This window comes from Pseudomonas sp. TE36184, assembly GCF_054060055.1.
The window spans coordinates 797,416-855,086 of record NZ_JBSSCU010000001.1 but is presented as its reverse complement, the minus strand read 5'-3'; the positions used below and the strand labels follow the sequence as shown (position 1 = coordinate 855,086).

Here is a 57,671-nt window from a genome sequence, read left to right as displayed (position 1 = left end):
ACGGCAAAGCGATTTTGCTGACAAATCCCGCATACTCTTGCTCTCAAAACCTTCAGGAAGAGCCGTCCGATGACAACCACTGTTCTGGTCCTGGTCGAAACCATCAACGAATACCTGCCCATCATCGAAAGCAATGACTTTCATGTGATCCTGGCACCTACGCCCGCCGAACGCGCCCAGGCCATCAAGGCCCACGGCGGGCAGATCAAGGCTGTACTGACGCGTGGCCCGCTGGGCCTGTATGCCGAAGAAATCGCCGCGCTGCCGTTGCTGGAGATCATCTGCGTGATCGGTGCCGGCTATGAGCATGTCGACCTGCAGGCGGCAAGCAACCGCGGGATCGTGGTGACCAACGGCGCCGGGGTGAACGCGCCTTCGGTGGCGGACCACGCCATGGCCTTGCTGCTGTCATTGGTGCGCGGCATTCCGCAAACGGACGCGGCAGTGCGCCACGGCGAGTGGCCCAAGGTGATGCGCCCTTCCCTGGGCGGCAAGCAACTGGGGATTCTCGGCCTCGGCGCGGTGGGCCTGGAGATCGCCAAGCGCGCCGCCCTCGGGTTCGGCATGCAGGTGAGTTACCACAACCGCCAGCCGCGCGATGACGTGGACTACATCTATTGCTCGACCGCCGTAGAGCTGGCACACACCTCGGACTTCCTGATCCTGGCCACGCCCGGCGGCCCGGGCACGCGCCACCTGATCGATCGGCATGCCCTGGATGCATTGGGGCCGAACGGCTACCTGGTGAATATCGGCCGTGGCAGCGTGGTGGTGACCGCCGACCTGGTCGCCGCCCTGGAACAGCGCCGTATCGGCGGCGCGGCACTGGATGTGTTCGACGACGAGCCCAAGGTGCCCGATGCCCTCAAGCGCCTGAGCAATACCGTGCTGACCTCCCATGTGGCCGGGCTGTCGCCGGAAGCCGCGCACGATACGGTGCAGCGGGTGGCCGACAACCTGCTGGAGTACTTCGCCGGCCGGCCGGTGCTGACGCCAGTCGCCTTGCCCCCGCCCGAAAAATGACCGATCAGGCACGCTGATCATCATCCAACACGCGAACCTATTAAGCCGCCCCGACCTTGTGGCCGGGCGGCTGGGCGCATTAGATTAGCCAATAGTCCGAGGCCTTTAGAATAAGCAGAAGGGATAAGCATGGCGCTGAACGACCAATCGACCCAGATCCGCCCAGGCGAAGAACTTGATGCCAGCCTGATCGATCCCTACCTCAAGGCCCATATCCCGGGCCTGAGCGGCACGCTCAAGATCAGCCAGTTCCCCGGCGGCGCGTCCAACCTGACCTACCTGCTGGAATACCCGGGCCAGGAATTCGTGCTGCGCCGCCCGCCGTTCGGGCACAAGGCCAAATCGGCCCATGACATGGGCCGCGAGTTCCGCATTCTCAATCAGCTGAAAGACGGCTTTCCCTACTGCCCCAAGGCCTACGTGCATTGCACCGATGAATCGGTGATCGGCGCCGAGTTCTATGTGATGGAGCGCGTCAACGGCATCATCCTGCGCTCCGACCTGCCGGCCGAACTGGGCCTGGACGCGAGCAAGACCGAAGCGCTGTGCAAAAGCTTTATCGACAAGTTCGTCGAACTGCACCAAGTGGACTACAACGCCTGCGGCCTGGCCGACCTGGGCAAGCCCGAGGGGTACGTGGAACGCCAGATCCGCGGCTGGAGCGACCGCTACGAAAAAGCCCTGACCCCCGACGCACCTCGCTGGGAGGCCGTGCGCGCCTGGCTCAACGACAAGATGCCGGCCGACCATCCCACTTCCAGCATCGTGCATAACGACTACCGCTTCGACAACGTGATCCTCGACCCGCACAACCCGATGCAGATCATCGGCGTGCTGGACTGGGAGCTGACCACCCTCGGCGACCCGCTGATGGACCTGGGCAACACCCTCGCCTACTGGATCGAAGCCGCCGACCCGGCGCCCGTGCAACTGATGCGCCGCCAGCCGAGCAACGCGCCGGGCATGCTCACGCGTCGCCAGTTCGTCGACTATTACGCCGAGCGCGCCGGCCTAGAGATCGACAATTTCGACTTCTACTACACCTACGGCCTGTTCCGCCTGGCCGGCATCGTGCAGCAGATCTACTACCGTTTTTTCCATGGACAGACCCAGGACAAACGCTTTGCGCAGTTCATTCAGATGAACAAGCTGCTGGAGCAGATGAGCCTGAATGTCATCGGCAAATCCGCCCTCTGATCGACCGAGCCAAGACCCACAAGGAACCCCCATGTCCAAGACCAACCTGTTCGACCTCGACGGCAAGATCGCTTTTGTCTCCGGCGCCAGCCGTGGCATCGGTGAGGCCATCGCCAAGTTGCTGGCCCAGCAAGGCGCCCACGTGATCGTGTCCAGCCGTAAGCTGGAAGGCTGCCAGCACGTAGCGGATGCGATCATCGCCGACGGCGGCAAGGCCACTGCAGTTGCCTGCCATATCGGTGAAATGGAGCAGATCAGCCAGGTCTTCGCCGGCATCCGCGAGCAGTTCGGCCGCCTGGACATACTGGTCAACAACGCCGCAACCAACCCGCAATTCTGCAACGTGCTGGACACCGACCTGGGCGCCTTCCAGAAAACCGTGGATGTGAATATTCGCGGCTACTTCTTCATGTCGGTGGAAGCCGGCAAGCTGATGCGCGAAAACGGCGGCGGCAGCATCATCAACGTGGCCTCGATCAACGGCATCTCGCCGGGCGTGTTCCAGGGCATCTACTCGGTGACCAAGGCCGCGGTGATCAACATGACCAAGGTGTTCGCCAAGGAGTGCGCCGAATTCGGCATCCGCTGCAACGCCCTGCTGCCGGGCCTGACCGACACCAAGTTCGCCTCGGCGCTGGTGAAGAACGACGCGATCCTGAAAATGGCCCTGGCGCAGATCCCGCTCAAGCGCGTGGCAGACCCGAGTGAGATGGCCGGCGCGGTGCTCTACCTGGCCAGCGATGCATCCAGCTACACCACCGGGGTGTCGCTGAACGTGGACGGTGGTTTCCTGTCCTAACCACATAAGCAGCACAATCCGCAGGTGGGAGCAGGCCCGCTCCCACTTTTTTTATCGCGTTGTCATACAGCCCCTTTGGAGCAAACGTCGCCAGCGAGTAGTCTTGGACCGACTCAGCCCCTCAGGAAAAACATGGAACTGCACGTGATCATCAACGGCCGCAAGGACCTGGCCGAACAGCTTTACCAGCAACTGCGCGAAGCCATCGACTCCGGCCGCCTGGCCGCCGGGGCGCAATTGCCGCCCAGCCGCCTGCTGGCCGCGCAACTGGGCGTGTCACGCAAGACCGTGTCCGACACCTACGCCACCCTGACCTACGAAGGCCTGCTGGTGGGCAAGATCGGACGCGGCACGTTCGTCAACAGCCGCACTCCGCCGACCGAACGCCTGCAAACCGCCACCGACCTGGCCTGCGCCGCCAACCTGGCGAAGTGGCAGGCACTGCCCTCGCCCATGCATCACCCCACGCGCGACAGTGCCCTGCGCTACGAGTTCCTCGGCGGCGCCACCAGCCGCCACCAATTCCCCCAGGACGAATGGCGACGCTGCACCCAGGACGCCCTGCGCCGTATTGCCCAGAACAGTGGCCTCTACAGCCAGACCGAAGGCCTGCTGGCGTTGCGCAGCGCCATCGCCGGGCACATTGCGTTTTCCCGTGGGGTCAAATGCAGCGCCGACGACATCGTGGTCACCAACGGCGCGCAGCAGGCTCTCGACCTGATCGCCCGCGTCGTGCTGGAGCCGGGCAGCATCGTCGCCATGGAAGACCCCGGCTACACCCCGGCGCGCCAGTTGTTCATGGCGATGGGGGCAAACGTCATCGGGGTGCCCGTCGACGATCAGGGCATTCAGGTCGAGCGGATCCCCGACGATGCGCGGCTGATCTATGTGACACCGTCCCACCAGTTCCCCCTCGGCATGCCCATGAGCCAGGCACGCCGCGAAGCCTTGCTGGCCCGTGCGTTCGAGCTGGGGGCGATGGTTATCGAAGACGACTACGACAGCGAATTCCGTTACGAAGGCCGTCCCACCGACTCCCTGCAAAACATGGACACCCGAGGCGTGGTGACTTACGTCGGCACCTTCTCCAAAACCCTGCTGCCGGAGTTGCGCCTTGGCTATGCGGTACTGCCGCCAGCCCTTTATGGCGCGGTGCTCAAGGCCAAGCAATTGACCGATCAACACAGCTCCACCTTGCCGCAATGGGCGTTGGCCAAGTTCATCAGCGAAGGCTATCTGCTCAAGCATATTCGCCGCTGCCACAGCGTGTATGCCGGGCGTCGCGAGCGCATCCTGCAGCGCCTGGCGGGCGACCTGGCGCCGTGGTTCGAAGCGGTGCCCACCGTGGCCGGCTTTCATATGGCGGCCCTGTGCAAGGCGCCGGTGAATATTGCGTTGTTGATGCAGCTGGCACGTCAGGTCGACGTGGGCCTGTACCCGCTCGACGTGTTTTTTCACGACACGCCGGTACGCCCGGGCCTGATCATCGGCTTCGGCGCGATCGAAACCCTGGACATCGACCCGGCCCTGGACAAGGTGCGCGACATTCTCCAGCAGATTGGCTAGAGGTTTTTCGGCTGGATTGGTCATTGGTTGGCGGGAGCACGCGGCGTAGGGTGAAGACCTCTCGAACGACTCGGAAACTCGCCATGAAACGCTCACTCGCAACCGCCCTGATACTGGCCTCGTTCAGTGCCTTCGCCCATGAACCGGTGTACAACCAGGAGTCGATCAAGGTTCTGCAAGAGCACGCCCTGAGCAACGTGCCCGGCAAGAAAACCATCATGCTGAGCGTCGATTACGCCGCGGGCCAGGCCACCGTGCCCCACAGCCATACCGGCACTGCCGTGGCTTACGTGCTGGAGGGCGCGATTACGTCGCGGGTCAACGATGAACCGGCGATCACCTACACGGCCGGCCAGTCATTCTACGAGCCGGCGGGCTCGCGGCACTTCGAGTCGAGCAATGCCAGCCAGACCCGACCGGCGAAACTGCTGGTGGTGATGGTGCTGGATGACAAGGCTGAGGTGCTCACCCCTCTGGCGCACGAATAGCACCGCTGCGAGACTCAAGGGCGATTGAATCGACGGCGCAGTGCTTCGATCGGCTCGCGGCAGGCACAGCCTTCAAGATGGTCATTGACCATCCCCGTCGCCTGCATCAACGCATACATCGTGGTCGGCCCCACGTAGGTCCACCCGCGTTTCTTCAAGGCCTTCGACAAGCGCACCGAAGCCGGTGATGTCGGGTTGGCGGTCCAATACGCCAGATCCACCCGCGTCGGGCGCTCGTCTGGCGTCGGTTCGAACGACCATAGCCATTTGGCCAACGAACCGGCTTCCTCCACCAACTCGCACGCCCTGCGCGCATTGTTGAGGGTCGAGACGATCTTCGCGCGGTTGCGCACAATGCCAGGGTCAGCCATCAGGCGTTCGATATCCGCTTCGCCGTACTGCGCCACACGGCGGAAATCAAAACCGTCGAACGCCCGCCGAAAATGCTCGCGCTTGCGCAGGATGGTGATCCACGCCATCCCCGCCTGAAACCCCTCCAGGCAAATCTTCTCGTACAACTGAATATCATCCGCCACCGGCACGCCCCATTCATAGTCGTGGTAGTGCGGATATTCCGGCGCAGCGGTACGCCAACTGCAATGGGTCAGCCCTGCGTCGTTGGTGCTCAGTCCTGGTTTGTCCATCCGTCACCTCGCGTACTCAGCGGCGGATGATAAGCGAAAAAATTTGCGCCCCGTCAACCGCTCAAGCACCGCCCTCGCAGAGCAACTGGTCAGACCGCAACCGGACAAGCCGCGAAAATCACTTGTGACCTGGAAAAAACCCAGCGTAGACTGGCCACGCACTGGACTTACCGGTATGACCACAACAATTAAGCCTTGGACCCACCAGGGCACCGAATAGAGATCCCTCCCATGTTCAGATGGTGCTCGCGTTCGATTTTCCTGCAAGTCGTGATCGGTCTGATGCTCGGCATCCTCTGCGGCCTGGCCCTTCCCGAATTCTCCTCGCAACTCAAACCCCTGGGTGACGGTTTCATCAAACTGATCAAGATGTTGATTGGCCTGATCGTGTTCTGCGTGGTGGTCAGCGGTATCTCCGGCGCCGGCGACTTGAAAAAGGTCGGGCGCATCGGCCTCAAGTCGGTGATCTATTTCGAAGTGCTGACCACCGTCGCCCTGGTGATCGGCCTGCTCATGGCCTTCAGCACCGGCATCGGCAGCGGTGCGAATATCCACCTGGAGCAATTGTCCTCCGCCGGCTTGCATGAACTGGCCGACAAGGGCCAACACATCAAGGGCACCAGCCAGTTCCTGATGGACCTGATCCCCAACTCGGTGATCGGTGCGTTTGCCGACAACAACGTGCTGCAAGTGCTGCTGTTCTCGGTGCTGTTCGGCAGCGCCTTGAACCTGGTGGGTGAAGCGGCGTCGGGCATTTCGCGGCTGATCAACGAGCTGAGTCACGTGATCTTCCGCATCATGGGCATGATCGTGCGCCTGGCGCCGATCGGTGTGTTCGGCGCGATCGCCTTTACCACCAGCACCTACGGCCTGGACTCACTGCAGCACCTGGGCAGCCTGGTAGGCCTGTTCTACCTGACCTGCTTTATGTTTGTCGGGGTGATCCTCGGCCTGGTGATGCGCCTGTCCGGCCTGCGCATGCTGCCGCTGCTCAAGTACCTGCGCGAAGAGCTGCTGATCGTGATGGGCACCGCCTCGTCCGACGCGGTGCTGCCACAGATCATGCGTAAACTGGAACACTTGGGCATCGGCAGTTCCACCGTGGGCCTGGTGATTCCGACAGGCTATTCGTTCAACCTCGACGGTTTCTCGATCTATCTGACCCTGGCCATCGTGTTTATCGCCAACGCTACCGGCACACCGCTGTCGATGACCGACTTGCTGACCATCCTGCTGGTATCGTTGATCACCTCCAAGGGCGCCCATGGCATTCCGGGGTCGGCGCTGGTGATTCTGGCGGCGACACTCACGGCCATCCCGGCGATTCCGGTGGTCGGCCTGGTGCTGGTGTTGGCGGTGGATTGGTTCATGGGCATCGGCCGTGCATTGACCAACCTGATCGGCAACTGCGTCGCCACCGTGGCCATTGCGCGCTGGGAAAAAGACATCGATATCCAGCGCGCCAACAAGGTACTCGCCGGCCAGCAGGGTTATGCGTTCCAGGCTAAAAAGCCGGTAGTGCCCGCGCACCAGGAGTTCTGACCCATTGGTATGAGCGACACAGATCACCAGTGGGAGGGGGCTTGCTCCCTCCCACACTCAATCGTCGCCTTTGTGGCAATTGTATTCGCAACATCAAGGAGCAATCGACGTGGTCACCCCCTCAACCGTCGTCAATTCAGTCGTAGAAAAACTCCGCACCTCCCTGGCGCGGGGCCAGTGGCGGCGCGGTGAAATGCTGCCCGGTCAGCGTGAACTGGCCGAACAGCTGGGCATCAGCCGCCCCAGCCTGCGTGAAGCCGTGATCGTGCTGGAAACCCTCGGCCTGGTGCGCTCGATGCCCGGCAAAGGCGTGGTGGTGCTCGAAACCCACGTCAACGAGGCGCAATCGAGCGACGCCGTGGCCGACGCCAGCCTCGAAGATATCCTGCAACTGCGCTACACCCTCGAACCGTTTATTGTCGGCCTGGTGGCCCAATCCATCAGCAGCAAAGAGGTTGGCCAACTGCGCCTGACCCTGATGGACATGCGCGAAGCCCTCGACGCTGGCGACGCCGAAGCCGGGATGAATGCCTACATTGCCTTCCACGAAGAACTGTTCGCCCTCACCTCCAACCCGATCTTCCAGAACGTGGTGCAACAAACCAGCAACGCTCTCAAGCAAAGCGCACAGGTGCTGCGCAACTCCCCGGAACACCTGGCAGAACGCCTGCAGGAAAACGATGCCGTGGTGCGCGCCATCCGCAACAAGAACAGCGCCCTGGCCAGTGCCGAAATGCGTAAGCACATCCTCCAGGAAGGCCTGCGCATGGGCATTCGCTTGACCATCCCGGACGACCATCTGGGCAGTTGATTTTTGGAGACCGGCCATGACCGCCCACGCCTTGCCACGCGACCTGCCCATCACCGGCCTGCCCGCCATGTGCCTGGTGGCCGGTAAAAAGCCCTCGGTGAATGACATCTACCCACGGCTGTTCGACGCCATTCTCGAACAGCGCATCGCCCCGTCCACCCGGTTGACCGAGGAAAGCCTGGGCGGGCTCACATGCAACTGGCGCGACGGTAAATAGCGCCCTAGCCAACTAGAAGCAGAATCAACCATCAGTACTACATGCCGCGTCCAATAGAACACTGACCACTAAAATCGCATAAACAACTGGCTCGGATTTTCAACGACCGAGCCAGTTTTCAAGCACCTCACAGGCCCTCTTTCGCCTTTCTTATTTGTTCTTGAACGTTATCCCAATCCCCCATCCAAGGATCATAATTTTTTTCATAATGATCGATGAGCCACTGCGGTGTTTTCGGCCGCGCTGGTTCAGAACCAGCTATAGGAGAAATTTCGAGCCATTTAACTTGAAAAATTGCGGTGAGCGGAATCTCTTTTTGGGTACCTAGGCGCTGATGATATTCATCATAAGTCATATCACCATAGACATCGCGATCAACTATACCTCCACGCTTAATGACCTGCCCGACTGCGAGCTGATCGCCATCCATTTTTAGCACGTAAGACTGATACCATCCGAGGGCAATCTGATACAAACGGCTGTCTACCGCCCCCTGTGGTTCAAGCGAACCAAAGTATTGCCGCAATAGCGCTCCCCCGCCACGGCTTAATACATTTTGAATAGCCTGATACAGTGAATTTTCTATGTTAGGATATACCATTAAGCCTAAATCATACTTAGCATCCGCATTCACAAACTCATTAACCCTATGTATAGCACCTTGCGTAAGGTTTTTACCGTAACCATATTTACTCTCAAAATGAAGACCCAAACCACTTGGTGTCATACCGGATATTGCACACCCTACCATGTCGTCAACTTTGTGAGTTAAGATGCTACCCTCCTGAATACATTGCATGTCTGACATTCCTCTTCGGCAAGATTGCAACTCACAAGCTGCCCCCCAAACATGAACCTGTCTACTGTCAAACCTAACAGGTGGCCCACCCATGGCGACGAATGGCACTCACAGGAATAAAATAAAAACCGACTGGCTAATTAACAAATTGATTTCACAGCAGATATATAATTTACACAAACCAAACACCATTTGTCGCCACCCCACAGCGCCATTCAGTTATAACCGGAAGTTCGTTTCCAGCGCGGCGCCATTCCCGGCAAATCATCAGTAAGCGCCCACGGTAAATGCCGACGATAACCACCCATGGGTCCCTCGTTAATAATTGCCGTCACGTGAACCGGCCATTTAGTATCAGATGACCGTCGCGGAATACACCGCCGTCGAGAAGATGATACCCAACGCCATGAAGCCGCTGATCATGCAGGGCCGGGCGTTCTGATCACCGACAATTGCACTATCTGATGTCCCACCGCATAAAAAATCCCCGCATCATGCAATACGGGGATTTTTTGTTTTATACAACCAGGCAGCGGTTTAAAGCACCGACTGACCGCTCAACGCCAGGTCCAGCAACTCACGGTTGGCCACCGCGTACATGGCGTAGTCCGTGCCGACCGCGGCACGGATTTCCACCATCATTGCGCGCCAGCGATCGGCCATGTCCTGGTGCTGCTCAAGCCACAGGGCCACGCGGGCTTCCATGTCTTGTGGCGCTTCGGCCATTTGCAGTACGGAAATGGTGATCGCCCGTTGCTGCCAGTCCACGTCGTCGCGGAAGGCTTCGCGGGCCTGGGCCTGCCAGTTGTTGGCGACCGGCAGATCGCTGATCTGCTGCAGGTACCATGGCAAGTCCAGGGCGCTGCCGACGGCGAAGTAGGCCTTGGCCACTTCGGCGGCGTCATGCCCGGTCACGTCGGCGGCTTCGATGATCGGCAGCAAGGTGTACAGGTGCGTCGTGCCTGCAACCATGCGTGCCAACAACTCCGGTACACCGGCTTCGGTGTAGGCCTGGTAACGGGTCTGCCAGCCTTCACGGGTCGGGCCTTCGAGCAGTTCGTCGAGTTTGAGACCCAGTGCGGCCAGGTGCGGACCGAAGTGCGCGGTGTCACGCCCGGCATCCTGCTCGTTGCGACGGCTGCGCAGGAACCAGCGCGTGGCACGACGGCCCAGGCGCATCAGCTCGTCCATCAGCTCCAGTTGCACGTCGGCGGAGACCTGGTGGTCCAGGGCTTCGATCTGACGGAACCAGTGCGGGAGATGGAAAATGTCGCGCACGATCACATAGGCGCCCGCCACGTTGGCCGGGCTCATGCCGGTCGACTCTTTGAGCCGCTGCACGAAGGTGATGCCCATGTGGTTGACCAGGTCGTTGGCGATCTGGGTGCTGACGATCTCGCGCTTCAGACGATGGCGACGCATCGCCTCGCCGAACTTGGCCACCAGGCTCGGTGGGAACGCGGTCTCCATGTCACGGGTCAGGTACTCGTCATCCGGCACCTGCGACTTGAGCAGGGCTTCCTTGAGGTCGATCTTGCTGTACGAGATCAGCACCGACAGCTCCGGACGGGTCAGGCCCTTGCCGGTGGCGGCGCGTTCGGTGAGCTGCTCCTCGGTCGGCAGGTACTCGATGGCGCGGTCCAGCTTGCCACGGCTTTCCAGGTCGCTCATCAGGCGCTTGTACTCGGCGGCACGCTCGTAGGCACGGCGGGCGGCCAGGGACAGGGCCTGGGTCTGCTTGTAGTTGTTGCCCAACACCAGGCTGCCGACTTCGTCGGTCATGCTCGCCAGCAACTGGTTGCGTTGCTTGTCGGTCATGTCGCCAGCCTGCACCACTTCGTTGAGCAGGATCTTGATGTTCACTTCGTGGTCGGAGCAGTCCACGCCGCCGGCGTTGTCGATGAAGTCGGTGTTCGAACCGCCGCCATTGAGGCCGAATTCCACACGCCCCAGTTGGGTCATGCCGAGGTTACCGCCCTCGCCCACCACCTTGCAGCGCAGTTCGTTGCCGTTGACGCGCAACGCGTCGTTGGCCTTGTCGCCCACATCGGCATGGCTTTCGGTGCTGGCCTTGACGTAAGTGCCGATACCGCCGTTCCACAACAGGTCCACCGGCGCCTTGAGCAAGGCATTCAGCAGTTCGGTCGGGGTCAGTTTGTCGGCCTGGATGTCGAAGCGTTCTTTCATCTGCGCCGAGATGGCAATACTCTTCGCGCTGCGCGAGAAGATACCGCCGCCTTCGGACATGATGCTGGTGTCGTAGTCGCTCCACGCCGAACGCGGCAGCTCGAACATGCGCTGACGCTCGACGAAGCTGGTCGCCGGGTTCGGGTTCGGGTCGATGAAGATATGCAGGTGGTTGAAGGCCGCGACCAGTTGCAGCTTGTCGGACATCAACAGGCCGTTACCGAACACGTCGCCGGCCATGTCGCCGACGCCGACCACGGTGATGCTGTCTTCCTGCACGTTGATGCCGCGCTCACGGAAGTGACGCTGCACACCGACCCACGCGCCCTTGGCGGTGATGCCCATTTTCTTGTGGTCGTAACCGGCCGAACCGCCGGAGGCGAATGCATCGCCGAGCCAGAAGCCGTAGTCGATGGCGATACCGTTGGCGATGTCGGAGAAGGTCGCAGTGCCCTTGTCCGCCGCGACCACCAGGTACGGGTCATCGCCGTCATGCCGCACGACGTTGACCGGCGGCACCAGGGCGCCATCCTTGAGGTTGTCGGTGATGTCCAACAGGCCGGAAATGAAGATGCGGTAGCAGGCGATGCCCTCGGCCGCGATCTCGTCGCGGCTGCCGCCCAGTGGCAAGCGGCGCGGCAGGAAGCCGCCCTTGGCGCCCACCGGCACGATCACCGAGTTCTTCACTTGCTGGGCTTTTACCAGGCCGAGCACTTCGGTGCGGAAGTCTTCTTCACGGTCGGACCAGCGCAGGCCGCCGCGCGCGACATTACCGAAGCGCAGGTGGACACCCTCGACCCGTGGCGAGTAGACGAAGATTTCAAACTTCGGCACTGGCTTGGGCAGCTCGGGAATGGCCCGCGGGTCGAACTTGAAGCTGAAGTACGCCTTGTTCTGGCCGTTGGCGTCGGTCTGGTAGAAGTTGGTGCGCAGGGTGGCCTTGATCAGGTCCAGGTAGCGACGCAGGATGCGGTCTTCGTTGAGCACCTGAACCTCGTCCAGGGCGCTGAGGATCGCTTGTTCCAGGCGTTGCTGCTTGTCTTCCAGGTCGTCGGCGGTGAGCTTGCGCGCCAGGTAGAAGCGCGTCTTGAACAACCGGGTCAACTCGCGGGCGATGTCGGTGTGGTTGTTCAGGGTGCTGGCGATATAACCCAGGTCGAAGCCCAGGCGGATCTGTTTCATGTAACGCGCGTAGGCACGCAGCAGCGCCACGTCGCGCCACGGCAGGCCGGCGGTGAGTACCAGGCGGTTGAACGCATCGTTCTCGGCATCGCCGTGGACGATATGCACGAATGCGTCCTGCAGGGTGTCGTTGAGCTGCTGGATATCCAGGTTCACGCCTTCGGCGGCGATGAACGCGAAATCATGGATCCAGAACTCACGGCCATTGGCATGACGCAGGCGGTACGGGAACTCGCCCAGCACGCGCAGGCCGAGGTTTTCCAGGATCGGCAATACGTCGGACAGCGCCAGCGGGGTGTCGGCATGGTAGAGCTTGCAATGCAGCTCACGCTGGCCGGACACCTGGCCCAGCGGCTGATAGAAGCTCATCACCAACGGGTTGGCTTCGGTGAGGCTGAGCAAGTGCTGCATGTCGACCACCGCCGAATGCGCAGCAAAACGCTCGCGGTAGCCGGCCGGGAAGCCTTTCGGGAAGTCCGCCAGCACGTTGGTGCCGTGGGCCTCGCCGAAGCTTTCGACCACCAGGCTGGAATAGTCGTCCTGCCAGCTGCGGCAGGCCTGCACCACTTCTTTTTCCAGTTGCAGCGGGTCGATGTCCAGGCGGTTCTTCGGGTCGACCCGCAGAATCAGTTGCACACGGGCCAGCACGGACTCGGAGAAGAACGTCCAGAATTCGCAGTCCGAGGCTTTCAGGCGATCCATCAGCACTTGCTGGATCTTCTGGCGCACTTCGGTGGAGTAGATGTCGCGCGGCACGTAGGCCAGGCAGTAGCAGAAACGCCCGTAGGGGTCTTTGCGCAGGAACACGCGGATCTTGTTGCGTTCCTGGATCTGCACGATCGACATCACGGTGCTGAACAGCTCGTCGACCGGGGTCTGGAACAGGTCGTCACGCGGCAGTACTTCGACCACCTGCGCCAGTTCCTTGCCCAGGTGCGCCTTGGCCTGGAAGCCCGAGCGACGTTCGATTTCCGCGACCTTGCGGCGGATATAAGGAATCACCCGCACGCTTTCACCGTACACCGACGAGGTGTACAGGCCCATGAAGCGGCATTCCTTGATGACCTTGCCGTCGGCGTCGATCTCGCGGATCGACACGTAGTCCGGATAAGCCGGGCGATGCACGCGGCTCGGGTGTGCGGCCTTGGCGAACGACAACACGGTCGGCTCGCGCAGGTAGGACACGGCGTAGTCTTCGATGCGCAGGTCGTCGGCGGTAAGGCCGGCGCGCAGCAGCTTGGTCAGACCGAGGAAGGAGCTGGCGTCATATTCGATATGACCGCCGTCCGCCTCGTCACGTACCACGAACTCTTCATAGCCGAGGAAGGTGAAGTGGTTGCCCACCAGCCATTCCAGGAAGTTCTTGATCTCGGCTTGTTCTTCGCCGTCGATGCTGAACCGGCTGGCGTCGATACCGACCAGCAGTTCCTGGACCTTGGCTTTCATCGGCTCGAAATCGGCCACGGCCACGCGCACTTCGCCCAGTACCTGCTCCAGCTCTTTGCTCAGCACGTTCAGTTCGGCGGCGTTGGCGCAGCGGTCGATTTCCAGGTACATCAGCGATTCTTGCTGGATGCCTTCGCCCTGGGTGCCCTTGGCCAGAATTTCCAGCAATTCGCCCTTGCTGCCACGGCGCGTGCTGAGCACGGTGGTTTGCAGGGTGTGGATGCTGTAGCCGCGGCGGTTCAGCTCGGTACGCACCGAGTCCACCAGAAATGGCAGGTCATGGTGCAGCACTTCGACCGCGGTGTGGGTCGACTGCCAGCCATGACGTTCGTAATCGGGGTTGTAGACCCGCACCTGGGGTTCGGTGTGGTCGAAGCGCTCAAGCAGGCGCCAGGCAGACAGGGTGCAACCGGCCAGGTCGGAAAGGCGACGTTGGGTCAGTTCGTCCAGGGAAATGATGCCGAAAAATTGTTCAGCGAACAGCGCCACTTGTGGCAGTGCCTGTTCACTGATGTGCTGCGCCAGTGCCGCTTGCAGTTGATGCTGGAAGTCGGCCTTGCTGGCTGCGGTGAAGAACGCCATCTGTGGTACTCCGCTTGGGCTTGTTATTGATGGAAGCGTCGCGTGTTATCCCCTTTGGGGGAGACCGTCAGCCCTGTTCGCAGGTAACGATACAAGCACCATAAACGAATCAGGGTGACAGGTGGGTGAAGCTGGACAAGACGATCAGGTCACATACAACTTCCATTGGACGTACACCTTGCCAGGCGACGGTGTGACGGGCAGGTCAGGCTCCCAGCAGTGAGCACATCCGTTGCGCAGCTTAACGAGTGTAGGAAGACAGCTGCTTGCGGCGCTGCGACATATTCGGTCATCGGCTGGCAACGAAGGGTTGCACAAAGGGCAACCACACACACCGAACGACAAAAAAGCCGGTCACCGGCGCTGATTTCAAGCCAATGATAGCTAACACACGCGAAGCCCGTCGGCACATACCTACGGCACATCAAGCAAGGGACCTCAAACATCAGGGAACTTTTCCTGCGCCAACCGCCAATCAAAAAAAACACAGGGAGCGTGGTTAACCGACTGTCATCTATGCAGGCCCGTCATGATTACGCCAACAGCCCCCTCGCCCATCATTTCGCAACCCACCTCGTCACCGGATAACATCAATCCGCCGATTTCGTTCGCCGACAGCGGCGTATATTCTGCGCAATGGGATAAATATAACCAGGCGGCCCCCAGGCCATAGCCGACAGGCGTACCGCCGTTTAGATAGTCAACCTATAAAAAAGGCAAAATCGTTGTGCTCAAGCCATGACGCACGGATGAAATTCACACCGACATAAATATGGCGGCAGTGGCAAAATCCCCCTTTTGCGGCCAATAAACCCATAGGACTGCCATGCAATTGATCACTACCAACCTGATCGCCAACCCATGTGACGAAGAAGAAGACAACATGGCCATGCTCTGCTGCCATAGCGCTAAGGGCGAGATGTTCATACTGGCCCGTTACCCGGATGAAGACGAGGTGGAGCTGACCTGGGACGACGAACCCTCGACCCTCGAGGGCCTGAAGGTCACGTTGAGTGACAGCACGTTGCTGATTGAGCTGGCGGCAGGCGATGCCGATGCGCTGGGCGGCAAGGATCACCTGGAGATTCTGCACAGCACCGCCCCTGAGGATTTGGCTGAAGTTGAAGAAACCCTGCAGAACATTCTCAGGGGCACAGGCACTTATATCCGTGCCTGAGGCTACTGACACACAAAATTCCTACACGTTTTGCGAAAAATACCCCGCGCGCCGTTAGTCGCCGCCCCCCCCGATGCATTAAAGTAAGCCCCCCAGGCCCGGCGTTTTTTCTCGACGCTCGGGCTCATCTCTCCAGGAACCGTCATCGATGGAACATCGTGAAGCGCTGCTTGCGCTGCGAACCTTTCTTTCTACGCAGATTCTCGGCCAGGAAAAACTCATCGAGCGCCTGCTGATTGCCTTGCTTGCCGACGGCCATATGCTGGTGGAAGGCGCGCCGGGCCTGGCCAAGACCAAGGCCATCAAGGAGTTGGCCGAAGGCATCGAAGCGCAGTTCCATCGTATCCAGTTCACCCCCGACCTGTTGCCCGCCGACATCACCGGCACTGAAATCTATCGCCCCGAAACCGGCAGCTTCGTGTTCCAGCAGGGGCCGATCTTCCACAACCTGGTGCTGGCGGACGAAATCAACCGCGCCCCGGCCAAGGTGCAGTCGGCCTTGCTCGAAGCCATGGCCGAGCGCCAGGTCAGTGTGGGCCGCAGTACTTACGAGCTGTCGCCGCTGTTTCTGGTGATGGCCACGCAAAACCCCATCGAGCAGGAAGGCACCTACCCGCTGCCCGAAGCCCAGCTCGACCGTTTCCTGATGCACGTCAAGATCGGTTTCCCGGACGCGGCCGTGGAGCGGCGCATCCTGCAGCAGGCCCGTGGCGAGGCGCTCAACGGTGAAACCAAGCCCGAACGCCGCGTCAGCCAGCAGGCGATCTTTGCCGCGCGCAAGGAAATCCTCGGGTTGTACATGGCCGATGCGGTGGAGGAATACCTGGTGCAATTGGTCATGGCCACGCGCACCCCGGCCAAATTCGACCCGGAAATGGCCGAGTGGATCGCCTATGGTGCCAGCCCCCGCGGCTCCATCGCCCTCGACCGCTGCGCCCGCGCCCACGCCTGGCTGGCCGGGCGAGACTTTGTCAGCCCGGAAGACATCCAGGCGGTGCTGTTCGACGTGCTGCGCCATCGCATCATTCTGTCGTTCGAAGCCGAAGCCGCCGGGATCGACCAGGACCGCGTGGTGCAACGCATTCTCGACGTCGTAGCCGTCGCTTGAAATCGATGAACGCCAGCGATGGAGTGCGCGTCACGCTCAGCGAATTGATTGAGATGCGCCACCGCGTGCGCGAAGTGCAGCTGTTTTCCACGCCGAGCCAGCGCAGCCCGCTGATCGGCCTGCACCACTCCAAGCTGCGCGGGCGCGGGGTCGACTTCGACCAGGTGCGCGTCTACCAGGCCGGCGACGATGTCCGCACCATCGACTGGCGCGTGACCGCGCGCACCCAGGAACCGCACACCAAGCTGTTCCACGAAGAGCGCGAACGCCCGATTTTCATCATGGTGGAGCAAAGCTGCCGCTTGTTTTTCGGTTCGGGGCAGATGTTCAAGTCGGTGCTCGCGGCCCAGGCGGCCAGCCTGATCGGCTGGGCGGCGCTGGGGCATAACGACCGCGTCGGCGGGCTGGTCTTCGGCGACAACGAGCACTACGAAATCAAACCGCGGCGCAGCAAACAGAGCCTGCTGCAACTGCTCAACCGCCTGGTGCGGGTCAACCAGAGCCTGAGCACCGAAAGCGGCCCCGAAACCGACGCCCTGGGCCTGGCCCTGCGCCGTGGCCGTGAAGTGCTGCGCCCCGGCAGCCTGGTGATCGTGATCTGCGACGAACGCGCACTGACCGAAGGCGCCGAACAACAGCTGAGCCTGTTGTCACGCCATTGCGACCTGCTGCTGTTGCCGATCTCCGACCCGCTCGACCACGCCCTGCCCGCCGCCGGGCTGCTGCGCTTTGCCGAACGCGGTGCACAACTGGAACTGGACACGCTGAACTTCGATTTGCGCCAGGCCTACAAGGCCCAGGCCGAAGCGCGCAGCGCCCGCTGGGAACTGCTCGCGCAGAAACTGCGGGTATTGCTGATGCCCTTGAGCACCCAGAGCGAAATGGTCGAGCAACTGCGCGAATACCTCAACCCGCAACGCCCGGTTAAAAAGCAATGAGCAGCCTCGACCAACTCCAACCGCTGATCGCCCCACCGGCGATCGGCTTCTGGCCGCCTGCGCCAGGCTGGTGGCTGTTGCTGCTGGTGATCCCGCTGCTGGGCTGGGGCGTGTGGTGGCTGCGCCGTTTCCTGCCCACGCGGCGCCCCGTGTCCCGCGCCGAACAACCGCTCGACCCGCTGCGCATCGCCGCCCTGGCCGAACTGGCGCTGATGCCCAGACCCTACGACGGCGCGCCCGCCGGGGCCTGGCTGCAGCAACTCAACGGCCTGCTCAAGCGCCTGTGCCGCAACGACTACCCCTACAGCCAGAGCCACACCCTCAATGGCCGCAAATGGCTGGCGTTTCTCGATAACCGCTGCCCCGCCGCCGGCCTCACACGCTGGATGGTGCTGGTGGAAGGCGCCTATAAGCCCGAATGCAAACTCGACGACAAAGCCATCGCCGGCCTGACCCAGGCCGTCGACACCTGGATTCGCAAACATGTTTGAGTTCGCCTGGCCGTGGATCTTCGCCCTGCTGCCGTTGCCCTGGTTGATGCGCCTGGTGCTGCCGGCGGCCGACAGCGGCGAGCCCGCGCTGAAAGTCAGCTACCTCAGCGACCTCGAAGGCCTGGCGGGCCGCCGCGCACGCTCGAACCTGCCCGGCTGGCGGCAACAGGCGCCTTTCGTCGTGCTGTGGCTGCTGCTGTTGACCGCCGCCGCCCGCCCGGAATGGCTCGGCGAACCGCTGCCGATTGCCGCCAGCGGCCGCGATTTGCTGGTGGCGGTGGACGTGTCCGGCTCCATGGATTTTCCCGATATGCAGTGGGAGGACGATGACGTCAGCCGCCTGACCTTGGTCAAACACCTGCTCGGCGACTTCCTTGAAGGGCGCGAAGGCGATCGCGTCGGCCTGATCCTGTTCGGCAGCCAAGCCTACCTGCAAGCGCCGCTGACCTTCGACCGCCACACGGTACGCACCTGGCTGGATGAAGCGCGCATCGGCATCGCCGGCAAGAACACCGCCATCGGTGACGCCATCGGCCTGGCCTTGAAACGCCTGCGCCAGCGCCCGGCGCAAAGCCGCGTGCTGATCCTGGTGACTGACGGCGCCAACAACGGCGGCCGGATCGACCCGCTGACCGCCGCGCGTCTGGCCGCCGAAGAAGGCGTGAAGATCTACCCGATCGGTATCGGCGCCGATCCGGAACAAACCGGTTCCCTTGGCGTGCTGGGCGTCAACCCGAGCCTGGACCTCGACGAACCGGCGCTCAAGGCCATCGCCGAGGCCACCGGCGGCCGCTACTTCCGTGCCCGCGATGGCGCAGAGTTGCAAGCGGTCAAGGAAACCCTCGACCAACTTGAACCGGTCGAACAGCAACCGACCCAGGCGCGCCCGGCCCAGGCGCTGTACAGCGGCCCCCTGGCATTGGCGCTGATCCTCAGCCTGTTGCTGGTGGTGCAGGAGCGCTGGCCGAACAACGCGCTGCAACGGCTGTTCAACAAACTGTCGACCAAGGGGCATTTTCTGCAACAGCACCCAGAATGGCGCCAGCGCCTCAAACGCCTGCGTTTGCGGAGGCGTCGATGATCGACCTGTGGCCGCACTGGTTCCGTCCCTGGTGGCTGTTGCTGCTGCCGCTGCTCGGCTGGTTGCTGTGGCAGCTGTGGCACCGGCAAAAGCGCGCCGGGCGCTGGCAGATGATCCTGCCGCCGGCGTTCCATGCCGTGCTGCTCAGCGGTGGCAATGGCCGTGAAAGCAAATCGCCGTGGGTGCTCCTCGGTATTGCCTGGCTGCTGGCAGTACTGGCCTTGCTCGGCCCCAGTTGGCAACGGGTGGAACAGACCAGCCAGAAGCCTTCCGACCCCTTGGTGGTGCTGCTCGAACTGACCCCGGAAATGCTCGCCACCGACAGCCCGCCCAGCCGCCTGGAGCAGGCACGGCGCAAGCTGTATGACTTACTGCAGGCGCGCAGCGACGCACAAACCGCCATCGTCGTGTATGCCGGCAGCGCCCACACCCTGGTGCCGCTGTCGGACGACCTGGCCACCAGCCGCAACCTGCTCGAAGCGCTACGCCCCTCGTTGATGCCCGAGCCCGGGCACCGCGCCGACCTGGCCGTGGAGAAAGCCCTCGGCCTGCTCAAGCAAGGCGGCCTCGGCCAGGGGCGTCTGCTGCTGATCGGTTCATCGCTGTCCAAGCAGGAACGCCAGGGCATCCGCTTGCTGCTGCAAGGCGGCCAGACGCCAAGCCTGTCGATCCTCGGCATCGGTAGCCGCGAAGGCACGCCGGTGACCCTGGAGAGCGGCGAATTCCTCAAGGACGACCAAGGCGCCATCCTCGTGCCGCGCCTCGACAGCCCGACGCTCAAAGCCTTCGCCAGCGAAATGGGTGGCCGCTACCGTGCCGCGCGCCTGGACGACAAGGACCTGCGCCAACTGGGCATGCTCGACGCGCCGCAAGCCCTGCGCAACGACGGCCAACTGCTGCACCTCGACACCTGGGCCGACCAGGGTTACTGGCTGCTACTGCCGTTGTTGCTGCTGGCCGCGTGCGCCGGGCGGCGTGGCTGGTTGTTCTGCTTGCCGTTGCTGCTGCTTGGCGCACCGCAGCCCAGTTATGCCTTCGAACTCCAGGACCTGTGGCTGCGCCCCGACCAGCAAGGCCAGTACCTGCTGAAGAAAAAACGCCCCGCCGAAGCCGCCGAACGCTTCCAAGACCCGCAATGGCAAGGCGTGGCGCTGTACGAAGCGGGTAACTACGCCGAAGCCATCAAGCGTTTTGCCGAGGGCAGTGACGCCTACTCTCACTACAATCGCGGCAATGCACTGGCCAGGTCCGGTGAGCTGGAAGCAGCCATCGATGCCTACGAACAGGCGCTGGAAGCCCAGCCCGATCTGCTGCCGGCCCTGAAAAACAAGGCCCTGGTGGAAAGCCTGATACAACAACAGGCGCAGCCCGAGCCGGCCCCGCCCGCAAAAAACGAAGATGACGAAACCACCCAACCCGGCCAAACTGCGCAACCGGGCGCCAGCGCGCAAAGTGCCACGGGTGGCGAGCAATCGCCGCAAAACCAGGGCGAAGCCGGCACCGCCGATACCCAGGCCGGCGCCACGCCACAAGCGGGCGGCAATGACGTGCCGGGCAGCGAGCTGGAGGACGAGCAAACCACCACCCCGCCGTTGCGCCCCAGCGGCGCCAGCCTGGACGACGAACATCGCCAGGCCCTGGAACAATGGCTGCAGGAGATCCCGGACAACCCCGGCGAACTGCTGCGGCGCAAATTCTGGTACGAACAGCAACAGCATCAGGACAAGACTCGATGAGCCGCCGCACCACCCTTCTGCTTCTGCTCGCGTTGTCGGCAAGCCACGCCCAGGCGGCGAACCTGGTCGCCAGCGTCGACCGCAGCCGCCTCAATTCCGGGGAAACGGTGGAGCTGACGGTGGAATCCGGCGACGTCACGCAGTTCGGCAAACCCGACCTGTCGCCGCTGGAGGCGCAGTTCGAAGTCAGCGGCACGCGCCAGATCAACCAACTCACCACCCTCGGCGGCGATAACCACGCCACCACGCGCTGGATCATTACCCTGCTGCCCAAGCAAAACGGCACCGTGGTGATCCCGCCGCTGCAAGTGGGCGAATACACGACCCAGCCGATCAGCCTGCAAGTGCTGGAAACCACCAGCCAGGACACCAACGCCGAACTCGCGCCGGTGTTCGTTGAATCCAACCTCGACCAGAACACCGTGTACGTGCAGGCCCAGGCCCTGTTGACGGTACGCGTGTATCACTCGGTGTCGCTGTATGACGACAGCAGCCTCACGCCGCTGCAGATTCCCGATGCGCGCATCGAGCAACTGGGCGAATCACGCACCTACGAGAAGGTCATCAACAGCATTCGCCACGGCGTGATCGAAACCCGCTACGCGATCTACCCGCAGCACAGCGGCAGCCTGACGATTGCCGCCCAGACCTTCAGCGCGACCCTGGTGGAATCGCGCCCGCCGCAGGAGAACACGCTGCAGGGCACCAAGCCGGGCAAGCTGATCCACGTCAGCTCCGCGCCCCTCGAGCTGACGGTCAAACCCAAGCCCGAGCTGTACCCCGCCGAGGCGCCGTGGCTGCCGGCACGCAGCCTGACCCTGAGCGAAAACTGGAACCCCGAGCCGGACCACGTGCAGGTCGGTGATTCCCTGACCCGCAGCCTGACGGTCAAGGCCGAGGGCCTCTCCAGCGCACAACTGCCGGCACTGCCGAGCACCGAAATCAATGGCCTGCGCCGCTATCCGGACCAGCCGGTAGTCGGCAACCAGAACAACGACCGTGGCCTGATCGGCAGCCGAGAAGACCGCGAAGCCCTGGTGCCCACCCGCGCCGGCGCGCTGGACTTGCCGGCGGTGGAAGTGGTGTGGTGGAACACCCATGAGGACCACCTCGAACGCACCCGCCTGCCCGCCCGCACGCTGCAAGTGGCGAATAACCCGAGCCTGGTGGTGGACACGCCCGCGACACCGACCGTGATCACCGCCCCCGACGATAGCCGCCTGTGGCTGTGGCAACTGAGCACCCTGCTCCTTACCTGCACCACGTTGCTGGGTTTCGGCCTGTGGTGGCGCGCACGCCGCCAACCGGCGGTGCAACGCGCCGCACAAACCGGCCCGAGCCCGCGCACCCTGCTCGACGACCTCAAGCGCGCGACCCAGGCCAACGACCCCCAGGCCACGCGCCAGGCCCTCGACGCCTGGGCCCGGCAACAACCGGAAACCCTGGCCGACATGGCGGCGCGCTTCGTGCCGCTGTCCGACGCGCTGGATGGGTTGAACGGCGCGCTGTACAGCGAAAGCGGCCATTATTGGCTGGGTGAAGAACTGTGGCGTGCGGTAAAAGCCATTCCAATGGCCGAACGCGAGCAAGACCCGACGACCGACACCACCAGCTTGCCGCCGTTGTATCCCAAATAGCCCCCCCTGATACGTCACGAATCGAGAGTCGGGACGGGGGGTGGGCCAGTCAACACCGAGCAAGCGGACCCACCACCACCCGATAGCGGAGTATCAGTCAATTATGATGTCGGCTGACACGCCGCCATCGGGGGCAAGCCCCCTCCCACACTGGATCTGCGTCGTCTGGTCGACATAGCCCGAACCTGTCCGACCGCGCCCTGGATTGCCTGCCAGCCAAGACATAACGCACACCGCATACCCCCTCCCACACTGGACCTGCGTCGTCTGGTCGACATAGCCCGAACCTGTCCGACCGCGCCCTGAATTGCCTGCCCTCCAAGACATAACGCACACCGCATACCCCTGTGGGAGGGGGCTTGCCCCCGATAGCGATGGGCCAGACAACACTGCTCAAGCGGACCACCACCATCGCAGGCAAACCACCTCCCACACTGGATCTGCGTCGTCTGGAGCAGCGTGCGCGCAATACAGGTAAACTCCCCTCCTTTTCATCTTCTCCACGGAGCTCGCCTTGCGTCTGTTTCACACCTCCGACTGGCACCTTGGGCAAAACCTGCATGGCCAGGAGCGCGACTTCGAACACGCCTGTTTCCTCGAGTGGCTGCTGAGTCAGCTCGGCGCGCACGCGCCGGACGTGCTGTTGATCGCCGGCGATATCTTCGACACGGTCAACCCGCCGCTCAAGGCCCAGGAGCGGCTGTACGATTTCATCATCAGCGCCCACGAACAAAACCCCAACCTCACGATTGTGATGATCGCCGGCAACCACGACTCCGGCTCGCGCATCGAACTGCCCGCGCCGTTGATGCGCCGTTTGCGCACCCATGCCCTGGGCCGGGTGTTGTGGCTCGATGACAGGCAACTGGATACCGAGCGCTTGCTGATCCCGCTGCCCGGCGCCGACGGCAAGATCGCCGCCTGGTGCCTGGCGCTGCCGTTCCTGCGCCCGGCGGAAGTCACCGGGGCGCAACTGGGCGACGATTACCTGCGCGGTATCGGCCAGGTGCATGAGTGGCTGATTGCCGCAGCCAACGCCAAACGCGAGCCCGGCCAGGCGCTGGTTGCCATCAGCCATGCACATATGGCCGGCGGTTCGGTGTCGGAAGACTCCGAGCGCAGCCTGATCATCGGCAACGCCGAAGCGCTGCCCGCCAGCCTGTTCGACGCCAGTGTCAGCTATGTCGCCCTCGGCCACCTGCACAAGCCGCAGCGGGTCAACGGCGAAGAACGCATTCGCTACAGCGGTTCACCGATTCCGTTGTCGTTTTCCGAAATCGGCTACCAGCACCAGATTCTCGACGTGACGTTCGACGGCGCAACCCTGCTCAGCGTCGAACCGCGCCTGATCCCGCGCGCGGTCAACCTGCAACGCCTGGAAGCGGCGCCACTGGCCGATATCCTCAAGCAGCTCGGCGACTTGCCGGACATCGACCTGCTCGCCGAAACCCAACGCCAGCCGTGGCTGGAAGTGCGCGTGCGCCTCGACGAGCCGCAACCCGACCTGCGCCAGCAAATTGAAACCGCCCTGCAAGGCAAGGCCGTGCGCCTGGTGCGTATCGCTGCCGAGTACGCCGGCAAACGCGGCAGCGACGACACCGACAACGAGCGCCTGATCGAACTCGACCAGCTCACCCCCCAGGAGCTGTTCAGCCGCGCCTGGCAGGACAACTACGGCAGTGAAGTGGATGAACAGACCTTGAAGGACTTCGCGGTGCTGCTCCAGGAAGTGCAACAGGAGGGCGAACAGCCATGAAGATCCTCGCCATCCGCCTGAAAAACCTCGCCTCCCTCGCGGGCCCGTTTGAGATCGACTTTACCGCCGAGCCCCTGGCCAGCGCCGGGTTGTTCGCGATTACCGGGCCGACCGGCGCCGGCAAAAGTACTCTGCTCGACGCGCTGTGCCTGGCGCTGTTCGGTGCCGTGCCACGCCTGGGCGATACCGGCCAGGCCAAGATGCCCGACGCCGACAGCGATATTTCCATCGGCGACCCGCGCACGTTGCTGCGACGCGGCACCGGCGGCGGGTATGCCGAGGTCGACTTTGTCGGCGTCAACGGCCGCCGCTACCGTGCGCGCTGGGAAGCCAACCGCGCCCGCGACAAAGCCAGCGGCAAGTTGCAGAACAGCCGGCAAAGCCTGATCGACCTGGACAGCGACCAGTTGCTGGCGAGCCAGAAAACCGAATACAAGACCCAGCTGGAGTTGGCCCTGGGCCTGAACTTCGAACAGTTCACCCGCGCGGTGCTGCTGGCGCAGAGCGAGTTCAGCGCCTTCCTCAAGGCCAACGACAACGAGCGCAGCGAACTGCTGGAAAAGCTCACCGACACCGCGCTCTACACCCAACTCGGCCGTCGCGCCTTCGACAAGGCCAAGGACGCCAAGGACGCCCACAAACAACTACAGGACCAGGCCACCGGCGTGGAACCCCTGGCCGAGCAAGCCCGCGCCGAGCTGGACCAACAATTGGCCCACGCGCAGCAACAGTTCAAAACCGAGCAAGCCCAGCTCAAGCAGCTGGAGCTGCAGCACACCTGGCTCAAGGAACTGCGCGAATGGCAGGAGCGCAAGCTCAGTGCCGTCGAACAGTTGCAACAAGCCCAGCAACACTGGGACAGCCAAGGCCCGCAGCGCGAGGACTTGAGCCGCCTGGAACAGTTGGCGCCGCAGCGCCATCACTTCGCGCGCCAGGCTGAGCTCGACACCTTGCTCACGCCGCTGGCCGCGCACATTCAAGCGCAGATCGAGCAGCAAACCGATCTGCATGGCCGCCAGGAGCAAGCCCTACAACAGCAGGCATCGGCCCAAACAGCGCTGGCCGCGGCCCTGCAAGCTCAGGTCGACGCCGGGCCTTTGCTGCGCCAGGCCTTCGAGGAACAGAACACCCTCGCCCACCTGAACAAGGAACTGGCCAAGCGCAACGAGGACCAGCAACAGCACGAAACGGCCTGCGCCGAAGGTCAGGCCTTGCTCAAGGGCTTGCAGGAAAAGCACACCCACGTCGCCGAGCGCCTGCAACGCCTGGCCGCCGGCCTGGAACGCAGCGCCGCCCTCGCGCCGTTGAGCGAGGCCTGGAACGCCTACCGCGACCGCCTGCAACAACTGATGCTGATCGGCAATCGCCTGAACAAAGGCCAGGCCGAACTGCCGCAGCTTGAACAGCGCGCCACCGCCGCCGCCGAGAAGTTCGCCCAACAACGCGATGCCCTCGACCTGCTGTACCAGGAGGCCGGCGCCGAACCTCACGCCGTCGCCGAGCAGATCCAGTTACTCGCCAGCCTGCTGCAAGACAATCGCAAGCAGCAACGCGCCTTCGAAGACCTGACCCGGCTGTGGGACAACCAGCAACAGCTGGACCAGCAAGCCAGCGTGTTGACGCAAAAACTCGCGGACGCGCAACAACAACGCGATCAGTTGAACCAGACCGGCCTGCACACCAAAGCCGAACTCACGCGCGCCGAACAGACCCTGACGGTGACCAAGCAACTGCTGGAGCGCCAGCGCCTGGCCCGCAGTGCCAGTGTCGAGGAGTTGCGCGGGCAATTGCAGGATGACCAGCCCTGCCCGGTGTGCGGCAGCCAAGCGCATCCGTATCACCAACCCGAAGCGTTGCTGCACAGCCTCGGTCGCCACGACGAAAACGAAGAGGCGATGGCGCAGAAAGCCGTCGACAGCCTCAAGGAAAAACTCACCGAGCTGCGCGGTGAAGTCGGCGGTTTGATCGCCCAGCAAAAGGAATTCCTGCAGCAACAGGAGCAACTGGCAATCCAACAGCAAGCCCTGGCGCCGAGCCTGGACGCGCACCCGCTGGCGGCCGCGCTGTTCAATCAGGAGGCGGCCCGGCGCAGCACCTGGCTGGCCCAGCAGCTCAGTCAACTGACGCAAAACATCACCCAGGACGAGCAACGCCAAGGCGCCTTGCTCAACCTGCAACAAAACGCCGGGCGCCTGCAGCAACAGCTGCAAGCCGCCCAGGACGCCAGCCAGCAGGCGCGCCAGTTACTGATCGACCAGCAACGCGAACTGGCCAACGACCGCGAACGCCTCGACGAAGAACTCCAGGCGTTCGCCAGCCTGTTGCCGACCGAGACACTCGAGGGCCTGCGCAGCGAACCGGCGGCGACCTTCGTGCAGTTGGACCAACAGGTTGGTCAGCGCCTCGAACAGTTGGCCCATCAGCGCGATGAACTGGCCGAGCAACAAGCGCGTCAGCAGGCGATCGAGAAAGAACACACCCATCAGCAACATCGCCAGCAGCAACTCGACGCATTGCGCCAGCAGGTCAGCGAACTGGCCGCCCAGCAACACGCGGCCCAGGAAAAACTCACCCGCCTGCTCGGTGAACACCCACGCGCCGAAGACTGGCAACAGCAACTCGAACAGGCCGTGGCGCAGTCTCGGCAAAGCGAAGCCGACGCCAATCAACAACTGCAGGACATCCGCAACGCCTTGATCCAACTGGCCGCCGACCTCAAGGCCCAGCAAGACCGCCAGCACACGCTGCACGCCGAACAGCACGCGCTCGCGACGCGCTTGGGCGAGTGGCGCGCCCTGCACCCCGACCTGGACGACGCCGGGCTCAAGCGCCTGCTGGCCTTGGACGAGGCCCATGCCAGCGCACTGCGCCAGCAACTGCACAACAGCGAAAAAGCCGTCGAGCAAGCCCGGGTTCTGCTGCAAGAGCGCGAACAACGCCTGGCCGAGCACCAGGCGTTGCACAACGGCAACCTCGACGCCGAACAGTTGGACGCCCAACTGGCCACGCTCAACCAGCAACTGGCCGAGGGCGAAAAACACTGCGCCGAACTGCGCGCGCGGCAATCCGAAGACCAGCGCCGCCAGGACGCCAACCACGCCCTGGCCGAACAGATCACCAAGGCTTATGAAGAATGGCAACGCTGGGCGCGCCTCAACGCGCTGATCGGCTCGGCCACCGGCGACACCTTCCGCAAGATCGCCCAGGCCTACAACCTCGATTTGCTGGTACACCACGCCAACGTGCAACTGCGCCAACTGGTGCGCCGCTACCGCCTCAAACGCGGCGGCAGCATGCTCGGCCTGCTGGTGATGGACACGGAAATGGGCGACGAACTGCGCTCGGTGCATTCGTTGTCCGGCGGCGAGACGTTCCTCGTCTCCCTGGCGCTAGCGCTGGGCCTGGCATCGATGGCCTCGAGTACCTTGAAGATCGAGTCGCTGTTTATCGACGAAGGTTTCGGCAGCCTCGACCCGGAATCCCTGCAATTGGCCATGGACGCGCTGGACGGCCTGCAAGCCCAGGGCCGCAAGGTGGCGGTGATTTCCCACGTACAGGAAATGCACGAGCGCATTCCGGTGCAGATCCAGGTCAAGCGTCAGGGCAATGGTTTGAGCACCGTGGAGGTGAAGTGAGCGAGGCGCTGCTGTACTCGTTTCGCCGTTGCCCCTACGCGATGCGCGCCCGCCTGGCCCTGCGCTATTGCGGCGTGCCGCTGCGGATTGTCGAAGTCAGCCTCAAGGCCAAGCCGGCCGAGATGCTCGCGCTGTCGCCCAAAGGCACGGTGCCGGTGTTGAGCGTAGACGGTCGGGTAATCGACGAAAGCCTGGACATCATGCGCTGGGCCCTGGCGCAAAACGATCCGCAAGACTGGTTACTGCAGGGTGATCCCGCGGTGCAGGCGCTGATTGCCGAGAATGACCTGGGCTTCAAACATCACTTGAATCGCTACAAGTATGCCGAGCGCTACCCGGAGCGGCCGATGGAAGCGTATCGGGCCGACGGTGAGGTGTTTTTGCAGAAGCTGGAGGCGTTGCTGGCTGACCGTGCGGGTTTGCTCGCCGATCATCCAAGCCTTGCGGATATGGCTGTGGCGCCGTTTGTGCGGCAGTTTGCCCATGTCGATCGGGAGTGGTTTGCGCGCACCTCATATCGACGGGTGCAGGCGTGGTTGCAGTGGTTTCTGGACTCGCCGCTGTTTATCGCGGTGATGGCCAAGCCTGAATCTGCCTGAATCGATGTGGGAGCGGGCGCGCCGGCTCCCACAGGGCGCTCAGTACTGGGTTTTGTGATCCAGTGCGGCGTAGAAGTTGGCACTCTGTTGCAGGTATTTCTGGGTGTAGGCGCTGGTGCTGGATTGTTTGCCGATGATGTTCACGCTGGCCGCAGCTGGCAGTGCAACAGTGGCGGAAACAGCGGAGGCGGCGATGATCGAGAAGAGATTGAAGTTCATGTCGGTAACCCTTGTGTTCGTTTGGTTGAGTGGCCGGGGAGGCCTTGGAACTCAACTTACGCCCGAGGGTTGGGCCTTAGAAATGCTTTGAAACAGTAGCTGTTATTAATCGAATTAATAAAGAGGATCAGGCCCCGACGTGCGGGGCCTGTGGCTTATTGACGCACCAGGAACTTGAGGTCGCTGGGCGCATCGATCGGTAGTTTTTGCACGGTTTTGCCGAGCAGGCCGGTGTGTGGGTCGCGTTCGACCACCACGATTTCATTGCTTTTCTGGTTGGCGATCAGCAGGAACTTGCCGCTCGGGTCCAGGCTAAACTCGCGCGGGTGGTCGCCGTCCACGGAACGGCGCTGCAGTTCCTTGAGATGCGCGGTCGCCGGATCGATGCTGAACACCAGCAACTGATTGGCCGTGCCGCGATTGCTCACGTACAGGAACTTGCCATCGCTGGAAGCATGCAGCGCCGCGCCGGCCTTGTCGGACACCGGTTGCCCGGCGGCGAAGTCCACCAGTTGGGTTTGGCTGAGCGTGCCGTCGTGGTAATCGAACACCGCGACCTGAGCGCTCATCTCGGTGGTCAGCCAGGCATGCTTGCCGTCCGCGCTGAACAGCAAATGCCGCGGGCCGCTGCCCGGCGGCAAAGGCACCGATGCCGGGTTGGCCGGGGTCAGGGGCTGCTCAGGGTTGGCCTTGGGATCGTAGCGGTAGGCAAACACCTTGTCCGCGCCGAGATCCTGCACAAACACATACTTGCCATCCGGCGCCGGCACCACCGAATGCACATGGTTGGACGCCTGGCGTTGCGGGTTGACCCGGCTCGCCGGGTGCCCGCTCAACTGCACGGGCGCCGCCAGTTTGCCTTGGGGGTCCAGCGGCAGAATCGCCAGGCTGCCGCCCGGGTCTTCAAGCACCGAATAGTTGGCGACGAACAGGTAGCGGCCATCGGCGGCCACGCTGGAATGCGTCGGCTCGCTGCCCAGGCTTTGAACCTGATTGATCAGCGTGAGCTGATGGTTCTGCGGGTCGATGCGGTAGCTGCTGACGCGACCGACCGCGTCCTGTTGGCCGGGGCCGTTTTCATTGACGACAAACAGATGCTGCTGATCCTTGGAGACCGTCAGCCAGGACGGGTTGGCCGTTTTTGCCGCCAATACCGGCTGGCCCTGGAACCGCCCGGTGCGGCTGTCGAATTGCAGGCGATAGATCCCTTCGCTGCTGCCGGCGGTGTAGCTGCCGACCAACAGTTCATAGGTGTCGGCCGGTGCGGCCTGTGCCGACATCGCCCCGACGCTGCCCGCGATCAACAAGGGCCAGAATTTACGCATCAGCATCCGCTTCATCCTCTTCATTATTATTGGCGGTGATTGCGCTCATGCAGACCAGACGGTGCTCGCCCACATCACCGGTCAGCGTCCAGCTTTGCAGAGTCTCATCGAAGACCGCGGCCTGCAGCTGTTCCAGACTGAAACTCCAGCGTTTTTGCGCACGGCCATCCATGGCGATGATCAGCAGCTTTTTTTCATCCAGTGCGAACTCGAAGGCATGCAGCCCGTCGATTTCAAGCATGTCGCTGGTGGCAAGGACGGCCGTCAAAGTAGTAGTCATCACAGTCTTTCATCAGGTTCAAAGGGCTAATGATAGGCCACTTTGCCGCCAGGACCTAAAACCATAACCGGCTACCGCATCGGCGCCACACTGCGGATTACCGTGCAAGGGCACGTCTTTATTCAACGTAAAGGAATACCCATGCCAGACCACAATCTCCCCCTCGCCGCCGACCCGCTGCGGGAAGCGCTTGAAGCCCAGTTTCTCAAGCGTCCGACACTGCGCGCAGTCACCGCGCAGATGCTGGCGCGCAACCTGGCGGAGAAATATCCGCCGTTGACACACCCCCTCGCCGACCTGCGACTGGCCGTACCCCGTGACGGTGGCGGGCGGGCGTTGCTGCCGTTGCTGGAGGTCGCGCTGAACCATCTCGCCGACGGCAGCTTTCCCGATGTGTCGATGCGCCACGGCCTGGATAGCTACTTGAGCGATGCCAGCGGCACGCGGCTCGGTTATCCGGCCAATGGCGCCCACGCCTATGATCTTGACGTCATCGAAGCCGTCATTCGCGAACTGCCGTCGCTGCTGTTTATTGGCTTCCAAGACGCTGTGGCCACCTATTGGGGCGAAGACAGCGACGCCGGCGGCAGCCGCTGGAAATGGCTGGCCGACGTGCTGCAAGGCACGCTGCTCGACGCCGCCGCACGCCACGCCCAACCGCTGGACATCCTCAATACCCTGGCGCGCTACCCAGACCGTGCCACCCGCGCACGCCGCCCGGCCCCCGACAACGCGATTCATGCCTATACGCTAGAGGCGCACCTGACGCGCGCAGGCAGCATGCTCACGCTGCAAGCGAGCGACCTGCTGGTGGTGTGCCGCGAGCAGGTGTTGCTGTGCCGTCTATCCGGCGCAATCGAGACCTACCCTGACCTGGACGCCTTCGGCCAGGCCTGGGCCGACCACCTGCAACAGCGCTTCAGCGTCGACAGCATCACCTGGCAGCAGTACGAACCCGACGGCAATATTTTCGAGGTCCAGGCCGCGCTGATCCTCAACCAGCAATTGGAGGACCTGGCCGCCCTGCAACTCCCGGCCAACAGCACGGTGCAGGCCTTGGAACAACAGTTTGCCGCCATCACCCAACCGGCGCGGTTTTTCGCCCGCGCCCGCGCCAGTGGCACGGCGCTGGCCACGCTGGCGTCTCTCCAGGCCGCCCTGCCCGACTGGCTGCAACGCGCCAGCGCCGCCGACCGCCTGGCTTACCGCGAATGCCTGCTTGAACAGGCCGGGATCAAGCGCCAGACCCTCGGCGATTCCGACTTCGATGGCCTGGAAACCCTGCATAGCTATGCCGCCGAGCACTTGAACCATCAACTGTGCCTGGATCGCGCTGTCGCCCTGGGCGGCCAGCGTACCTGCAACGACGCGGCACGCGCTGCCGGCTACCGGGCCGACGAGTTGACCCTGACCTTTCATGTCGCGGTGGGCAGCCTTGCAGGTGGTTACCTCGCGCCGGTATCCATGAGCCTGGTGGACCTGGCGCTGAAGAACCTGTCGGGAAGCCCCAGAGGCCGCATGACGCTCAGCCATCGCAGCGGCCGGGCGCTCGAAGCGTGGTTGACGCCCGCCTACGTGCTGCAACTGGTCCAACGTGTCGACATCGGCAACAACTATCCCGCCTACCTGCGCCGGGAACTGATGGGCGACACCGCCGCCGCGCGCAAACGCCAGCGGCTGTTCAACCAACAGCGGCCCCTGCACCTGAAAACCCAGGCGCTGGAGCACGCGCTCCGCGGCGAAGCCGGCCTGACCACGCGCGGCGCGCGCTGTGTGCGGGCACTGCTCGCAACCAACCCGCTGGCACGTCGGGTCGATGGCGACGAAATGGTCATCCGCCCCCTGGCCTTTCTACGCACGCCGGCAGCCATAGCGGACGTGGTGCAGAACATGTTCATCATCGAACCGCTCGACACCCGGCTGGGGCCGCACCTGCTGTACCGTCCGGCCTATCGCGACGCGCTGCTCGAGTTCAGCAGCCGCGAACACCTGCTGGCGGCCATTGTGCAACCCGGTGCGCTACAGGACAGCGTGCTGACCTGGCTGCCCGACCCGGCCAGGGCGATCTACAGCAACGGCGGGTTCAGCCAGCCGCACATCCTGCGCATCGGCATCGGTTCGGAGTTCGACCGGCTGCCCGAGGTGCCCAAACCCGCAGAATTGGCGCCGGCCGGCGATGCGAGCGGCGACGAAATCCTGCAAGCGCTCAACCACGGCAGCCTGATGGACTATCTGTTCGGCTGCGAAACCCGCCAGTTGCTGGACCAGGCCGAGCGCGAGTCGACCTCGAATGCGCAAAGCCGCTGGGCGTTGATCCTCGAAGGCATGCAATTGGGCTTCAACACCTTGTTGATGGCCGTGCGCGGGCCCCTGGCGACGATCGGCTGGCTGATCCAGGCGACGCAAAGCCTGACCCAGGACCTGCCGGCGCTGGAGAGCCCTGACCCTACGGCGAAAGAGCTGGCGTGGGTCGACCTGCTGCTCAATATCGGCATGCTGCTGGTGCATCAAGGCCCCCTCAGCGCGCACAGCGCCAGCCCGCCGCTCGACGAACAGCCCGTCACGCGCACGCCCTTCCGACGCCCGCCCGGCCTGGCAACCCGCCATGCAGCGGCGGTCGAACGCGGCGTCATCGGCCTGCCCAGCGAACCACCCGGCGGTGGCCGCACGCCGTTGGACTTCGACCATTCGTTGGCCGGCGACACCGCCGCGGCCGCGCTGTTGGAGAAACTGCGCGCCGTCAACGTGCCGTGGCCCGTGCCCGCTCCCGCGCCACTCGACACCGGGCCTCACCAAGGCTTGTACCGCATCAACGGCCTGTGGCATGCCTCGATGGCCGGGCTGTTATTCAGGGTCAGCATCGTCCCGGGTTTTGCTGACGTGTTCATCGTTCATCCGCAAAAACCCGAACATCCCGGGATTTTGCTGAGAACCGATGGCAACGGCCATTGGTCGCTGGACCGCGGGCTCAAACTGCTGGGTGGCGGGCCCAAGCGCCTGGCCGCCTTGCGCGAAGAAAACCTGCGCAAGAAACAAGAAGTGCTCGCCCGGGTGCAAGTGCTCAGTGAAGACATGCAGCACCTGATGGCGCCATTCCAGGCAGCGAGCACGCAGATATCACCCGCCCTGGACGCCTTGGTCAAACAACGCAAAACCGCGCAGTTGGTGTGGAACCTGCTGCAAAAAGCCAGCGACCAGCAAAGGCCCGCCCTGGAAACACGGCATCAGCGCGAAACCCTCAAGCATCAGCAATTGCGCACCGAATTCCAGATTCTGCTGGAGAACCTGGAATTGCTGTTTGCCCAATCACTGGCCCCGCGCCTGGAGATGGTCAAGCTCGGCGTAGAACTGGAAAAAGTCGGCGGCGCCGGCGTGCATGTGCATGACCGCGCGAAAATCCTCAAGACGGTCTGGGACCAACAACTGTTTATCCACGAGATGCTCCTGGGCCGGTTGAACGCCATGCGCTTTTCCGGCGCGGGCGAACCCATGGCGCGAATGGCGCGCCGCATGTTCGTGAATAACTTGCTCGGCGACTCGACGGTCTACGACGAATACGTGCGCAACGCCACCGAGTCAGCAAACATTCGCCAGCACATGGCCGAGGTTTCCGTTGCCATGGAAACCACCCTGGAACAGCTGGAAAACGATTCGCTGGCGGGACGCACGATACGCCAGGAATTGCTGGCCCAGATCGAATACCCGCAGAATTTTTTCCCCGACAACCTGCGGCTCAATGCCCTCGACTACCTGGCCGTCAGCAGCGTGGAGATGACCGATGTACGCCTGCCGCCGCAGGAAGAGCTGTACGTCAAACGCCTGGAGCAAACCGACCTGAGCGCGGCGCTGCTGTCTCACGTCGAAGTGCGCAGCAGCACCGAATACACCCTGGTCGAACAACGGCAGGTGTACGAGAGCGTGCTGAAAAAGTACCGCCGTTATGAAGAGGCGATCCGCGTACTCCAGGCGCTCAACCCGAGCCGCCTGCGCCCGCAGGCCGAACGTCTGCTGGCGGGCCTCGAATACGCCCAGGCGCTGGCGAACAGCGAGCTGGAATCGGTGGTGCGCAAGCAGGAAGCGTTGGAGGTGGTGCTGCCGCTGTCGAAAACCCTGCGCGCCAAGGCGCCGACAAAGCGCGTGTTCAAGACCCGCAAAAAAGAGTATTTGATCGGCGAACTCAAGCCGGCCGATGCGCAGAACGCCGAGGAGCACTTCACCCTCACCGATACGCTGACCGGTGAAGCCGTTGCCTCTTTCAACAAGCACGCGGACGGCTGGGCGACCACCGCCGAACCGCCTTCCCAAGCCCCCACGCAGCCCCCGCGAGGCCGCACGCTGGCGACCCTCAAAGGTTTGGCCCAGACGCTGATCGAACAGCGCCGCGACATTGAACGCGTCATTACCGCCGACCGGCAAAAACTCGACTCGCCGCGTACACGCCAACAGGTCAACCCGGGCGACTGGGATGAGCTGCTCAGCGGGCACGCGGACAAGCTCACCGCGCTGGCCGAGGAAATCCAGCGCGACCACCTCGACAAACCCTCGGCCCAGGACCTGATCGATGAGTACCAGGCCCAGGCCCGCGATATGCTGCGGCTGGCGGAACGGGTGTGCAGCGAGGGCTACAAGCGTCAATGGCCGACCCAGGAGAGCCTCGAGTATCTGTGGCAACACCAGCAGATCGATATCAACCTGACCAGCCTGGCCGACCCACAACGGCCGACCCTCAGTGGCGATTTCTTCACCGAATACGCGGTGTATGACAAAGCGAAAAAACCGCCGACGGTGCTGTGGTATGCCCACTTCCATTACGCCAGCGCCGACGCCCCGCCCGCGCGCTATACCCGCGCCCATCTGAAACTGGCGGAGCAGCGCAAATACACGCAGAAGGATTTGCTCAAGCAACACGTCCAGAGCAGCTTGCGCAACCCCCAGGAGCCGGGCGCCGAGCCGATCAGGCGGATTGTCTACGTATTGATCACGCCGCCGGTGGATCAGTTGTTCCTGGCGATCGCGCCCACACCGCGCGCAAGCCGGTGAGCGCAGCGTGACGTTGCCGGTGGGGGCGCAACCGCCCCCACCGCCGCACTCAGTGGGCGAACAGCGAGTTGCCTTTCTGCCCGGCCAACTTCTCCGGTTTGATCAGGAACCGCGCCAGCGCCGGCAGCAGCCACAGCGCACCGAACATGTTCCACAGCAGCATGAAGGTCAGCATCAGGCCCATGTCGGCCTGGAACTTGATCGCCGAGAAAATCCAGGTACACACGCCGATCGCCAGGCACAACCCGGTGAACAGCACCGCCTTGCCTGTGGACTTGAGCGTCTGGTAGTACGCCTCTTGCAACGGTAGGCCAGCGCGCAGGAAACTTTCCAGACGGCTGTAGATGTAAATGCCGTAGTCCACGCCGATGCCCACGCCAAGGGCCACCACCGGCAAGGTCGCGACCTTGACGCCGATGCCCATGAACGCCATCAGCGCGTTGCCCAGCACCGAGGTCAGCACCAGCGGCAGCACGATGCACAGGGTCGCCGCCCAGGAGCGGAAGGTGATCATGCACATGGTCGCCACGCACAGGTACACCAGGATCAGGATGGTCAGCTCCGACTCCTTGATCACCTCGTTGGTAGCGGCCTCGATCCCGGCGTTACCGGCGGCGAGGATGAACTCCAGGCCGTCCTTGTTGTTTTCCTTGGCGAAGTCCTGCACCGCATGCACGGCGCGGTCGAGGGTTTCGGCCTTGTGGTCGTTGAGGAACACCAGCACCGGCGCCAGGGAGCAGTTGTTGTTGTACAGGCCATCGGCGCGGGCGATGGAGTTGTTCAGCACATCCGGGTTGCGCGACAGGGTTTCCCATTTCAGGTTGCCCTCGTTCATGCCCTTGATCATCTGCTTGGACACGGTCACCAGCGAGATCGCCGACTGCACGCCCTCGGTGTTCTGCATCTTCCACATCAACTGGTCGATGGGCGCCATGGCTTCATAGCGCGAGCAGCCTTCGGCCTTGGTCTTGACCATCACCACCAGCACGTCGGAACTGGTGGAGTAGTTGTTGATGATGAAGTTGTTGTCCTTGTTGTAGCGCGAGTCCGGGCGTAGCTCCGGCGCGCCCTGGTCCAAGTCGCCGATCTTGAGGTGCTGGCTGTACCAGAGGCCGCCGCTGAACGCGACCAGCGCCAGGGCGACGGAAATCGGCGCGACCTTCGGGTTGGCGAAATTCGACAGCAGGCGCCAGAACGGGTGTTCGCGATTCGCGTCTTTCTTGCTCCTGGCCACGGCGCGCTTGCTGATGCCCGCGTAGGAAATCGCCACCGGCAGCAGGATCAGGTTGGTAAACACGATCACCGCCACGCCGATGGACGCGCCGATGGCCAGTTCCCGGATCACCCCGATGTCGATGATCAGCAGGGTAATGAAACCCACCGCATCCGCCAGAATCGCGATCATCCCCGGCAGGAACAGTTGCCGGAAGGTCCGCCGTGCGGCAGTCAGCGCATTGTCCGCGTCGCTCGATTGCAGGGCGATACCGTTGATCTTCTGCACGCCGTGGGAAATACCGATGGCGAAGATCAGGAACGGCACCAGCATCGAATACGGATCGAGCCCGAAGCCGAAGAAGTGCATCAAGCCGAGTTGCCAGACCACCGCCACCAGCGTCGTGCTCAACACCGCGACGGTGCTGCGCAGGCAGTTGGTGAACCACAGCAACAGCACCAGCGTGATGACGAAGGCAACGCCGAAGAACAACACGACCATCACCAGCCCGTCGATCAGGTCGCCGACCTTCTTGGCGAAACCGACGATGTGGATCTTGACGTTGGGGTTCTGCGCTTCGAACTTGGTGCGGATCTTGTCTTCCAGTTCATGGGAGAACTGCCGATAGTCCAGCGCCAGCAACTTGCCCTGGTCCTGCGGGTCCGGGTAGGACTCCAGCAGCGGGATGTCGACAATGCTCGACTTGAAGTCGTTGGACACCAGGCGCCCGACCTGGCCGGACTTGAGCACGTTGTTGCGCAGTTGATCGAGGCTTTGCGGCGAGCCGTTGTAGCTCTGCGGGATCACTTCCCCGCCGGCAAAGCCTTCCTCGGTGACTTCGGTCCAGCGCACGCTGGGGCTCCACAGCGACTTGAGGCCCGAGCGGTCGACGCCAGAGATGTAGAACACCTCGTCGTTGATCTGCCGCAGGGTCTCCATGTAGTCCTTGGTGAAGATGTCACCGTCCTTGGCCTCCACCGAGATACGCACCGTGTTGCCCAGGTTGGCCAGGTCGTTGCGGTGTTCCATCATCTTTTCGATGAAGGGGTGCTTGAGCGGGATCATCTTTTCGAAGCTGGTGGAGGGGCGAATCAACGTCGCCTGCCAGAACAGGAAAATACTCACCAGCAGGCAGATGACGATCACTGCCGGGCGGTTGTTGAAGATCAGGCGCTCAAGAAAGGTCGCTTTATCGTTGTGATGACTGCTCATTCTTTCCCCGCCTTCTTATTGTTTTGTGGGTTCGGCGCCGGTTGGCGTAGCAACACGAACACCCCCCTGCCCGACCAGAATCAAGTTGCCATTGCCCGCCGCCGTCACCGCCGAGAGTGAAATACGGTCCGGACGATTGAATACGCTGAAGGTCTGGCCGTCGTCATGGCTGACCACCACGCTGCCGCCGTTACCGACCACCACCAGCGCGCCGTCATCGAGCAAGGTCGCCCCGGACAAGCCGAACTCCAGGGCGCCGCGCGCCGCATTCAGTTCGACCTGCTCCCAGGTGCTGCCGAAATCCGTGGAGCGGTACAGGTTGCCACGCAAGCCGTAGGCCAACAGGGTGTGCGGCTGGGCGGTGCCGATCACGCCGAACAGTGAACCCTCGTAGGGGCCTTCGAGTTTTTCCCAGGTCTGGCCGTCGTCGCTGGAGCGGAACATGCTGCCCTGCTCACCGACGATAAACAGGCCGGCGTCCTTGATCTGGGCGATGGCGTTGAGGTGGAACTGGTCTTCGTTGTCGAGGCGTTCGCTGACGTCTTCCCAGGTTTTGCCACCGTCGGTGGTTTCGATCAGCGCCCCGTAGGCGCCGACGGCCAGGCCGTGGTTGGCGTCGTTGAACCAGACGTCGAGCAACGGCGCTTCGCGCTTGAGGTCCTGGTATTGCTGGACCCAGGTGGCGCCGCCGTCGACGCTGGCGAGGATCTGCGCATCGTGGCCGACGGCCCAGCCGTGTTTGTCATCGACAAAAAACACCGCCGTGAGCAGTTGGCGGGTGGGGACTTTGGCTTGGGTCCAGGTGCTGCCCTGGTCATCGGAATAGAGGATGTGCCCGCGATCACCGACCGCCACCAGGCGCGAGCCCGCGTGGACCACGTCGATCATCAGGCCCTTGGCGGCCTTGGGGGATTCAATTGCAAACACCGGCTGTGCGGCGGTATCGCTGGCTGCCAACAGCGGTGGCGACAACGCGGCACCGGCCAGCAACGAGAGCGCTGTGGCCAACAACGCAACCCTGCGTGCGGCGCGTGGGCGGCAAACAACCCAACCCATGACAGGCTCACTCATAGACCTTTCTCCCATTTATTATTGTTAGGTCGTCTTACCTTCCCGGGCTCTGAAACCTGCAATCTAGAGCGCCTGGAGGAAGTAGGGGCCATCCTATCGGGCTTTCGAATCGTCTGACAATCAGCGCTACGTTATCTTTTGTTAACTGGCGGCTTTTAACCCTGCGCTGAATATAACCACATCAACTGCAATGATATCGCCGCAGAAATGAATTATTTTTTCCACATATTGAATTATGAGAATTTATATTCCATTAATAGCCTCCCTGAAAACAATAATCCAAAGGACCACGGCTATGCGCAAACTCGGAATCGGCCTGATCGGCACAGGCTTCATGGGCCGCGCCCATGCCCTGGCGTTCAATAACGCCCGCACGGTATTCGAGCTGCCGGTCAGCCTCAAACTGGCCGCCCTGGCCGATGCCGACACCGAACGCGCCCAGCGCTGCGCCGATGCCTGGGGATTTGCCCAGGCCCATGGCGACTGGCAAGCGCTGGTCAACGACCCCACGGTCGATGTGGTGGCGATCACCACACCGAACCATTTGCACTACCCCATGGCCATGGCCGCGCTCGCGGCGGGCAAGGCGGTGTACTGCGAAAAACCGCTGGCGGTCAGCCTGGCGCAGGCCGACGCCATGCGCCACGCCGCGAGTGCGGCGGGCGTGGTGACGCGGGTCGGCTACAACTACCAGCACAACCCGATGATCGGGTGGGCAAAGCAGATCATCGCCAACGGCGAATTGGGCGAAATCATCAGTTTCCAGGGTGAGTTCAGCGAAGACTTCATGGCCGACCCGGCGTCACCCTGGTCGTGGCGCTGTGAGGTGGAACATGCCGGTGGCGCCCTGGCAGACCTGGGCAGCCACTTGCTGTCGATGGCACGCTATCTGGTGGGCGATGTGGTCAGCGTGTGCGCCGATACGCAGACCGTGCATACACAGCGCCCCGCCGTCAAAGGCGGCGACACACTCAAGTCGATTGCCGTGGACGACCAGGTACACGCCCTGCTGCGTTTCGCCAACGGCGCGCGCGGCACGGTGAGCAGCAGTTGGCTCAAGCACGGTTACAAGAACCACCTGGCGTTTGAGATCAGCGGGACGCAAGGCACGTTGGCCTTCGATCAGGAGCGCTTGAACGAACTGCGCCTGTGCCACAAGGGCCAGGACGGCTTCCAACGCCTGCTGGCCGGCCCCGCCCTGCCCGGCTACGCGGCGTTCAGCCCGGCCGCCGGCCATCAGTTGGGCTACAACGAATTGAAGACGCTGGAAGTGCGCGAGTTGATTCTGGCAGTGGCCGGCCGGGGCGCGGACGGCAGCGACTTCGAGGCGGCGTGGGCGGTCGAGCGGCTGGCGACGGCGATTCGCGTGGCGGCTCGCGAACAACGCTGGGTCAATGTGAACTCGCTCTGAAATGTGGGAGGGGGCTTGCCCCCGATGGCGGTGGATCAGTCGATAGGCTCGGTGACTTCAACTCCGCTATCGGGGGCAAGCCCCCTCCCACATTTAGATCACCTAGAGATTCAAGTTAGCGCAGCGCGCGGCGCAGTACCTTGCCCACCGTGGTCTTGGGCAGCTCGGCGGTTTCCTTGGGCCGCGTGGGCGCTCAAGCGGCTGGCGACGGCGATTCGCGTGGCGGCTCGCGAACAACGCTGGGTCAATGTGAACTCGCTCTGAAATGTGGGAGGGGGCTTGCCCCCGATGGCGGTGGATCAGTCGATAGGCTCGGTGACTTCAACTCCGCTATCGGGGGCAAGCCCCCTCCCACATTTAGATCACCTAGAGATTCAAGTTAGCGCAGCGCGCGGCGCAGTACCTTGCCCACCGTGGTCTTGGGCAGCTCGGCGGTTTCCTTGGGCCGCGTGGGCGCTCAAGCGGCTGGCGACGGCGATTCGCGTGGCGGCTCGAGAACAACGCTGGGTCAATGTGAACTCCCACATTTAGATCACCTAGAGATTCAAGCTAACGCAGCGCGCGGCGCAGCACCTTGCCCACTGTGGTCTTGGGCAGCTCGGCGGTTTCCTTGGACGGCGTGGGCGCTCAAGCAGCTGGCAACGGCGATTCGCGTGGCGGCTCGAGAACAACGCTGGGTCAATGTGAACTCGGTCTGAAATGTGGGAGGGGGCTTGCCCCCGATGGCGGTGGATCAGTCGATAGGCTCGGTGACTTCAACTCCGCTATCGGGGGCAAGCCCCCTCCCACATTTAGATCACCTAGAATTCAAGTTAGCGCAGCGCGCGGCGCAGCACCTTGCCCACTGTGGTCTTGGGCAGCTCGGCGGTTTCCTTGGGCCGCGTGGGCGGTCGAGCGGCTGGCGACGGCGATTCGCGTGGCGGCTCGAGAACAACGCTGGGTCAATGTGAACTCGCTCTGAAATGTGGGAGGGGGCTTGCCCCCGATGGCGGTGGATCAGTCGATAGGCTCGGTGACTTCAACTCCGCTATCGGGGGCAAGCCCCCTCCCACATTTAGATCACCTAGAGATTCAAGTTAGCGCAGCGCGCGGCGCAGCACCTTGCCCACCGTGGTCTTGGGCAGCTCGGTGCTGCGAAACTCCACGTACCTGGGCACTTTGTACCCCGTCAGGTATTCCCGGCAATGGGCCAGGATCTGTTCCTGAGTCAGGTTCGGGTCTTTGCGCACCACGATGATCTTCACCCTCTCGCCGGTCACGCCATCTTCCACACCGATTGCCGCCACTTCAGCAACGCCGGGGTGCAGCGCCACCACGTCTTCAATTTCATTGGGGTACACGTTGAAGCCCGAGACCAGGATCAGGTCCTTCTTGCGGTCGACCAGGCGGATATAGCCGCGCGTATCCATCACCCCGATATCGCCGGTCGACAGCCAGCCCTCGGCATCCAGCACCTCGGCGGTTTCCTTGGGCCGCTTCCAGTAGCCCTGCATCACCTGCGGGCCGCGCACTTGCAATTCGCCCTGCTCGCCGAGGTCGGCCAATTCGCCGTCTTCGCGCATGAAACGCACCCAGGTCGACGGCAAGGGCACGCCGATGCTGCCGGTAAACTCCATCTCGCGCATGCGGGAAATATCGATGGGGCTGATGCTCACCACCGGCGAACATTCGGTCAGCCCGTAGCCTTCGATGATCGGCAGCCCGGTGACTTCCTTCCAGCGCTTGGCCACCGCCGTGTGCGTGGCCATGCCACCGGCGATCACCATGCGCAGGTCGGAAAAGTCCCGCGCACAGAACTCCTGGTTCTCCAGCAAGCCGTTAAACAACGTGTTGACCCCGGCAATCCCGTTGAAGCGCTCCTTGCGCAGGATCATCTGCACGCGCTTCACGTCCCGTGGGTTGGCGATCAGGATGTTGCGCCCGCCCAGGCACATGAACATCAGGCAGTTCACCGTCAGGGAAAAGATGTGATACAGCGGCAACAAGGTGACGTTGGTTTCCTGCTTGTCCTGGTCCAATTGGTTGCCGACCCAGGCCTTGGCTTGCAGCAGGTTGGCGATGATGTTGCGATGGCTGAGCATCACGCCCTTGGCGTCACCCGTGGTGCCGCCGGTGTATTGCAGGAAGGCCAGGTCGTCGAGGTGCATGTCCACCGGGAAATGGGTCAGCGCCCTTCCTTGCTTGAGCGCCTGATTGAAGCGTACCGAACCGCGCAGGTTGAACCTCGGCACCTGTTTCTGCACGCGGCGCAGGATGAAGTTCATCGCCGCGCCCTTGAAGGTGCCGAGCAAGTCGCCGATGGCCGCCACCACCACGCGCTTGACGCTGCTGCCGGGCATGGCTTTCTCCAGGGTGTGGGCGAAGTTCTCGAAGATCACCACCGTCTCCGCGCCGCTGTCCTTGAGCAAATGCTTGAGTTCATGGGCGGTGTACAGCGGGTTGACGTTGACCACCACCGCACCGGCCAGGATCGTTCCCAGCAGGCAGATCGGGTACTGCAAGCAGTTGGGCATCATCAGCGCCACGCGGTCGCCGGTCTTCACACCCTGGCCTTGCAGCCAGGCGGCAAACGCGATGCCCTGCATGTGCCAGTCGGCATAGGTCATTTCGGTGCCGATGCTGACGTAGGCCACCCGTTCGCTGAATTTTTCCAGGTGCTCCAGGAACACCTCGCGCAGCGACGGGTAGTCCTCGATACCGGCATCGATGTCCGCCGGGACGCCGGGCAGGTAGGCGTTCAACCAGATGCGTTCGGTGTGTTCCAGGCTGATAGCGTTCATGGCAATTTCCTTGTTGTTGTTTTGGATAGCGCTACTTTTCGACGATGGCGGTAATGCCCAGCCCGCCCGCCGCGCAGATCGAAATCAGGCCGCGCCCGCCGCCACGCTCGTGGATCGCCTTGGCCAACGCCGCCAATTGCCGGCCCCCGGTGGCGGCGAAGGGATGCCCGCAGCCCAGGGAGCCGCCGTTGACGTTCATCTTGGCGCGGTCGATGGTGCCCAGCGGTGCGTCCAGCCCCAGCCGTTGGCGACAGTAGTCGGCGTCTTCCCAAGCCTTGAGCGTGCAGAGCACCTGGGCGGCGAACGCTTCGTGGATCTCGAAGAAATCGAAGTCGGCAAAGCCCAGGCCCTCACGCTTGAGCATGCGCGGCACGGCATAGGCCGGCGCCATCAGCAGGCCTTCGCTGCCGTCGACAAAGTTCACCGCCGCGGTCTCGCCCGTGCGCAGGTAGGCCAATACCGGCCAGCCGTGTTCGGCGGCCCACGCTTCACTGGCCAACAGCACCACCGAGGCGCCGTCGGTCAGCGGTGTGGAGTTGCCCGCCGTGAGCGTGCCGTTCTGGCGGTCGTAGGCCGGGGACAGGCTGGCGAGCTTCTCCAGGCTGGTGTCGGCGCGCAGGTTGTTGTCCCGCGCCAGGCCGCGATAGGGGCTGATCAGGTCGTCGAAGAAACCGCGTTGATAGGCGGCATCCAGGCGCTGGTGGCTGCTGAGGGTCAATTCATCCTGGGCCAGGCGCTTGATCTGCCAGCGCTTGGCCATTTCTTCGCAGTGCTCGCCCATCGACAGACCGGTGCGCGGTTCGCCATTGCGCGGCAGCAGCGGCTTGAAGAACATCGACGGACGCACCTTCAGCAGCGCCTTCACCTTGTCGCCCATGGCCTTGGCGCGATTGGCCGCAAGCAAGGTGTGGCGCAGCGCTTCATTGAGGCCGATGGGCGCGTCGGACGTGGTGTCGGCGCCACCGGCGATGCCCACATCGATCTGGCCGAGGGCGATCTTGTTCGCCACCAGCAAGGCCGCTTCCAGGCCCGTGCCGCAGGCTTGTTGCAGGTCGTAGGCCGGGGTTTGCGCAGACAGCGTGGTCGATAACAGCGACTCGCGCGCCAGGTTGAAATCCCGCGAGTGCTTGATCACCGCGCCCGCGGCGAACTCGCCCAGGCGCTGGCCATGCAGGTTGTAGCGGTCGACCAGGCCTTGCAGCGCGGCCACCAGCAAATCCTGGTTACTGTCGTGGGCGTACACCGTGTTGGAGCGGGCAAACGGAATGCGGTTGCCGCCGATGATCGCCACGCGGCGGGTCGGGGCCGGGTTGAAGCTGTAGTCATTCATTTAAGACGCTCGTTCCAGATAAAAAGCCCGCGCATGTGCGGTTTGTCACCGGCGAAATTGCGCACTTCGAACTCACGCCGCGGGCCGCTCACGGGGCGGCGCCACAGCGCGACCTGGCCGGGCAGGAAGATCGGCAGCTTGAAGTCGCAGTGCGCTTGCGCCTGATCCAGGCCACCCGGCGGTTGCTCGGCGGCCAATGCGCGGCCCAATGTCCACATGCCGTGGGCGATGGCGCGGCGAAAGCCAAAGAGTTTTGCGCCGATCAGCGAGGTATGAATCGGGTTGAAATCCCCCGAGACCTTGGCAAACCGCCGGCCCAGATCGGCGGGCAGCACCCAGCGCTGGGTGCGCAACAGGCCTTCTTCCTGCAAGGGCAGCACGTCCGCCCATGGCTCACCCACCGGGTTTTTCACGTCGCGCCGCAGGTACAGGCTGTCGCTTTCCCACAGCAGCGTGTCCGCACCGTAGGCCCGGGTGGCGATGCTCAGCGCCTGGCCCTTGGGGTGCGCCACCCAACGCTCGCAATACACCTCCAGGCGCAGGGCCTGGCCCGCGTGCAAGCGCTGGTGCTGACGAATGCGATTGGCCAGGTGGACCATGCCGCTGGCCGGGTACGGGAAACTCGGCCGGGTCAGCAGCATCAGGTGCAACGGGAACGCCAGCACCTGCGGGTAGGCCAGCGGCACGCCCTGCTCATGCCGGAAACCACAGGCGCGGCCATACGCGGCGATGCCGGTGGCCGGCAATTCCACCGCCGAACGCACCAGACGCGCCTTGGGCAACTCAGGCGCGCCGTCGAGCTTGGGTTTGCGCAAGGCGCGCAGGCCGTCCAGCAACAACTGGGGCTGCGACGGCGGCGGATCGATGATCTGCGTCACGTAGTCCATGGTTCAAGCTCCCAGCAGGCTTTGGCCGCACACGCGCACGACTTGGCCGTTGACGCCGCCGGACGCCGGGTGGGCCAGCCAGGCGATGGTCTCGGCCACGTCGATCGGCTGGCCGCCCTGGGACAGCGAATTCATGCGCCGCCCGGCTTCGCGGATCAGCAGCGGGATCTTCGCGGTCATCTGGGTTTCGATGAACCCCGGCGCCACCGCGTTCACCGTGACCTGCTGCGCCGCCGCCAACGGTGCCAGGCCGTGGACCAGGCCGATCACCCCGGCTTTGGAAGTGGCGTAGTTGCTTTGCCCGAGGTTGCCGGCGATGCCGGAAATCGACGACACACAGACGATACGCCCGCCCGGGTTCAGGCCCTGGCATTCCAGCAACGCGTGGCTCAGTTGCAACGGCGCTTGCAGGTTGACCGCCAGCACACTGCGCCACGCCGCTTCGGTCATCTTGGTGATGGTCTTGTCGCGGGTGATCCCGGCGTTATGCACCACCACGTCGAAGGCGCCGGATTGGCTGACATGGGCCTGCAACAGCGAGGCCGCATCTGCTGCGGTAATGTCCAGTGGCAACGCCGAGCCACCGACGCTGGCGGCGGCATGTTGCAGCGCGTCCTCGGCTTGGGGCACATCCACGCACACCACATGGGCGCCGTCGCGGGCCAATACCTGGGCAATCGCCAAGCCGATGCCACGGGAGGCACCGGTGACCAGTGCGCGGCGGCCGGCGAAGGGGGTGTCCCAGTTGACCGTGACAGGGCCGTCCAGCGGTTTTTCCAGGCGCACCACTTGCCCCGACACATAGGCCGAACGACGCGACAGAAAGAAGCGCAGGCTGCTCTCCAGGGCGTCTTCGGCCCCCGGCGCGACGTAGATCAATTGCACGGTGATCGCCCGGCGCAGTTCCTTGGCCAGCGAACGCACCAACCCTTCGAGGGCGCGCTGGGCGATGGCCTGGGGCAAATCCCGACAGTCTTCGGGAGCAGTGCCGAGCACCACCACGCGGCCATGCTGGGCGAGGCGCTTGGCGTTGGCGTGGAAAAATACGTAGAGCTCATCGAGTTGCTGCAGGTCGACGACGCCAGTGGCATCGAACACCGCGCCCTGCACCTTGACCGTAGACGGCGCCTTGAGGGTCGCCGCAGTGGCGGCAACCGTGTCGGTGGCGCTGAAAATCTGTTGCACTTGCACAGCCAGGCGCCCTGCCCCCGCGACGATCACCGGGTTGGCCAGGCCTTGCTGGCCACGGCGATGACGTTGCAGCAGCAACGGTTGCGGCAGGCCGATGGCCTGGGCCAGGCGTCGGCCCCAGGGAGAATTGACGAACGATAGGTAGCTGTCACTCATATAAACATCCACTCACGATACGGTATCGGTATGAACGCCCGAGCCATGTAGGCGCGTTCATTCAGTGCCACTCAATTGACCGAAGCATTCTCGCCCTGGCTGGTACGACGCTGGGTAGACGGTTGCAACACGTGCTTACGCTGCTGCAACGCCTCGAGCAGACCGAAGTCCTGCGGGAAGTCGTCGACCTGAATGCCGTGGTCGGCATATTCCACATAGCGCGCGAGCAAGGCGTCTTCATCGCTGCTGATCAAGTCCAGCACCCGCGCCTTGACGCGCCAGGCGGCAAAGGCCGTGGCGGCGATCGGCATCGGTTCGAGCAAGCCCTGTTTGATCGCAGGCTTGAGCCGTGCTTCGATCAGCTCCACCTGCGGCAACAGGCGGAAAGCCAATTCGCCGTAGGCCAGCTTGTCGATTTCCGGACGTGGGATATAGGAATTGGCCAGCAAGCGCTCACGGGTTTCGCCGGGGGTCTGCACCACATCCGCCACCTGGGCCAACAGCCGGTCCGAGGGTTTACGCAGGGGAATACCGAACGGAAAACTCAAGCCGCGCACCACCGCTGCCGCGGCTTTCGACGGATAGTTATCGAGTGTTTCGGCGAGGGCTTCATGGGCGCGCAGCAACGCATCCTGGGCCGACCAATGCACCAGCGGCAAATCCGCCTGGGGCCGGCCGTCATCTTCAAAGCGCTTGAGCACGCAAGACAAGATGTACAACTGCGAAAGAATATCGCCCAGGCGCCCGGTGATACTTTCCTTGCGCTTGAGCGCACCGCCGAGCACACCCATGGAAACGTCCGAGATCAAAGCCAACACCACCGACAGCCGATTGGCCTGACGGTAGTAGGACGCCAACGCCGGCTCGGTCTTGGCGGGTGCGGAAATCAGGCGCCCGCCAGTGAGCGAATGCACTGCGGCGCGCACCGTATTGGCCAGCACAAAGCTCACATGGCCGAACATTGCGCTGTCAAACGCTTCAAGCGCCTTGCGCCGATCGGGGTTGCGCGCCGCTTCCATCTCGCGCAACACATAGGGATGGCAACGGATCAGGCCCTGGCCAAAGATGATCAGGCAGCGGGTCATGATGTTCGCGCCTTCTACCGTGATCGCAATCGGGCTTTGTTGATAAGCGCGGGCCAGGAAGTTGTTGGGGCCCATGCAGATGCCCTTGCCGGCGACGATGTCCATGCCGTCGTTGACGATCATCCGCGCGCGCTCGGTGACGTGGTATTTGGCGATGGCGGAGATCACCGAAGGTTTTTCGCCGGCATCCAGCGATGCCACCGACACCTTGCGCACTGCGTCGCAGGCATACAAATGCCCGGCCATGCGCGCCAACGGGGCTTGCACACCTTCGAACTTGCCGATGGGCAGGCCGAACTGTTTGCGCATCGCCGCATAGGCGCTGGTGCCGCGTACTGCGACCTTGCCCAGGCCGACGTTGGCCGACGGCAGGGAAATCGCCCGACCGGCCGCCAGGCATTCCATCAGCATGCGCCAGCCGTTGCCGACCTGTTCGCGCCCGCCGATGACCCACTCCAGGGGAATGAACACATCCTTGCCGGTGGTAGGACCGTTCTGAAACACCGCGTTGAGCGGCCAGTGCCGACGACCGCTGTTCACGCCCGGATGGGAGGTTGGGATCAACGCGCAAGTGATGCCCAGCGAACCCGGCTGGCCGAGCAGACCGTCCGGGTCTTGCGCACGAAACGCCAGGCCAAGCACCGTGGCAATCGGGCCAAGGGTGATGTAGCGCTTGTCCCAGGTCACGTTGAAACCCAGCACTTCCTCGCCTTCGTGCAGGCCTTTGCAGACGATGCCCAGGTCCGGAATCGCCCCGGCGTCGGAACCGGCATACGGGCTGGTCAGCGCGAAACACGGGATGTCTTCGCCACGCGCCAGGCGCGGCAGGTAGTAATTGCGCTGGGCATCGGTGCCGTAATGCAGCAGCAATTCCGCCGGGCCCAAGGAGTTGGGCACCATCACCGAAATCGCCGCCGCCGAGCAGCGTGTCGACAGCTTCATCACCACTTGCGAATGCGCGTAGTGGGAGAAGCCTTTGCCGCCGTACTGCTTGGGAATGATCATGCCAAGGAAACCGGCGTCCTTGGTGTACTGCCAGCCCTCGGGGGACATGTCTTGCCAGACCTGGGTGGTTTCCCAGTCGTTGGCGATGTCGCACAGGGTTTCGACTTCGTTGTCGAGGAAGGCTTGTTCCTCGGCACTCAGGCTGGCCGGCGCGGCTTGCAGCAGGCGCTGCCAGTCGGGTCGGCCGCTGAACAGTTCGGCATCCCACCACACAGTGCCAGACTCGATGGCCGCGCGCTCGGTGTCGGACATTGCCGGCATGACTGTACGAAACAGGCTGAGGGCCTTGCCAGTCAGCAGGCTGCGACGCAGCGGTTTGATTGTCATCAGCAACGCGGGCAAGACCACTAGCAGCGCCACGACGGTGGTGCCGAAAACGGCGACCGCGTTGAACAGGTAGCCGGCCGCCAGCCAGGCCAGGCCGGCGCCCAGCCAGTGGACAGCGGCGGCTTGTCGATATGCCAGGGCAATCGCGGCTGCGAAACCCACCAATAACCAGATCACCATGGGGATACCTCTACTCGATTCAGGGCGTAGCAAACGCTGGCGCAGATCGATATGAACTGCGGCATAGGGCAACACTACAAAAAAGCCAAATTCAAATTATGTTTTGAAATTTTTATTTAACTCCTAGGCAAAAAAAATACTGGGCTGAGCACGTCAACCGGGGTCACGAATACGAAAATCGGAATAGGTCACATGGCGACCCGTAAATGAGGGCAAACAGCAGGAAGAAGGCATTCAGATGCGCTTAGTGCCTTCCTCCATAGCCCTCGATATCTGTTAAAACTTGTAGGTGGCCGATACGCTGACCACATCGCCTGACGACTCAGCCTTGCCGTCCAGGCTGGCGCCACCCAAGCGGTCAACGTTTTTGGTTTTCAGCTTCACTTCCTGCACGAACTGATGGGAATACGCCAAGTCAAGACTCAAGCCCTTTACAGCCTTTACCTCGTAACCCGCACCGAACGACAAGAACGTACGATCACCATCCGGGATACGGGGGTCACGGGTCGAGTTGCGGGTTGGTGTCTGGTCAAGGGCCACACCGGCACGCAGCGTCAGTTCATCGGTGGCACGGAAGTCGCCGCCGAGGGAGTACATCCAGGAGTCCTTGTAGTTGTAGGGGATTGAGACGATGGTGATATCGCCGGACTTGAGCGTGAGGTTCTTGAACGACGACCACTGCGTCCAGTTCACACTTGCGCCCAAGGTGAATCGGTCATTGAACTGATGCACCCAGTCAAAGCCCGCAGTCGCGGGAATATCCAGTTGGGTACTGGCATGTGCGCCATCCGGGTACAACGCCAGCCCAGGATAAGCCGACCCAACCAGCGTGCCAGTGCCAGTGAACGGGTTCGGTTGAGTCATCAGGGCATAGCTGTACGAGTCTGAACGAATGTTATACTTGCCCGTCATCTTGTTCTTGATCTTGGCGTGATAGTTCAGGCCCAAGGTGTCTTGGTCAGTGGGTTTCCAGGTAATACCGGTAAACCAGCCGGTGGAGATATTGTCGACCTTGACCCGTATCAGCGCGCCTCCGACACCTGCCGGCAAGTCAATACTGCCCAGTAATGGGTCCTGGGAGTTGGCAGCCGCCGCCAACAAATCGATGTTCTGACTCACAAACCCTTTACTGTGTTGAACAATAAGCCCACCGCCGATGGCGAACTGATCATTGACTTTGAACGAAAGCGAACCGGTCAATCCCACGGTTTCGATCCTGGTGTCCACAGCAAAATCGCGAAGTTTGGAGTCTTCGTCCCAAGTTGAGCGCATCCCTTGTGGCACCACTTGGCTCAAGCCAAAAGCGAATCGGTCCCCCAGGGGCATCACCATGAACCCGGTCGGCAACCAGGCAGTGAAACCACCCTCGCCACCATCATTGTTGTTGACCGTTGGCGATGAAAGGTCAGGGAAACCATCCGCACCTATTGGACTGTTCGAGACAGGGTTACCCAGATAATCATTAGCCGCGCCCTTATATTTGATTTTGATGCGCGCGTAGTCGACCGTCATTTGTGCGACGTTCTGGTCCACAAACGCCATCGCGGCGGGGTTGTTGTACGCCGAACTGGGGTCGTTCTTGAATAGCGAACCACCACCAAAGGCGCGCCCCCAACCAGGTGCCCCATAAGTCGGTGTGGAAAATCCGCCGGCCTGCACGGGCGTGGCAACCATCACCCCGCCCATCAATGCCAGTCCCAGCAAAACCTGTACCTGTTGTTTTTTATTATTCATGCGGCACTCCATATTGTTATCTCACTGAACCAGCCCCAGCCGGATCGCTTGCTGCTTTAATTTGCCCACTTGAAGGCATATTTGAATCGGTAGATGGCGATCCAATTCATGGTGTGATCGTCAACGCTGGCGAGGGTTTAAAGTTGAACGTGTTCAGCCTGCAGGTTGAGTTCACGGTGTGGGGGCTACTGAGGCTGAAGGTATCGTCAGCAGCACTCCACTGCATCGCAACTGCACTGGGAGTGGCGCAACTGTCGTAGGCGAATTTCTGCATGAAGCCTGAGAGGCTCGCGGTAGTGGCACTTGTGGGCACCAGTGTCCAAGGCAGATTCAATGGCCCGGAAATATTGCATAAGGCATTCCCGGTAAAAGTAGCGCCGGTGATAGTTGCACTCGAACCGTCAGCCGCTACTTGTCCAGTCAATGCAATGCTGCAGGGAATAGGTGTCCATACCAACGGCTTTATTCCCGTCGCAATTGTGCCGGTTGCGTTAAAAGCAGCACCGGCCTGGGCAAATGTTGCGGCACTGACCATGGAGGAAGCAAACACCAACCCTAGTAACACGGCGGCTAAAGAAATACGTGGAATAACATGTTGCATTGTCTTGACCCTCAACTTTCTTGTTGTTGTCAGTCGGTAGCGCCGATTTCTAGTATTTAAGAAAACCCCGCCAAACAAGCGCCTCGTTAGAGGCGCCTGCCTTTCAACGGGTGATCAACCCTTTCCACGGATTACATACTTCAAGGAACAATGGTGACGCCAGTGGCTTTGACATTCAGCGACTGCACGGTGCAACCGCCGGAAAGCGCTTGGTTAGCGGCAGTCAGGGTGATGCTTTTATCCGAATCCAGAGGACCGGTAGTTGAAGCCAGAGCTACGTTAATGGTGGACGGGCCGCAGCTTGTTCCGGGGATCAAAGGCGGTACACCGGTAATGGTGTAACCGACGTTGGTTGCGGTGCCTGAAGTGGTGGTGGCCGGTGTCAACAACCATGGCAAGCCGGTGATCTGAGGCAAATTGCACAGAGTGCTGCTGCCGGGAGACACGACCACATTGGTGATATCAGCCTTGCCATCAGAACGAACCGTTCCTGAAAAAACGGCTTTACACGTCACGGCAGCGCCAAAAGACGACGGGGATTTGACGACGATAGTGCCCGTAGCGTCGGTTTGGAACGTCTTCCCAACAGGGCTAAAAGACGCCGCACCGGCCATCGAGGCCGCACCCATGCACACGGCCAAAGCAGACAACGACACGAGAGTTTTCAAACTTTTCATTATTTTTCCTCACATGTTATGGCGAGTCATTCGCCAGGGGTAATGGCCATGAACGAGAGGTCACGGAGAAACTGCAGAACTTCCCTTTCCAGCCAAATTTCAATTCAATTACCGCTGCAACTATCGGATATATCTATTCGACAACTTTGAAGTTGGCCGGCATCTTGATCGACACCGTCTTGATCTTGCAGTCTTCGCCAATCGGCACATTGGCGGCTTCCAACTTGCCGGTGGCGTTATCCCAGGTGCCGTCGGCCGTGGAGGGGCCGCACTTGCCGCCCAGGCCGAAGGCGTGGACGTCCACGCTGATCTTCGACATCGAGCCGCTTTGGGTGTCCTTGGCCACCAAGATCCACGGCAGGTTGATCGCTTCGACCCGGCTGCACTTGAGGCCGCCGTCGAATTCGACCTTGTCGACATTGACGGACGAACCGTCGGCGGCAACCTTGCCCGCCACCTTGATGGTGCAGTCGGCACTGATCAGCTTGCCTTTGGAAAAACTGATGGGCCCTTGGGCAGTAAACGCACTACCGGCAGGTTCAATACGGGCAGCCTGGGCTTGCTGATAGACAATCAGACCCAATGCCGCCAATAAGATATGGGCGGTGAACTTGGCAGGTGTTTGCATGGTGAACGTCCTTCCCTTGCTTTTATTTTTGTGGGGTCAAACAACTCTCTTGCAATGAAATCGATAAACGCTGGGCGATAAGAAACCGCGCGAGACAAAGATCCCGAGCACGCCAGGTAACTTTTTCAGTTCATCTCAGAACGTTTTGCTATTGCCGCCGTATTGTTTCAGATAGTGCAGACGCTTGGACGGTTGAAGATTGGTCAGGGTGATATCCCCGGCATAATGCCTGAGCACCCGATGGTCCATCCGTCGTCGCCACAAATACGGCACGTAAGCCCAGACAATCATGCTTGCATAACCGTAGGGAAGTTGCGGCGATTCATCGAAGTGACGCAACGATTGATAACTGCGCGTCGGATTGGCGTGATGATCGGAGTGCCGTTGCAGTTGGAACAGAAAGATATTGGTCACGATCCGGTTACTGTTCCACGAGTGTCGCGGCGAGCAACGCTCATAACGACCGTTGGGCAACTTCTGGCGTTTAAGGCCGTAGTGTTCGACGTAGTTCACCACTTCCAGCAGCGAGAAGCCGTAGATGCCCTGGATGATCAGGAACGGAATCACCGCCGCCCCCAACCAGGCAATCATCGCGCCCCACAACACCACGCTGTACAGCCAGGCGCTGAGCACGGCGTTTTTCCAGTGCCAGGCCGGCAGGCCGAGTTTGCGCAGGCGTTCGCGCTCCAGGTTCCACGCCGAGCGTGCGCTGAACCACACCGAGCGCGGCAGGAAAGCCCAGAAACTTTCCCCCAGCCGCGAGCTGGCCGGATCTTCCGGGGTGGCGACACGGACGTGATGACCCCGGTTGTGTTCGGTATAGAAGTGCCCGTAGAACGTCGGCGCCAAAGTGACTTTGGCCAGGAACACTTCCAGCGGCTTGGGTTTGTGCCCCAGCTCGTGGGCGGTGTTGATCGCGATGCCAGTCGCCGCACCCGTGGACATGGCCATGCCCAGGTACGTGAAGGCACTGACCTGGCCGTGCAGTTGGGTGCGCGAGGTGAGATAGGCGGCCGTTTTCGCCAGCCAGCTCGAAGGTTCCAGCGCGGCGGTGGCCTGGAGCAAACCGCCGTTGATGATCCAGTCGATACCGCCGGCCGCCAGCCAACCGGTGATCACCACCGAAGCGATGACGAACAGCACGCCGGTGTAGATGATCCAGCGGTAGTAGCGTTGCGATTCGAGGTGGTTGACGGCGGACTCGGGCGGGTTACTCACGTCTTCGCCCAACAGGCCATCGATCAGCGGGATGAGGCCGAAGATCACCAATACGCCAACCCACCACAGTTGTTGCACGCCGCTGGTGATTGCCAGTGTGCCGGCGAGTAAAGGCGTTGCCAGGGGCAGGATGCCGAGCCACCACAGGTGGCGTTTGCCGTCGGCCCAGACCTGCGGGGTGGCCAGGGTCTGATTCATGGCAACCTCCGGACGGGGCAGGTGCAAAACAGGTTCAAGGAGCGCGGAAGGCTCCGGGAAATCAACCATGCGATAAAAGACGTTTTTTTCATTGTTATTCGCTCTTAGGCATTTCAAAAATCATTTCAAAACAAACATTGAAATATTTTTTTAAATAAATAACGCGGAATCGTTAGGTCGTCAACTAGTTTATCGAGCCCTTTTTTGCGTGACCGAGCAGTCTCTTTTTCAGCTGGCTGGTCAGGTGTCTAGAGCGCGCATTGACGCCGTTGTGCCGCGACTCGGATGGCCCGATTATTTGTTCGCCAGGGCCAACGGTGGATGCAGGACGGTGGTGTTTTGCGGTGATCGGGCCCGTTTGGCCACCTGTTCCACCACCGCCACAACACGCTCCGTCGCGGTGATCGGCAACATATGGCCGCGCCCCTCCACCAGTTGCAGCTTGAGGCCGGGCACCCGGCTCGCGAGGGCCTGGCCGTGCTTTTGAAAGTCCAGCACCTTGTCCTTTGCGCCGTAGATCAGGCCGATGGGCAGGGTCAGTTGCGGGTAGCGCTTGACCATGCCCGGCAGGTGATCGTTGACCTGGTTGATCTCGGTGGAGGCCGCATAGAAGTTGGCCGGGCGCATGCCGAGCAGCCCGCCGCCGCGTGTGGCGAAGTCCGCTGGTGCAGGATCGGGGGCGAACACGCCCTTGACCACCGAGCCTTTGGTCAGCAGGCCGATCGGCATCGTCAGCGTGTGCGACAGCCAGCGACGCAGCCACGCCGGGCGCACCGCCAATGACAGGAACACCAGCGGCAACAGGCGCTGGGGATGGGTTAGCGGTGCCACCAGGATCAACCCGGAGACCGCGTGGGGATGGTCGAGGGCCAGCGCCAGGGCCACCGCGCCACCGAGGGAATGCCCCAGCACCAGCGGTCGATCCAGGCCCAGCGCCTGGATAAAAGCCGCGATTTGCCGGGCCTGGGCCGGCAGGTCCGCCGCCGTGCCGGGATGCCGGGTCGAATAGCCCGAGCCAGGCCGGTCAAGCGTGATGACCCGGAAATGCTCGCGCAACTGCCCCGACAAGGCGTAGGTCAGGTTGCGACTGCTGCCCATCAGCCCGTGAATCATCACCAGCGGTGGGCCCTTGCCCTCGTCGAGATAGTGAAAGCGCTCGCCATCGACGTCCACAAAGCGCCCGTTACTTGGAACGGCCGCTTCGATGCGCCGTGTCATCCAGGCACTGAAGCCCCATGCCACCACGCTCGCACCGACCAGCACACCCGCAGCAATAACCCATTCGACAGCCATAGCTCGGTCCTCTGCTTCCCTGCTGCCGACCGCCCGACCGGAATTGATCAAGGCCTCAGCCATCGCCCACACCCTGGACCTAAACTTCGTGCATACCGTCGCACATAAGGAGCCAGGGACTAGCCTAGGCGATATTTTCAGGTAGATTATTTAAAATCTTTTTTAAAATAAGTAATTCAATTTTCCTTTGCAATGGTGTTCTATCTAAAAGACAAAACAAAAACAGGAGCACATCCGATGCCCACGCAGGCCCGCCTATGAATGCCCACAGTGATTCCATCGACATCGCCATCATCGGTTCAGGCTTCGCCGGCCTGTGCATGGCGATCAAGCTCAAGGAAGCCGGCTTTAGCGACTTCTTTATCGCCGAACAGGCCGAGACACTCGGCGGCACCTGGCGCGACAACCACTACCCTGGCTGCGCCTGCGATGTGCAGTCCCACGTCTATTCGTTTTCGTTTGCGCCCAACCCGGACTGGACCCGCCAATTCGCCGCGCAAGCGGAGATCCGCGCCTACCTGGAGCAATGCGCCCGACGTTTCGCGCTGGCGCCGTATCTGCGCTTCGGCATGGGCCTGCAACGTGCGGTGTTTGATGAGCAGCAACAACGCTGGCAACTGAGCTTCAGCAATGGGCGCCAGGTCAGCGCGCGGGTGCTGGTATCGGGCATGGGCGGCTTGTCGCGCCCGGCGCTGCCGGATATCCCGGGGCTGGACAGCTTCAAGGGCCAGCGCTTTCACTCCCAGCAGTGGGACCACGCCTATGCCCTGAAGGGCAAACGCGTGGCGGTGATCGGCACCGGCGCCAGTGCCATTCAGTTCGTGCCGCAGATCGCGCCGCAGGTCGCTCATTTGGACCTGTTCCAGCGCACCCCGCCATGGATCATGCCCAAGCCCGACCGAGCGATTTCCCGCGTTGAGCGCTGGGCATTCAAGCACCTGCCCTTCACCCAACGGCTGGTGCGCGGCGCCTTGTATTGGGCGCTGGAAGGCCGCGTGGTGGGCTTTGCCCGGCACCCACGGCTGATGAAGATGGTGCAGAAAGTCGCCCTGCGCCACTTGCACAAACACGTCACCCGCCCTGCCCTGCGCAAGGCGCTGACGCCGGACTACACCCTCGGTTGCAAGCGCGTGCTGATCTCCAACGACTATTACCCAGCGTTGTCGCGCAGCAATGTGCAGGTGGTGACCGACAGCGTGCTGCGCATCGAAGCCGATGGTGTGATCACCGCCGACGGCGTCAAGCACCCGGCCGATTGCCTGATCTTCGGCACCGGGTTCCAAGCCACCGACCCGCTGCCCCGCGACTGCATCATCGGGCGTCACGGCGTCGACCTGATGGACGCCTGGCACGACGGCGCCCATGCCTACAAAGGCAGCACGGTGCCGGGCTACCCGAACCTGTTCCTGATCATCGGCCCCAACACCGGCCTGGGGCATAACTCGATGATCCTGATGATCGAAGCCCAGGTCGCCTACATCCTCGATGCGCTGCAACAAATGCAGCGCCACCGCATTGCCACGGTGGAGGTCAAACCCGCGGTGGAACAAGCCTACAACCACCAATTGCAGGACAAACTCACGCGCACCATCTGGAACACCGGCGGCTGCCGGAGCTGGTACCTCGACCCTCGCACCGGCAAGAACACCACCCTGTGGCCCGGCTCAACCTGGCGCTTCAAGCAGATCACCCGGCATTTTGCACTCAAGGATTATGTCGCCAGCATGGCACCGATTGACGCGGCGCCCCGCGCAATGGCCGCGCCACATTCCACCGCAGAAGGGAGCCTGTCATGAAGTCATTCAACGGCCGCGTGGCGGCGATCACCGGCGCGGCATCCGGCATGGGCCGCGCATTGGCCCTGGCCCTGGCGCGCGAAGGTTGCCACCTGGCGCTGGCGGACAAGAACAGCCAAGGCCTGGACCAGACCGAGGCGTTGATTCAAACCGCCACCCTGGCGCCGGTGCGG

The 57,671-nt window shown here is 62.3% G+C and carries 40 protein-coding genes and 1 pseudogene (1 of these 41 running past the window's edge); 22 read left to right on the top strand and 19 right to left on the bottom strand.

What is annotated here, in order from left to right; translation table 11 throughout:
• Positions 1-69: 69 nt before the first annotated feature.
• The 5 genes from ACVWZP_RS03905 to ACVWZP_RS03885 all read left to right on the top strand — a co-directional run bounded on the left by ACVWZP_RS03905 (position 70) and on the right by ACVWZP_RS03885 (position 5,073).
• Positions 70-1,023 (top strand): 2-hydroxyacid dehydrogenase, encoded by a 954-nt coding sequence (locus tag ACVWZP_RS03905; protein WP_017846472.1) that lies wholly within the window; start codon positions 70-72, stop codon positions 1,021-1,023.
• Between the two features lie 129 nt (positions 1,024-1,152).
• Positions 1,153-2,220 (top strand): phosphotransferase family protein, encoded by a 1,068-nt coding sequence (locus tag ACVWZP_RS03900; RefSeq protein ID WP_017846473.1) that lies wholly within the window; start codon positions 1,153-1,155, stop codon positions 2,218-2,220.
• 31 nt (positions 2,221-2,251) lie between these two features.
• On the top strand, positions 2,252-3,019 hold the full coding sequence (locus ACVWZP_RS03895; RefSeq protein ID WP_017846474.1) for an SDR family oxidoreductase: 768 nt from the start codon (positions 2,252-2,254) through the stop codon (positions 3,017-3,019).
• Positions 3,020-3,151: 132 nt separating this feature from the next.
• Complete coding sequence (pdxR, locus tag ACVWZP_RS03890; RefSeq protein WP_457369392.1) at positions 3,152-4,585, top strand: MocR-like pyridoxine biosynthesis transcription factor PdxR; 1,434 nt, start codon at positions 3,152-3,154, stop codon at positions 4,583-4,585.
• An 83-nt stretch (positions 4,586-4,668) separates the two neighbouring features.
• Positions 4,669-5,073 carry a cupin domain-containing protein gene (locus ACVWZP_RS03885; RefSeq protein ID WP_017846476.1) on the top strand — a complete coding sequence of 135 codons (405 nt, stop codon included), beginning with the start codon at positions 4,669-4,671 and terminating at the stop codon, positions 5,071-5,073.
• Between the two features lie 14 nt (positions 5,074-5,087).
• On the opposite strand, the gene ACVWZP_RS03880 is transcribed toward ACVWZP_RS03885, so the two are convergent.
• On the bottom strand, positions 5,088-5,717 hold the full coding sequence (locus tag ACVWZP_RS03880; RefSeq protein WP_457369391.1) for a DNA-3-methyladenine glycosylase I: 630 nt from the start codon (positions 5,715-5,717) through the stop codon (positions 5,088-5,090).
• 216 nt (positions 5,718-5,933) lie between these two features.
• Between ACVWZP_RS03880 and ACVWZP_RS03875 the strand changes: the two genes are divergently transcribed.
• The 3 genes and pseudogenes from ACVWZP_RS03875 to ACVWZP_RS03865 form a co-directional block, all read left to right on the top strand.
• Positions 5,934-7,259 (top strand): C4-dicarboxylate transporter DctA, encoded by a 1,326-nt coding sequence (locus ACVWZP_RS03875; protein WP_173677810.1) that lies wholly within the window; start codon positions 5,934-5,936, stop codon positions 7,257-7,259.
• Positions 7,260-7,368: 109 nt separating this feature from the next.
• On the top strand, positions 7,369-8,070 hold the full coding sequence (locus ACVWZP_RS03870; RefSeq protein WP_448126014.1) for a FadR/GntR family transcriptional regulator: 702 nt from the start codon (positions 7,369-7,371) through the stop codon (positions 8,068-8,070).
• Between the two features lie 16 nt (positions 8,071-8,086).
• A pseudogene (locus ACVWZP_RS03865) lies at positions 8,087-8,254 on the top strand (GntR family transcriptional regulator); the annotation flags it as partial.
• A 160-nt stretch (positions 8,255-8,414) separates the two neighbouring features.
• On the opposite strand, the gene ACVWZP_RS03860 reads toward ACVWZP_RS03865, so the two are convergent.
• The gene (locus tag ACVWZP_RS03860) at positions 8,415-9,086 is read right to left on the bottom strand and encodes a hypothetical protein (RefSeq protein WP_126588548.1); all 672 of its coding nucleotides are present in this window, start codon (positions 9,084-9,086) and stop codon (positions 8,415-8,417) included.
• A gap of 537 nt (positions 9,087-9,623) precedes the next feature.
• Positions 9,624-14,483, bottom strand: a complete 4,860-nt coding sequence (locus ACVWZP_RS03855) for an NAD-glutamate dehydrogenase (RefSeq protein WP_126588549.1) — start codon at positions 14,481-14,483, stop codon at positions 9,624-9,626.
• Positions 14,484-15,309: 826 nt separating this feature from the next.
• Between ACVWZP_RS03855 and ACVWZP_RS03850 the strand changes: the two genes are divergently transcribed.
• The 10 genes from ACVWZP_RS03850 to ACVWZP_RS03805 all read left to right on the top strand — a co-directional run bounded on the left by ACVWZP_RS03850 (position 15,310) and on the right by ACVWZP_RS03805 (position 28,641).
• Positions 15,310-15,660, top strand: coding sequence for a hypothetical protein (locus ACVWZP_RS03850; protein WP_017846482.1), 351 nt, complete (start codon positions 15,310-15,312; stop codon positions 15,658-15,660).
• A gap of 148 nt (positions 15,661-15,808) precedes the next feature.
• Positions 15,809-16,768, top strand: a complete 960-nt coding sequence (locus ACVWZP_RS03845) for an AAA family ATPase (RefSeq protein ID WP_003218556.1) — start codon at positions 15,809-15,811, stop codon at positions 16,766-16,768.
• Positions 16,769-16,773: 5 nt separating this feature from the next.
• On the top strand, positions 16,774-17,706 hold the full coding sequence (locus ACVWZP_RS03840) for a DUF58 domain-containing protein (RefSeq protein ID WP_017846483.1): 933 nt from the start codon (positions 16,774-16,776) through the stop codon (positions 17,704-17,706).
• On the top strand, positions 17,703-18,197 hold the full coding sequence (locus ACVWZP_RS03835) for a DUF4381 domain-containing protein (protein ID WP_017846484.1): 495 nt from the start codon (positions 17,703-17,705) through the stop codon (positions 18,195-18,197). The genes ACVWZP_RS03840 and ACVWZP_RS03835 overlap by 4 nt, the downstream gene beginning before the upstream one ends.
• Positions 18,190-19,278, top strand: coding sequence for a vWA domain-containing protein (locus ACVWZP_RS03830; RefSeq protein WP_057004657.1), 1,089 nt, complete (start codon positions 18,190-18,192; stop codon positions 19,276-19,278). The genes ACVWZP_RS03835 and ACVWZP_RS03830 overlap by 8 nt, the downstream gene beginning before the upstream one ends.
• Positions 19,275-21,014: a tetratricopeptide repeat protein gene (locus tag ACVWZP_RS03825; protein WP_457369390.1), complete on the top strand. Its 1,740-nt coding sequence runs from the start codon at positions 19,275-19,277 to the stop codon at positions 21,012-21,014. The genes ACVWZP_RS03830 and ACVWZP_RS03825 overlap by 4 nt, the downstream gene beginning before the upstream one ends.
• The gene (locus tag ACVWZP_RS03820; RefSeq protein WP_457369389.1) at positions 21,011-22,651 is read left to right on the top strand and encodes a BatD family protein; all 1,641 of its coding nucleotides are present in this window, start codon (positions 21,011-21,013) and stop codon (positions 22,649-22,651) included. The genes ACVWZP_RS03825 and ACVWZP_RS03820 overlap by 4 nt, the downstream gene beginning before the upstream one ends.
• Positions 22,652-23,165: 514 nt before the next feature.
• Positions 23,166-24,407, top strand: a complete 1,242-nt coding sequence (locus ACVWZP_RS03815; RefSeq protein WP_457369388.1) for an exonuclease SbcCD subunit D C-terminal domain-containing protein — start codon at positions 23,166-23,168, stop codon at positions 24,405-24,407.
• Positions 24,404-28,042: an AAA family ATPase gene (locus tag ACVWZP_RS03810; protein WP_457369387.1), complete on the top strand. Its 3,639-nt coding sequence runs from the start codon at positions 24,404-24,406 to the stop codon at positions 28,040-28,042. The genes ACVWZP_RS03815 and ACVWZP_RS03810 overlap by 4 nt, the downstream gene beginning before the upstream one ends.
• Complete coding sequence (locus ACVWZP_RS03805; protein WP_457369386.1) at positions 28,039-28,641, top strand: glutathione S-transferase; 603 nt, start codon at positions 28,039-28,041, stop codon at positions 28,639-28,641. The genes ACVWZP_RS03810 and ACVWZP_RS03805 overlap by 4 nt, the downstream gene beginning before the upstream one ends.
• A gap of 39 nt (positions 28,642-28,680) precedes the next feature.
• Here the strand turns inward: ACVWZP_RS03805 and ACVWZP_RS03800 are convergent, their stop codons facing one another.
• From ACVWZP_RS03800 to ACVWZP_RS03790, 3 genes are all read right to left on the bottom strand, one after another.
• Positions 28,681-28,860 carry a hypothetical protein gene (locus tag ACVWZP_RS03800; protein WP_046383659.1) on the bottom strand — a complete coding sequence of 60 codons (180 nt, stop codon included), beginning with the start codon at positions 28,858-28,860 and terminating at the stop codon, positions 28,681-28,683.
• Between the two features lie 155 nt (positions 28,861-29,015).
• On the bottom strand, positions 29,016-30,191 hold the full coding sequence (locus tag ACVWZP_RS03795) for a lactonase family protein (protein WP_457369385.1): 1,176 nt from the start codon (positions 30,189-30,191) through the stop codon (positions 29,016-29,018).
• The gene (locus ACVWZP_RS03790; protein WP_046383661.1) at positions 30,178-30,465 is read right to left on the bottom strand and encodes a DUF5629 family protein; all 288 of its coding nucleotides are present in this window, start codon (positions 30,463-30,465) and stop codon (positions 30,178-30,180) included. Before ACVWZP_RS03790 ends, ACVWZP_RS03795 begins: the two co-directional genes overlap by 14 nt.
• A 141-nt stretch (positions 30,466-30,606) precedes the next feature.
• On the opposite strand from ACVWZP_RS03790, the gene ACVWZP_RS03785 reads away from it, so the two are divergent.
• Complete coding sequence (locus ACVWZP_RS03785; protein WP_457369384.1) at positions 30,607-35,505, top strand: hypothetical protein; 4,899 nt, start codon at positions 30,607-30,609, stop codon at positions 35,503-35,505.
• Positions 35,506-35,554: 49 nt separating this feature from the next.
• Here ACVWZP_RS03785 and ACVWZP_RS03780 read toward each other — a convergent pair whose 3' ends face one another.
• Together ACVWZP_RS03780 and ACVWZP_RS03775 are read right to left on the bottom strand one after the other, a co-directional pair.
• A complete protein-coding gene (locus tag ACVWZP_RS03780) occupies positions 35,555-37,930 on the bottom strand; it encodes an efflux RND transporter permease subunit (protein ID WP_046490929.1) in 2,376 nt (791 codons plus the stop codon).
• Between the two features lie 15 nt (positions 37,931-37,945).
• On the bottom strand, positions 37,946-38,986 hold the full coding sequence (locus ACVWZP_RS03775; protein WP_169850576.1) for a WD40/YVTN/BNR-like repeat-containing protein: 1,041 nt from the start codon (positions 38,984-38,986) through the stop codon (positions 37,946-37,948).
• Between the two features lie 310 nt (positions 38,987-39,296).
• On the opposite strand from ACVWZP_RS03775, the gene ACVWZP_RS03770 reads away from it, so the two are divergent.
• Positions 39,297-40,412 (top strand): Gfo/Idh/MocA family protein, encoded by a 1,116-nt coding sequence (locus ACVWZP_RS03770; protein ID WP_457369383.1) that lies wholly within the window; start codon positions 39,297-39,299, stop codon positions 40,410-40,412.
• Between the two features lie 1,076 nt (positions 40,413-41,488).
• On the opposite strand, the gene ACVWZP_RS03765 is transcribed toward ACVWZP_RS03770, so the two are convergent.
• From ACVWZP_RS03765 to ACVWZP_RS03715, 11 genes are all read right to left on the bottom strand, one after another.
• Positions 41,489-43,192, bottom strand: coding sequence for an AMP-binding protein (locus ACVWZP_RS03765; protein ID WP_457369382.1), 1,704 nt, complete (start codon positions 43,190-43,192; stop codon positions 41,489-41,491).
• A gap of 31 nt (positions 43,193-43,223) precedes the next feature.
• Entirely contained in the window at positions 43,224-44,522 is a 1,299-nt protein-coding gene (locus ACVWZP_RS03760; RefSeq protein WP_256822064.1) for an acetyl-CoA C-acetyltransferase, read from the bottom strand.
• Entirely contained in the window at positions 44,519-45,409 is an 891-nt protein-coding gene (locus tag ACVWZP_RS03755) for a MaoC/PaaZ C-terminal domain-containing protein (RefSeq protein ID WP_046484513.1), read from the bottom strand. The genes ACVWZP_RS03760 and ACVWZP_RS03755 overlap by 4 nt, the downstream gene beginning before the upstream one ends.
• 3 nt (positions 45,410-45,412) lie before the next feature.
• Positions 45,413-46,756, bottom strand: coding sequence for a 3-oxoacyl-ACP reductase (locus ACVWZP_RS03750; RefSeq protein WP_079444029.1), 1,344 nt, complete (start codon positions 46,754-46,756; stop codon positions 45,413-45,415).
• Positions 46,757-46,827: 71 nt separating this feature from the next.
• Complete coding sequence (locus ACVWZP_RS03745; protein ID WP_457369381.1) at positions 46,828-49,353, bottom strand: acyl-CoA dehydrogenase; 2,526 nt, start codon at positions 49,351-49,353, stop codon at positions 46,828-46,830.
• A 276-nt stretch (positions 49,354-49,629) separates the two neighbouring features.
• Positions 49,630-51,087: an outer membrane protein transport protein gene (locus tag ACVWZP_RS03740; protein WP_457369380.1), complete on the bottom strand. Its 1,458-nt coding sequence runs from the start codon at positions 51,085-51,087 to the stop codon at positions 49,630-49,632.
• A gap of 106 nt (positions 51,088-51,193) precedes the next feature.
• On the bottom strand, positions 51,194-51,688 hold the full coding sequence (locus ACVWZP_RS03735) for a hypothetical protein (RefSeq protein WP_301556119.1): 495 nt from the start codon (positions 51,686-51,688) through the stop codon (positions 51,194-51,196).
• Positions 51,689-51,828: 140 nt separating this feature from the next.
• Positions 51,829-52,365: an alkane oxidation protein activator PraB gene (gene praB, locus ACVWZP_RS03730; protein WP_082107767.1), complete on the bottom strand. Its 537-nt coding sequence runs from the start codon at positions 52,363-52,365 to the stop codon at positions 51,829-51,831.
• 133 nt (positions 52,366-52,498) lie between these two features.
• On the bottom strand, positions 52,499-52,993 hold the full coding sequence (gene praA / locus ACVWZP_RS03725) for an alkane oxidation protein activator PraA (RefSeq protein ID WP_046484504.1): 495 nt from the start codon (positions 52,991-52,993) through the stop codon (positions 52,499-52,501).
• A 135-nt stretch (positions 52,994-53,128) separates the two neighbouring features.
• The gene (locus ACVWZP_RS03720; RefSeq protein ID WP_046383671.1) at positions 53,129-54,409 is read right to left on the bottom strand and encodes an alkane 1-monooxygenase; all 1,281 of its coding nucleotides are present in this window, start codon (positions 54,407-54,409) and stop codon (positions 53,129-53,131) included.
• Positions 54,410-54,703: 294 nt separating this feature from the next.
• Complete coding sequence (locus tag ACVWZP_RS03715; protein ID WP_169865769.1) at positions 54,704-55,702, bottom strand: alpha/beta fold hydrolase; 999 nt, start codon at positions 55,700-55,702, stop codon at positions 54,704-54,706.
• Between the two features lie 257 nt (positions 55,703-55,959).
• Between ACVWZP_RS03715 and ACVWZP_RS03710 the strand changes: the two genes are divergently transcribed.
• Positions 55,960-57,498, top strand: coding sequence for a flavin-containing monooxygenase (locus ACVWZP_RS03710; protein ID WP_079444033.1), 1,539 nt, complete (start codon positions 55,960-55,962; stop codon positions 57,496-57,498).
• On the top strand, positions 57,495-57,671 hold the start of the coding sequence (locus tag ACVWZP_RS03705) for an SDR family NAD(P)-dependent oxidoreductase (protein ID WP_457369379.1). 714 nt of this gene lie beyond the right edge of the window; only the first 177 of its 891 coding nucleotides appear in the window; the start codon lies at positions 57,495-57,497; the stop codon falls past the right edge of the window. Before ACVWZP_RS03710 ends, ACVWZP_RS03705 begins: the two co-directional genes overlap by 4 nt.

Bases quoted from the DNA above. Each gene is read 5' to 3' on its own strand.
- pdxR (WP_457369392.1), top strand. From the start codon at position 3,152: ATGGAACTGCACGTGATCATCAACGGCCGCAAGGACCTGGCCGAACAG.
- ACVWZP_RS03775 (WP_169850576.1), bottom strand. From the start codon at position 38,986: ATGGGTTGGGTTGTTTGCCGCCCACGCGCCGCACGCAGGGTTGCGTTG.
- ACVWZP_RS03850 (WP_017846482.1), top strand. From the start codon at position 15,310: ATGCAATTGATCACTACCAACCTGATCGCCAACCCATGTGACGAAGAA.
- ACVWZP_RS03780 (WP_046490929.1), bottom strand. From the start codon at position 37,930: ATGAGCAGTCATCACAACGATAAAGCGACCTTTCTTGAGCGCCTGATC.
- ACVWZP_RS03885 (WP_017846476.1), top strand. From the start codon at position 4,669: ATGAAACGCTCACTCGCAACCGCCCTGATACTGGCCTCGTTCAGTGCC.
- ACVWZP_RS03825 (WP_457369390.1), top strand. From the start codon at position 19,275: ATGATCGACCTGTGGCCGCACTGGTTCCGTCCCTGGTGGCTGTTGCTG.
- ACVWZP_RS03720 (WP_046383671.1), bottom strand. From the start codon at position 54,409: ATGAATCAGACCCTGGCCACCCCGCAGGTCTGGGCCGACGGCAAACGC.
- ACVWZP_RS03740 (WP_457369380.1), bottom strand. From the start codon at position 51,087: ATGAATAATAAAAAACAACAGGTACAGGTTTTGCTGGGACTGGCATTG.
- ACVWZP_RS03755 (WP_046484513.1), bottom strand. From the start codon at position 45,409: ATGGACTACGTGACGCAGATCATCGATCCGCCGCCGTCGCAGCCCCAG.
- ACVWZP_RS03735 (WP_301556119.1), bottom strand. From the start codon at position 51,688: ATGCAACATGTTATTCCACGTATTTCTTTAGCCGCCGTGTTACTAGGG.
- ACVWZP_RS03710 (WP_079444033.1), top strand. From the start codon at position 55,960: ATGAATGCCCACAGTGATTCCATCGACATCGCCATCATCGGTTCAGGC.
- praB (WP_082107767.1), bottom strand. From the start codon at position 52,365: ATGAAAAGTTTGAAAACTCTCGTGTCGTTGTCTGCTTTGGCCGTGTGC.
- praA (WP_046484504.1), bottom strand. From the start codon at position 52,993: ATGCAAACACCTGCCAAGTTCACCGCCCATATCTTATTGGCGGCATTG.
- ACVWZP_RS03905 (WP_017846472.1), top strand. From the start codon at position 70: ATGACAACCACTGTTCTGGTCCTGGTCGAAACCATCAACGAATACCTG.
- ACVWZP_RS03715 (WP_169865769.1), bottom strand. From the start codon at position 55,702: ATGGCTGTCGAATGGGTTATTGCTGCGGGTGTGCTGGTCGGTGCGAGC.
- ACVWZP_RS03800 (WP_046383659.1), bottom strand. From the start codon at position 28,860: ATGAACTTCAATCTCTTCTCGATCATCGCCGCCTCCGCTGTTTCCGCC.
- ACVWZP_RS03830 (WP_057004657.1), top strand. From the start codon at position 18,190: ATGTTTGAGTTCGCCTGGCCGTGGATCTTCGCCCTGCTGCCGTTGCCC.
- ACVWZP_RS03785 (WP_457369384.1), top strand. From the start codon at position 30,607: ATGCCAGACCACAATCTCCCCCTCGCCGCCGACCCGCTGCGGGAAGCG.
- ACVWZP_RS03820 (WP_457369389.1), top strand. From the start codon at position 21,011: ATGAGCCGCCGCACCACCCTTCTGCTTCTGCTCGCGTTGTCGGCAAGC.
- ACVWZP_RS03895 (WP_017846474.1), top strand. From the start codon at position 2,252: ATGTCCAAGACCAACCTGTTCGACCTCGACGGCAAGATCGCTTTTGTC.
- ACVWZP_RS03860 (WP_126588548.1), bottom strand. From the start codon at position 9,086: ATGCAATGTATTCAGGAGGGTAGCATCTTAACTCACAAAGTTGACGAC.
- ACVWZP_RS03750 (WP_079444029.1), bottom strand. From the start codon at position 46,756: ATGAGTGACAGCTACCTATCGTTCGTCAATTCTCCCTGGGGCCGACGC.
- ACVWZP_RS03765 (WP_457369382.1), bottom strand. From the start codon at position 43,192: ATGAACGCTATCAGCCTGGAACACACCGAACGCATCTGGTTGAACGCC.
- ACVWZP_RS03840 (WP_017846483.1), top strand. From the start codon at position 16,774: ATGAACGCCAGCGATGGAGTGCGCGTCACGCTCAGCGAATTGATTGAG.
- ACVWZP_RS03760 (WP_256822064.1), bottom strand. From the start codon at position 44,522: ATGAATGACTACAGCTTCAACCCGGCCCCGACCCGCCGCGTGGCGATC.
- ACVWZP_RS03790 (WP_046383661.1), bottom strand. From the start codon at position 30,465: ATGACTACTACTTTGACGGCCGTCCTTGCCACCAGCGACATGCTTGAA.
- ACVWZP_RS03745 (WP_457369381.1), bottom strand. From the start codon at position 49,353: ATGGTGATCTGGTTATTGGTGGGTTTCGCAGCCGCGATTGCCCTGGCA.
- ACVWZP_RS03900 (WP_017846473.1), top strand. From the start codon at position 1,153: ATGGCGCTGAACGACCAATCGACCCAGATCCGCCCAGGCGAAGAACTT.
- ACVWZP_RS03770 (WP_457369383.1), top strand. From the start codon at position 39,297: ATGCGCAAACTCGGAATCGGCCTGATCGGCACAGGCTTCATGGGCCGC.
- ACVWZP_RS03795 (WP_457369385.1), bottom strand. From the start codon at position 30,191: ATGCTGATGCGTAAATTCTGGCCCTTGTTGATCGCGGGCAGCGTCGGG.
- ACVWZP_RS03855 (WP_126588549.1), bottom strand. From the start codon at position 14,483: ATGGCGTTCTTCACCGCAGCCAGCAAGGCCGACTTCCAGCATCAACTG.
- ACVWZP_RS03880 (WP_457369391.1), bottom strand. From the start codon at position 5,717: ATGGACAAACCAGGACTGAGCACCAACGACGCAGGGCTGACCCATTGC.
- ACVWZP_RS03810 (WP_457369387.1), top strand. From the start codon at position 24,404: ATGAAGATCCTCGCCATCCGCCTGAAAAACCTCGCCTCCCTCGCGGGC.
- ACVWZP_RS03845 (WP_003218556.1), top strand. From the start codon at position 15,809: ATGGAACATCGTGAAGCGCTGCTTGCGCTGCGAACCTTTCTTTCTACG.
- ACVWZP_RS03835 (WP_017846484.1), top strand. From the start codon at position 17,703: ATGAGCAGCCTCGACCAACTCCAACCGCTGATCGCCCCACCGGCGATC.